At 73.2% G+C, this 57,421-nt stretch carries 47 protein-coding genes (1 of these 47 running past the window's edge); 18 read left to right on the forward strand and 29 right to left on the reverse strand.

All coding sequences use genetic code 11. From position 1 onward, the window contains the following. Positions 1-254: 254 nt before the first annotated feature. From ACIRO3_RS08165 to ACIRO3_RS08175, 3 genes are all read right to left on the reverse strand, one after another. Positions 255-461 (reverse strand): YciI family protein, encoded by a 207-nt coding sequence (locus ACIRO3_RS08165; RefSeq protein ID WP_404133783.1) that lies wholly within the window; start codon positions 459-461, stop codon positions 255-257. Positions 462-811: 350 nt separating this feature from the next. Further along, positions 812-2,062 (reverse strand): MFS transporter, encoded by a 1,251-nt coding sequence (locus tag ACIRO3_RS08170; RefSeq protein WP_361778748.1) that lies wholly within the window; start codon positions 2,060-2,062, stop codon positions 812-814. Between the two features lie 142 nt (positions 2,063-2,204). Then, positions 2,205-2,657, reverse strand: a complete 453-nt coding sequence (locus ACIRO3_RS08175) for a carboxymuconolactone decarboxylase family protein (RefSeq protein WP_365998990.1) — start codon at positions 2,655-2,657, stop codon at positions 2,205-2,207. Positions 2,658-2,703: 46 nt separating this feature from the next. On the opposite strand from ACIRO3_RS08175, the gene ACIRO3_RS08180 reads away from it, so the two are divergent. Continuing rightward, positions 2,704-4,215, forward strand: coding sequence for a PLP-dependent aminotransferase family protein (locus ACIRO3_RS08180; RefSeq protein ID WP_404133787.1), 1,512 nt, complete (start codon positions 2,704-2,706; stop codon positions 4,213-4,215). A 144-nt stretch (positions 4,216-4,359) separates the two neighbouring features. On the opposite strand, the gene ACIRO3_RS08185 is transcribed toward ACIRO3_RS08180, so the two are convergent. The 10 genes from ACIRO3_RS08185 to ACIRO3_RS08230 form a co-directional block, all read right to left on the reverse strand. Then, positions 4,360-5,931, reverse strand: coding sequence for an FAD-dependent monooxygenase (locus ACIRO3_RS08185; RefSeq protein ID WP_404133790.1), 1,572 nt, complete (start codon positions 5,929-5,931; stop codon positions 4,360-4,362). Positions 5,932-5,962: 31 nt separating this feature from the next. Further along, complete coding sequence (locus ACIRO3_RS08190) at positions 5,963-7,540, reverse strand: class I adenylate-forming enzyme family protein (protein WP_366147884.1); 1,578 nt, start codon at positions 7,538-7,540, stop codon at positions 5,963-5,965. Positions 7,541-7,583: 43 nt separating this feature from the next. Beyond that, the gene (locus ACIRO3_RS08195) at positions 7,584-9,470 is read right to left on the reverse strand and encodes an anthranilate synthase family protein (protein WP_404133793.1); all 1,887 of its coding nucleotides are present in this window, start codon (positions 9,468-9,470) and stop codon (positions 7,584-7,586) included. Next, positions 9,467-10,090: an isochorismatase family protein gene (locus ACIRO3_RS08200; protein ID WP_365998985.1), complete on the reverse strand. Its 624-nt coding sequence runs from the start codon at positions 10,088-10,090 to the stop codon at positions 9,467-9,469. The genes ACIRO3_RS08195 and ACIRO3_RS08200 overlap by 4 nt, the downstream gene beginning before the upstream one ends. A 129-nt stretch (positions 10,091-10,219) precedes the next feature. Then, positions 10,220-10,990 carry a 2,3-dihydro-2,3-dihydroxybenzoate dehydrogenase gene (locus ACIRO3_RS08205; protein ID WP_404133796.1) on the reverse strand — a complete coding sequence of 257 codons (771 nt, stop codon included), beginning with the start codon at positions 10,988-10,990 and terminating at the stop codon, positions 10,220-10,222. Next, a complete protein-coding gene (locus ACIRO3_RS08210) occupies positions 10,990-12,162 on the reverse strand; it encodes a 3-deoxy-7-phosphoheptulonate synthase (protein ID WP_404133798.1) in 1,173 nt (390 codons plus the stop codon). The genes ACIRO3_RS08205 and ACIRO3_RS08210 overlap by 1 nt, the downstream gene beginning before the upstream one ends. A gap of 460 nt (positions 12,163-12,622) precedes the next feature. Continuing rightward, a complete protein-coding gene (locus tag ACIRO3_RS08215) occupies positions 12,623-13,246 on the reverse strand; it encodes an NAD(P)H-dependent oxidoreductase (protein WP_267801067.1) in 624 nt (207 codons plus the stop codon). Between the two features lie 94 nt (positions 13,247-13,340). Beyond that, positions 13,341-14,693, reverse strand: a complete 1,353-nt coding sequence (locus ACIRO3_RS08220) for a transposase (protein WP_361778723.1) — start codon at positions 14,691-14,693, stop codon at positions 13,341-13,343. Positions 14,694-14,791: 98 nt separating this feature from the next. Then, entirely contained in the window at positions 14,792-16,867 is a 2,076-nt protein-coding gene (locus ACIRO3_RS08225; protein WP_404133801.1) for a BTAD domain-containing putative transcriptional regulator, read from the reverse strand. A gap of 141 nt (positions 16,868-17,008) precedes the next feature. Further along, the gene (locus ACIRO3_RS08230) at positions 17,009-17,602 is read right to left on the reverse strand and encodes a histidine phosphatase family protein (RefSeq protein WP_404133804.1); all 594 of its coding nucleotides are present in this window, start codon (positions 17,600-17,602) and stop codon (positions 17,009-17,011) included. 426 nt (positions 17,603-18,028) lie between these two features. On the opposite strand from ACIRO3_RS08230, the gene ACIRO3_RS08235 reads away from it, so the two are divergent. Then, positions 18,029-18,727: an RNA polymerase sigma factor gene (locus tag ACIRO3_RS08235; RefSeq protein ID WP_404133807.1), complete on the forward strand. Its 699-nt coding sequence runs from the start codon at positions 18,029-18,031 to the stop codon at positions 18,725-18,727. A 106-nt stretch (positions 18,728-18,833) separates the two neighbouring features. Here ACIRO3_RS08235 and ACIRO3_RS08240 read toward each other — a convergent pair whose 3' ends face one another. Genes ACIRO3_RS08240 through ACIRO3_RS08250 form a run of 3 tightly spaced genes read right to left on the reverse strand, consistent with a single transcriptional unit; the run spans position 18,834 to position 22,934 of the window. Then, on the reverse strand, positions 18,834-19,877 hold the full coding sequence (locus ACIRO3_RS08240; RefSeq protein ID WP_404133810.1) for a MerR family transcriptional regulator: 1,044 nt from the start codon (positions 19,875-19,877) through the stop codon (positions 18,834-18,836). A 36-nt stretch (positions 19,878-19,913) separates the two neighbouring features. After that, positions 19,914-21,287: a cryptochrome/photolyase family protein gene (locus ACIRO3_RS08245; RefSeq protein WP_404133811.1), complete on the reverse strand. Its 1,374-nt coding sequence runs from the start codon at positions 21,285-21,287 to the stop codon at positions 19,914-19,916. Between the two features lie 39 nt (positions 21,288-21,326). After that, on the reverse strand, positions 21,327-22,934 hold the full coding sequence (locus ACIRO3_RS08250; protein WP_404133814.1) for an SDR family oxidoreductase: 1,608 nt from the start codon (positions 22,932-22,934) through the stop codon (positions 21,327-21,329). A gap of 227 nt (positions 22,935-23,161) precedes the next feature. On the opposite strand from ACIRO3_RS08250, the gene ACIRO3_RS08255 reads away from it, so the two are divergent. From ACIRO3_RS08255 to ACIRO3_RS08285, 7 genes are all read left to right on the forward strand, one after another. Further along, entirely contained in the window at positions 23,162-25,252 is a 2,091-nt protein-coding gene (locus ACIRO3_RS08255; RefSeq protein WP_404134135.1) for an MMPL family transporter, read from the forward strand. Beyond that, the gene (locus tag ACIRO3_RS08260; RefSeq protein ID WP_404133817.1) at positions 25,249-26,535 is read left to right on the forward strand and encodes an NAD(P)/FAD-dependent oxidoreductase; all 1,287 of its coding nucleotides are present in this window, start codon (positions 25,249-25,251) and stop codon (positions 26,533-26,535) included. The genes ACIRO3_RS08255 and ACIRO3_RS08260 overlap by 4 nt, the downstream gene beginning before the upstream one ends. Then, positions 26,532-27,266 (forward strand): DUF1365 domain-containing protein, encoded by a 735-nt coding sequence (locus tag ACIRO3_RS08265; RefSeq protein WP_404133820.1) that lies wholly within the window; start codon positions 26,532-26,534, stop codon positions 27,264-27,266. The genes ACIRO3_RS08260 and ACIRO3_RS08265 overlap by 4 nt, the downstream gene beginning before the upstream one ends. 238 nt (positions 27,267-27,504) lie before the next feature. Beyond that, positions 27,505-28,290 carry a DUF1295 domain-containing protein gene (locus ACIRO3_RS08270; RefSeq protein ID WP_361778692.1) on the forward strand — a complete coding sequence of 262 codons (786 nt, stop codon included), beginning with the start codon at positions 27,505-27,507 and terminating at the stop codon, positions 28,288-28,290. 43 nt (positions 28,291-28,333) lie between these two features. Continuing rightward, on the forward strand, positions 28,334-28,813 hold the full coding sequence (locus ACIRO3_RS08275) for an Lrp/AsnC family transcriptional regulator (protein ID WP_404133823.1): 480 nt from the start codon (positions 28,334-28,336) through the stop codon (positions 28,811-28,813). A gap of 46 nt (positions 28,814-28,859) precedes the next feature. Next, on the forward strand, positions 28,860-29,537 hold the full coding sequence (locus ACIRO3_RS08280; protein ID WP_365998972.1) for an HAD family phosphatase: 678 nt from the start codon (positions 28,860-28,862) through the stop codon (positions 29,535-29,537). A gap of 1,455 nt (positions 29,538-30,992) precedes the next feature. After that, complete coding sequence (locus ACIRO3_RS08285) at positions 30,993-32,069, forward strand: FAD-dependent oxidoreductase (RefSeq protein ID WP_404134137.1); 1,077 nt, start codon at positions 30,993-30,995, stop codon at positions 32,067-32,069. Between the two features lie 59 nt (positions 32,070-32,128). Here ACIRO3_RS08285 and ACIRO3_RS08290 read toward each other — a convergent pair whose 3' ends face one another. The 3 genes from ACIRO3_RS08290 to ACIRO3_RS08300 all read right to left on the reverse strand — a co-directional run bounded on the left by ACIRO3_RS08290 (position 32,129) and on the right by ACIRO3_RS08300 (position 35,429). Then, on the reverse strand, positions 32,129-32,392 hold the full coding sequence (locus ACIRO3_RS08290) for a hypothetical protein (protein ID WP_404133826.1): 264 nt from the start codon (positions 32,390-32,392) through the stop codon (positions 32,129-32,131). Between the two features lie 160 nt (positions 32,393-32,552). Beyond that, entirely contained in the window at positions 32,553-33,434 is an 882-nt protein-coding gene (gene mltG, locus ACIRO3_RS08295) for an endolytic transglycosylase MltG (protein WP_404133829.1), read from the reverse strand. A gap of 63 nt (positions 33,435-33,497) precedes the next feature. Continuing rightward, on the reverse strand, positions 33,498-35,429 hold the full coding sequence (locus ACIRO3_RS08300) for an ABC transporter ATP-binding protein (RefSeq protein WP_404133832.1): 1,932 nt from the start codon (positions 35,427-35,429) through the stop codon (positions 33,498-33,500). 99 nt (positions 35,430-35,528) lie between these two features. On the opposite strand from ACIRO3_RS08300, the gene ACIRO3_RS08305 reads away from it, so the two are divergent. The 4 genes from ACIRO3_RS08305 (at position 35,529) to ACIRO3_RS08320 (ending at position 42,726) form a co-directional block, all read left to right on the forward strand. Beyond that, on the forward strand, positions 35,529-35,999 hold the full coding sequence (locus tag ACIRO3_RS08305; protein ID WP_404133835.1) for a MarR family winged helix-turn-helix transcriptional regulator: 471 nt from the start codon (positions 35,529-35,531) through the stop codon (positions 35,997-35,999). Positions 36,000-36,028: 29 nt separating this feature from the next. Continuing rightward, a complete protein-coding gene (locus ACIRO3_RS08310) occupies positions 36,029-38,965 on the forward strand; it encodes an FAD-binding and (Fe-S)-binding domain-containing protein (RefSeq protein WP_404133837.1) in 2,937 nt (978 codons plus the stop codon). A 159-nt stretch (positions 38,966-39,124) separates the two neighbouring features. Continuing rightward, positions 39,125-40,948, forward strand: a complete 1,824-nt coding sequence (locus tag ACIRO3_RS08315; protein WP_404133840.1) for an ABC transporter ATP-binding protein — start codon at positions 39,125-39,127, stop codon at positions 40,946-40,948. Beyond that, a complete protein-coding gene (locus ACIRO3_RS08320) occupies positions 40,945-42,726 on the forward strand; it encodes an ABC transporter ATP-binding protein (RefSeq protein ID WP_365998963.1) in 1,782 nt (593 codons plus the stop codon). Before ACIRO3_RS08315 ends, ACIRO3_RS08320 begins: the two co-directional genes overlap by 4 nt. A 12-nt stretch (positions 42,727-42,738) precedes the next feature. On the opposite strand, the gene ACIRO3_RS08325 is transcribed toward ACIRO3_RS08320, so the two are convergent. Both ACIRO3_RS08325 and ACIRO3_RS08330 read right to left on the reverse strand, forming a co-directional pair. Beyond that, positions 42,739-44,106 carry a hypothetical protein gene (locus tag ACIRO3_RS08325; RefSeq protein WP_404133843.1) on the reverse strand — a complete coding sequence of 456 codons (1,368 nt, stop codon included), beginning with the start codon at positions 44,104-44,106 and terminating at the stop codon, positions 42,739-42,741. A gap of 203 nt (positions 44,107-44,309) precedes the next feature. Continuing rightward, positions 44,310-45,101 (reverse strand): metal-dependent hydrolase, encoded by a 792-nt coding sequence (locus ACIRO3_RS08330; RefSeq protein ID WP_361778638.1) that lies wholly within the window; start codon positions 45,099-45,101, stop codon positions 44,310-44,312. A 144-nt stretch (positions 45,102-45,245) separates the two neighbouring features. On the opposite strand from ACIRO3_RS08330, the gene ACIRO3_RS08335 reads away from it, so the two are divergent. From ACIRO3_RS08335 to ACIRO3_RS08345, 3 genes are all read left to right on the forward strand, one after another. Next, complete coding sequence (locus ACIRO3_RS08335) at positions 45,246-47,765, forward strand: DUF3516 domain-containing protein (RefSeq protein WP_361778635.1); 2,520 nt, start codon at positions 45,246-45,248, stop codon at positions 47,763-47,765. 70 nt (positions 47,766-47,835) lie between these two features. Further along, positions 47,836-48,762, forward strand: coding sequence for an acyl-CoA thioesterase (locus ACIRO3_RS08340; RefSeq protein WP_404133847.1), 927 nt, complete (start codon positions 47,836-47,838; stop codon positions 48,760-48,762). Positions 48,763-48,770: 8 nt separating this feature from the next. Then, a complete protein-coding gene (locus tag ACIRO3_RS08345; protein WP_404133850.1) occupies positions 48,771-49,172 on the forward strand; it encodes a YchJ family protein in 402 nt (133 codons plus the stop codon). On the opposite strand, the gene ACIRO3_RS08350 is transcribed toward ACIRO3_RS08345, so the two are convergent. Beyond that, a complete protein-coding gene (locus ACIRO3_RS08350; protein ID WP_404133852.1) occupies positions 49,136-50,002 on the reverse strand; it encodes a DUF6397 family protein in 867 nt (288 codons plus the stop codon). The genes ACIRO3_RS08345 and ACIRO3_RS08350 overlap by 37 nt on opposite strands. Positions 50,003-50,175: 173 nt before the next feature. Next, complete coding sequence (locus tag ACIRO3_RS08355; RefSeq protein WP_053683454.1) at positions 50,176-50,574, reverse strand: roadblock/LC7 domain-containing protein; 399 nt, start codon at positions 50,572-50,574, stop codon at positions 50,176-50,178. Positions 50,575-50,680: 106 nt separating this feature from the next. Between ACIRO3_RS08355 and ACIRO3_RS08360 the strand changes: the two genes are divergently transcribed. Beyond that, complete coding sequence (locus ACIRO3_RS08360; RefSeq protein ID WP_404133854.1) at positions 50,681-51,118, forward strand: PPOX class F420-dependent oxidoreductase; 438 nt, start codon at positions 50,681-50,683, stop codon at positions 51,116-51,118. Positions 51,119-51,156: 38 nt separating this feature from the next. Here the strand turns inward: ACIRO3_RS08360 and ACIRO3_RS08365 are convergent, their stop codons facing one another. The 5 genes from ACIRO3_RS08365 to ACIRO3_RS08385 all read right to left on the reverse strand — a co-directional run bounded on the left by ACIRO3_RS08365 (position 51,157) and on the right by ACIRO3_RS08385 (position 56,217). Continuing rightward, positions 51,157-51,810: a GTP-binding protein gene (locus ACIRO3_RS08365; protein ID WP_404133857.1), complete on the reverse strand. Its 654-nt coding sequence runs from the start codon at positions 51,808-51,810 to the stop codon at positions 51,157-51,159. Next, the gene (locus ACIRO3_RS08370) at positions 51,810-52,214 is read right to left on the reverse strand and encodes a DUF742 domain-containing protein (RefSeq protein ID WP_366147857.1); all 405 of its coding nucleotides are present in this window, start codon (positions 52,212-52,214) and stop codon (positions 51,810-51,812) included. The genes ACIRO3_RS08365 and ACIRO3_RS08370 overlap by 1 nt, the downstream gene beginning before the upstream one ends. Then, positions 52,211-52,669 carry a roadblock/LC7 domain-containing protein gene (locus tag ACIRO3_RS08375; protein ID WP_404133860.1) on the reverse strand — a complete coding sequence of 153 codons (459 nt, stop codon included), beginning with the start codon at positions 52,667-52,669 and terminating at the stop codon, positions 52,211-52,213. The genes ACIRO3_RS08370 and ACIRO3_RS08375 overlap by 4 nt, the downstream gene beginning before the upstream one ends. After that, positions 52,669-55,266: a nitrate- and nitrite sensing domain-containing protein gene (locus tag ACIRO3_RS08380; RefSeq protein ID WP_404133862.1), complete on the reverse strand. Its 2,598-nt coding sequence runs from the start codon at positions 55,264-55,266 to the stop codon at positions 52,669-52,671. The genes ACIRO3_RS08375 and ACIRO3_RS08380 overlap by 1 nt, the downstream gene beginning before the upstream one ends. Before the next feature lie 171 nt (positions 55,267-55,437). Next, on the reverse strand, positions 55,438-56,217 hold the full coding sequence (locus ACIRO3_RS08385; RefSeq protein WP_404133865.1) for an MHYT domain-containing protein: 780 nt from the start codon (positions 56,215-56,217) through the stop codon (positions 55,438-55,440). A gap of 160 nt (positions 56,218-56,377) precedes the next feature. Here ACIRO3_RS08385 and ACIRO3_RS08390 point away from each other — a divergent pair, with 160 nt between their 5' ends. Next, positions 56,378-56,977 (forward strand): class I SAM-dependent methyltransferase, encoded by a 600-nt coding sequence (locus ACIRO3_RS08390; RefSeq protein WP_404133868.1) that lies wholly within the window; start codon positions 56,378-56,380, stop codon positions 56,975-56,977. Between the two features lie 51 nt (positions 56,978-57,028). On the opposite strand, the gene ACIRO3_RS08395 is transcribed toward ACIRO3_RS08390, so the two are convergent. Then, positions 57,029-57,421, reverse strand: the 3' portion of a protein-coding gene (locus ACIRO3_RS08395) for an oxygenase MpaB family protein (RefSeq protein WP_404133871.1). 522 nt of this gene lie beyond the right edge of the window; 393 of the gene's 915 nt are visible here — the last part of the coding sequence; its start codon lies off the right edge, out of view; the stop codon is at positions 57,029-57,031.

A 57,421-nucleotide genomic window follows, 5' to 3' on the forward strand; every position in this document is an offset into this window, starting at 1 on the left:
GGGGGGGGGCCCCCCGGCCGCGTGGGGGGCCCCCGGGGGGGGGGGGCCCCCGCCCGGGGGGGGGGGGGGGCGGGGGGGGGGGGGGGGCCCCCCCGGGGGGGGGGGGGGGGGGGGGGGGGGGCGCCCGGGCGCCCCCCCGCCCCCTTTCGTCGTTGCGCCCCACTCGTGGCGCGCCGCGAGCACGCCTCGGTCGGCCCGCGGCCGCTCGAACCCTGCCGGCGCGACCCCGTCACCGGCCACGATCACGCCTTCGATCAGACGGTCGAGTCGGGCATGATCTCGCGGACCTCCTGCGCACAGCGGCACGCGGCGGGGAGTTCCGCGGCCCGCTCCAGCGCGTTCGCACCTGAGGGCGCGTCGATGATCGAGAACGCGCCGGGGACCGCCTTGGTCTCCGGGTACGGGCCGTCGGCGACGGTGCCCGGTGGCCACGACGCTCGCCCGCCGCCTCTCCGGTCCACCGCCGAAGACCCACACGGCGGCGTCCCGGGCCTCCCGCACCACCGCGAGCGAGGCCTCGGCCGACTCTTCCCCAGGAAGGTCGTCGCGCCGTCGTCGAACGAGATCGGACCGCGGCATCCATGGCTCCCCCGGCCGTTGGCCTCCGTCGGCCGCGACTCGCGATACGACGCACGCCTTCCGGTACCGCCGCGGCGGCCCCGGTGCACCCGTGCTCCGCGTGCGGCCGGCCACCGCCGCCGAGGCCCGCCGCAGGCGGCCCCGCACGCGAAAGCGCCGGGCGCGGCTCCTTGGGGGAGCCGCGCCCGGCTGTCTGTCCCGCCCGCGGGGGACGGTGTCGCGGGGCAGACGATCAGTGGGCCGCCGCGGTGGCCGGGTCGGTCTTCGCTTCGGCGGCCGGCGCGGAGTCGGTCGGGCGGCCGGAGCGCCGGCCGACGACGAGGAGGGTGAGGATCGCGAGGCCCGCGCCGATGTACAGGACGCTGGCGGTGGCCAGGTTGTCGACGGCGATGCCTCCGAAGAGGGCGCCGAGGGCGATCGACAGGTTGAAGGTGGAGACGTACAGCGAGGAGGCCGCCTCGGTCGCGTCGGGGGCGGCGTCGAGGATCCAGGTCTGGAAGGTCACCGGCACGGCGCCGTAGCCCAGGCCCCACAGGACGAGGATGACGGCCGCGGTGAGGGTGGTGTTCCCGACGGTGGCGAGCAGCAGCATGGCGACGGCGAGGACGATCGCGATGCCGATGACGACCTGCCGCAGCCGCTTGGCGATCAGGGCTCCGGCGATGAAGTTGCCGGTGATGCCGGCGATGCCGAAGGTCAGCAGCAGGACACCGATCATGCTGTCGCCGACGCCGTCGTCCTGGAGGAGCGGACGGACGAAGGTGTAGGCGAGGAAGTGGCCGGTGATGACGAGGAAGGTCATCGCGATGCCGATGCGGACGCCGGCGTTGGACTTCCAGACGCGGGGCAGGTCGCCGAAGACGATGGTGCGCTCGGCGGGGACCTTCGGCATCAGGAAGAGCATCGCGGCGAGGGCGACGAGGCCGAGGACGCCGACGGCGGCGAAGGCGGTGCGCCAGCCGGAGAGGTCGCCGAGGAAGGTGCCGGTGGGCACGCCGAGCACGGAGGCCGTCTCGACGCCGCCGAAGATGACGGCGGTGGCGCGGGCGACGTGTCGTTCGGGTACCAGGCGCAGGGCGATGCCGCCGGCGATGGACCAGAAGCCGCCGACGCTGATGCCGATGAGGAAGCGGGCGACCAGGACCACGGCGAAGCTGGTGGCGAAGGCCGAGGCGAGGTTCGCCAGGCCGACGATGGCGATGAGGATGACCAGGACGAGCCGCCGGTCGAACTTTCCGGTGGCGACGGTCACCAGCGGGGCCGAGATCGCCGCGACCAGGCCGGGGATGGTGACCATGAGGGCCGCCGTGCCCTCGGAGACCTTCAGCGCGTCCCCGACGGGGGTGAGCAGGCCGACGGGCAGCAGCTCGGAGGTCATGAGGGAGAAGATGCCGAGGGTGACGGCCAGGACGGCCAGCCAGCCTTTGACCGCGGAGGGTTCCTTGCCCGCGGAGAGCGGTGCGGATGAATCGAGGGTGGTCACGATGTCAGTCCTTCGTCAGCGGTCCCCCTCTGGTGCCGGGAGACGGGGTGGGGGCATGCGTGGGGCGGTGGCCTGGCCTGTCCGGCGGTGGCCACCGCCCTGGTGCGTCGTTATGGGGTCTGGGGGTGGGGGAACGGCCGGACTACTCGGTTCCGGGGGTCTTGCGGGTGGCGACGTTCATCCGGTTCCACACGTTGGCGGTGAAGATGAGGGCGATCAGGTGCGCGAGCTCCTCCTCGCCGAAGTGCTTGGCGGCCTCGTCGTAGACGGCGTCGGTGACGCCGCCGGGGAGGAGGGTGACCTCCTCGGTGAGGGCGAGGGCCGCGCGCTCCTTGACGGTGAAGAGGCTCGACTCCTGCCATGCGGTGAGCTGGTAGATCCGCTCTTCCGACTCGCCGCCCTTGCGGGCGTCGCTGGTGTGGTAATCGATGCAGTAGGCACAGCGGTTGATCTGCGAGGTGCGGATCTGGACGAGCTCCAGGAGGACCGGGTCGAGGCCCTGTCGGGCGGCCCCGTCGAGGGCCAGGACGGACTTGAAGATCTTGGGGGCGACGGCGGCGAAGTTCATGCGCTCAGGAACCTGAAAAGTGGTCATGTGAAAACTCTAGGAGCGCAATCGGCCCGGAGTAGGGTGCATTCCCATGCAGAGATCATGGGTCAATTCCACGGACGCCCCGGACCCCGAACCGGCCGGTACCGGGAGCGATCTGCACCTGGAACTGAGCGGCGAGGGCAGCCTGCGCAACCAGCTGATGCAGGCGTTACGCACGTCCATCGACTCCGGCCGGCTCGCTCCCGGCACCCGGCTGCCGCCCTACCGGGCCCTCGCCGTGGACCTGGGGATCGCCCGCAACACGGTCGCCGACGCGTACGCCGAGCTGGTCGAGGAGGGCTGGCTGTCGGCGCGCCAGGGCTCCGGCACCCGGGTGGCCAGGCGGGCGGCCCCGCTCCAGCCCGACCGGCCGCGCGGGCCCGCCCGACCGACGCACCGCAGGACCGAGCACGACCTGATGCCGAGCTCCCCCGACGCCTCCGCCTTCCCCCGAACCGCCTGGATCGGCGCGGCCCGGCGGGCGCTGGCCGCCGCTCCGCACGACGCCTTCGGGGTCGGTGACCCCCGCGGCCGGATCGAGCTGCGCCGGACGCTGACCGAGTACCTCGCGCGGGTGCGCGGCGTACGGACCGCACCGGACCGGATCATCGTCTGCTCCGGCTTCGCCCACGGGCTGGAACTGCTCGGCAAGGTGCTCACCGGCCCGGTCGCGGTGGAGTCGTACGGGCTGTCCTTCCATCGGGACATCCTGGTGGGCGCGGGGCTCGCCACGGTGCCGTTGACCGTGGACGGCGGGGGCGCGCGGATCGAGGAGCTTCCCGGGACGGGCGCCCGGGCGGTGCTGCTCACCCCGGCCCACCAGTTCCCCACGGGTGGCCCGCTGCACCCGGAGCGGCGGGCCGCGGCGGTGGACTGGGCGCGGGCGACCGGTGGAGTGCTGATCGAGGACGACTACGACGGGGAGTTCCGCTACGACCGCCAGCCGGTCGGCGCCGTCCAGGGCCTGGACCCGGACCGGATCGTCTACATCGGCTCCGCCAGCAAGAGCCTGTCCCCCGCGCTGCGCCTGGGCTGGATGGTGTTGCCGGGCTGGTTGGTGGACGACGTGCTCGCCGCGAAGGGGCCCCGCGAGATGTGGTCGGGGGTCACGGACCAGCTGACCCTGGCCGAGTTCATCGGGTCGGGCGCCTACGACCGCCACCTGCGCCGGATGCGCCTGATCTACCGGCGCCGCCGGGACCAGTTGGCGGCCCGGCTGGCGCAGGAGGCGCCCCACGTCAAGGTCAGCGGGGTGGCGGCCGGACTGCACGCGGTGCTGGAGCTGCCGAGGGACACCGAGGAGGCGGCCCTGCGGGCGGCCCGCCGGCAGGGCCTCGCGCTCGACGGGTTGCGACCGTACCTGCACCCCGAGAGCTCCATGACCCCGCGGGACGGGCTGGTGCTCGGCTACGGCACCCCGCCCGACCACGCCTTCGCGGCGGCCCTGGACGCGCTGTGCCTGGCCCTGCCCGACCCGCCGCAGGAGGAGGAGCGGGAGGGGACGCGCGGGGAGGAGCCGCCGCGCCGCCGCAGCGGCGTCGAGGCCCCGCAGGCCCCGTAGGCCCCGCAGACCCCGCAGGCCCCGCAGGCCCCGCAGGCCCCGTAGACCCCGTGGGCCCCCCGTGGGCCCCGGGTCTGCCGGTACGCGCGCGAGCGCCGCCGCCCGGCCTGGGCCGGGCGGCGGCGCTCGTGGGGCGGGCGGCGGTCAGTGACCGGGCGTCGGGGTCAGGGCGTGGCGGAGTTCGGCCTCCAGCCGGTCCAGGTCGTCGGCGTGCCCGTGGGCCGCCACGTGCCCGTCGGGCCGGATCAGGTAGTAGCCGGCGCGGGCGCACAGCCCGCCCCGGCCGGGCAGGTCGGGTGTGGCCCGCAGGACGCGCAGCCCCGGCCAGGGGCCGACGGTGTGCTCGACCCGGGCGGTCCAGGCGGTGTCCCGGGCGGGCGGGCGCAGCAGCAGCGTCCAGCCCGCCGGGGCCTGCCCCGGCCCGGCCAGGCCCAGCGCGAGGGCGGTGGCCCGGGGGAAGACGGAGCCGGCCCGGATCCCGCCGGGCAGCCGGTCGCGGACCCGGCAGGCGCCGGCCGACGGCTGCCGGGTGTCGCGGTCCGGGGTGTAGGCGAGCCGGCGGCCCGCCATCACGGGGGCGTAGAGCCGGGCGGCGGCGCCGGTGCGGTCCAGGACCCGGAAGGCGGTGTCGCGGGCGGCGACCCGGCGCCGGGTGCGGGCGGTCAGGGCCCGGGTGTGCAGGTCGGTGTCGCGCACGATGCGGCCGGTCGCCTCGACGCGTTCCCTGCCGTAGCTCTCCAGGAGCGCGGCGGGGGCCTCGCCGCCGAGGACGGCGGCGAGTTTCCAGGCGAGGTTGTGGGCGTCCTGGAGGCCGTTGTTCATCCCCTGGCCGCCGGCGGGGCTGTGCACGTGCGCCGAGTCCCCGGCCAGGAAGACCCGGCCGCGCTGGAAGTCGGTGGCCCGTCGGGCGTGGACCCGGAAGACGGTCTCCCAGACGGGTTCGGTGATCCGCACGCCGTGGGGGCCCCGGGTGTCGATGAGGCGCTGCATGTCGTCTCGGGTCAAGGTGGTGCCCTCGGGCATCACGGACAGGAAACGGAAGACCCCGTCGGGCTGCGGGACGACGCACAGCGTCCCCGAGGTGCTCTGGTAGTACGAGATCTCGTCGGGCGGCAGGTTCCCCTCGATGCGGGTGTCGAGGAGCGCGAAGGCCATCTCGTAGGTGGATCCCTCGAAGCCGATGCCGAGTTGGCGGCGGACGTCGCTGCCCGCCCCGTCGGCGCCGATGACGAAGGGCGCGGTGAACCGTTCGACGAGGCCGTCGCCGTGTTCCAGTACGGCGGTGACCGTGCCGCCCGGCTCGATCCGGCCGGAGTAGTCGACGTCGTCGAGGCACAGGAGCCGGACGCCCCGCTCGATCTTCCCGCCGAGGGAGTGCAGCCGTTCGGTGAGGATGCGTTCCGTCTCGGGTTGGGGGAGCTGGCGGGCGGCCAGTTCCTCGGTGAAGGTGAGCGAGGCGACCGGCTTGCGGTCGGAGAAGTAGCGGAAGGCGCGTACGGGTACGGACGCCTCCTGGACGGCCTCGCCGACGCCGAGGTCGGTGAGGATGTCGCGGACCCGGGGCCACAGCGACAGCGCCTTGGGCACCCGGGCGGCCTCGTGGGCCCGGTCGACGATCCGTACGCCCACGCCGCGCCGCAAGAGTTCGCAGGCGGCGAGCAGGCCGGTGGGACCGGCTCCGACGATCAGCACGTCGGCATCGCTGGTGGCGTTCACGGGTGTTCTCCTGCCTGTCGCCGGACGGTGGTCAGGACGACTGCGGGGCGGACAACCGCCGCAGTCGTGCGGTGAGTTCGAGGCGCTGGACCTTCATCGTGGCCGTGCGCGGCAGCTCGGAGAGCTTCATCTGCACCGGCTCCGCGAGCTGCGGCCACGCGGCGGCGGCGGAGCGCCAGCGGGCCGGGTCCAGCGGCAGGTCGTCGCGGGTGCAGAGCACGGGGACGCCCGCGCCGTCCGGTCCGGGGACGACGACCAGTTCGGTGAGTTCGTCGAGCCGGCCGAGGACGGTGTCCTCGATCTCCAGGGTGGAGTGGATGCCGGGGATGGCGTCCACCTCGCGGTCCAGGAGGTGGAGGCAGCCCTCGTCGGTGCGGTATCCGAGGTCCATGCCCCGCCACCAGCCGCCGTGCACCTGGGTGTCGTAGCGCTCGCGCTCGCCGAAGTAGCCCAGCGCCCGGCCGGCGGCCTGGACGTCGATGTAGCCGGGGTTGTCGCGGCTGACCTCCTTGCCGTTGCGGCTGACGAGCCGGAACTTGGTGTCGGAGGGGAAGGCGTGGCCCTGGCAGCGGCCGTCCGCGCCCAGCGCGGTGGCGCGGGTGAAGCCGCGGCCGACGAGCGGGCCCGTCTCGCTCTGCCCGTAGATCTGGTAGAAGAGCGGCGAGCTGCGGTCGGTGGCGTGCAGCAGCTTGTGCATGGTGCTGGGGTGGATGGCGTCGAAGGTGGTGCTGAAGTACTTCACGTTCGACAGCGGGCGCAGCGGGTGGTCGGCCAACACCTCCCACTCCATGAAGGAGTTGGGGTGGGACTCGATGAAGCCGGGGCGGGTCTCGGCCCACAGTCGCGCCGCGTGCTCGGGCTCGGCGTCGTTCATGATGACCATCGGGTTGCCGCGGGGCAGCAGGACGGCCAGGGCCAGCGGCATCCGCGAGTGGACGTAGCTGACGTGCAGGGCGACGGTCTCGTGCTCGCGGATCATGTCGAAGAGCTTGGCCTGCGGGCGGTAGCGGCCGTGCAGGGTGCGGGCCGAGTGCACGACGAGCTTGGGCAGGCCGGTGGTGCCGGAGGTGTGCGTCATCAGCGCGGGCAGGTCGAGGTGCGGGACGACGGGCGCCTGGCGCGGGGATCCGGCCAGGTCCGCGAGGGAGACCGTGCCCGGGCGGGAACCGGCCACGATGATCACCTGGCCGGCAATCTCCGCGAGGGGGGCGCCGGCGAACGGTCCGTCGAGCTTGTCGGTGTCGGTGACCAGGTGGGGGGAGCCGAGCCGGCGCAGCAGCGCGAGGACGCTGTCGGCGTCGAGGTACGGGGAGAGCTGGACGGGGACGGCCCCGAGGCGGGCGACGGCGGAGGACAGGATGTTGATGTCGAAGCCGTTTGACTTGTGGAGGGCGACGTGGTCGCTGCGGCGCACCCCGGCGGCGTACAGGCGGGCCGCCGTGTCGTCGATGTGCTCGGCCAGTTCGGCGAACGTCAGGCGGCGCCCGACCTCGGGGAGCAGGTCCAGGTCGTGGTCGAGGATGATCAGCTGGTCGCCGTGGGTCTGGGCGGCCCGCTCGGCCACGAGACCCATGTACAGGCCCTTGTCACTGCCGTTGACGGGAAGCATTGCGGAACTCCTTCGCGGGAGGGGTGTGTGGGTGGTGGTCCGGTCAGATCAGGCCGGTGAGCAGGGACTCGACGATGCGGACGCCGTCCCGGGTGAGCACGGATTCGGGGTGGAACTGCATGGAGGCGAAGTGCGGGCCGCGCAGGGCGTGCACCTCGTCGGTCTCCGGGTCGCGGCTGACCTCGAACACGCCGACGCCCTCGGCCTCGGCCTTGTCCTCGGTGCCGCGCGCGGCGAACGTGTTGTAGAAACCGACCCGTTCGGTCGCGCCGAAGAGTTGGATCTGTCGCTGTACGCCCTGGTTGGGGTGGTCGCGGCGGACCAGGTCCAGCCCCAGTTCCCGGGAGAGGACCTGGTGGCTGAGGCACACGGCGAGGAAGGGTCTGCGCTTGGCGAGCAGCGCGCGGACGTCGGCCGACAGTCGGGCGATCTTCGGGTGGCCCGCGTCGCGCGGGTCTCCGGGTCCGGGTCCCATGACGACCAGGTCGTGGGCGTCGAGGGAGTAGGGCTCGTCGAAGCGGCTCACGGTCACCCGCAGCCCCATCGAGCGGAGCTGGTGGGCGATCATCGAGGTGAAGGTGTCCTCCGCGTCCACGACGAGGACGGAGCGCCCGACCAACGAGTCCTGCGGCAGGGCCCGTTCGCCCTCCTCGGCCAGCCAGTACCCGGCGATGGAGTCGTTGCGCCGGGCCAGGGCGGCCCGGACGTCCGGGTGGGCGGAGAAGCGGGTGGCGCCGTCCGATTCCAGTGCGGCGAGCAGACCGGCCGCCTTCGCCTTGGTCTCCGCGACCTCGGATTCGGGATCGGAGTGGCGGACCAGGGTGGCCCCCACGCCGATGGAGACCCGGCCGGCCTCGTCGATGTCGGCGGTGCGGATGAGGATCGCCGAGTCGAGTTCCCGTTCGCCGCTCTCGTCCGTGCCGATGAGGGCGACGACTCCGCTGTAGTAGCCGCGGCCCCGGGGTTCGTATCTGCTGATGACGCGGCAGGCGCTCTCCAGCGGGCTGCCGGTGACGGTGGGGGCGAACATCGTCTCGCGCAGGATCTCGCGCGGGTCGCGGGTGGTGCGCCCCTCGATCAGGTACTCGGTGTGCGCGAGGCGGGCCATCTCCTTGAGGTAGGGGCCGACGACCCGGCCGCCTCCCTCGCAGACCCGGGCCATCATCTTGAGTTCCTCGTCGACGACCATGTACAGCTCGTCGGTCTCCTTGCGGTCCGCGAGGAAGTCCATGACCTGCGGCAGGGTGGGCCCGCCGGCCGGGTAGCGGTAGGTGCCGCTGATGGGGTTCATCACGGCGGTCCCGCGGTGCACGCTGATGTGGCGTTCGGGGGTGGCGCCGACGAAGGTGCGGCCGCCGGTGTGGACGACGAAGGTCCAGTAGCCGCCGGTCTCCTGCTCCAGGAGCCGGCGAAAGAGGGTCAGGGCGCTGCGCGGGGTGTAGTCGGTGATCTCCGCGGTGAAGGAGCGTTTGATGACGAAGTTCGCTCCTTCGCCGGTGCCGATCTCGTCGGCGATGACGCGGCGCACGATGTCCGCGTATCCGGCGTCGTCGATGTCGAACTCGCCGCCGGTCAGTCGGATGGGCCGGTCGCCGATGCGGGCGACGGCCTCCGCGAGCGGGACCCGCTCCTGACCGGTGACGGCGAGGGTGATGAGCGGGGAGCCGTCGTCGGCCGCCTCGAAGCCGCGTTCGCGGATCTGTCGGAAGGGTACGAGGACCAGCGCCTGGTGCCGGCCGGGCTCGGCCGCGCCCCGCTCGGGCAGGGGTACGGACTCCAGTGTCTCGGGGTGGGACACGTCGCCGACGAGGACCTCCACCACGCCCGGCCCGGTGGCGCCGGGCCGGTGCAGCAGGGCGAACGGCGGGGGGTCGTCGGCGAGGATCCGGGCGAGCAGGTCGCGCTCCGCCGGCTCCCGGGCGGCGGTCATGCCAGGGTCTCCTTCACGGTGGTGACCACGGCGCAGCGCCGGGCGGCGTAGTCCAGGGTCCGGTGGTGGTCCTCCTCGGTGAAGTCGGCCAGGGCGTCCGCGACCAGGAAGGTCTCGATGTCGTGGCTGAACGACTCGACCGCCGTGGCCAGTACGCCGACGTGCGCGTACACCCCGCAGACGACGAGTTGGTCGCGTCCGGCCTCCCGCATCCGGGCCAGCAGGTCGGTGTGGTGGAAGGCGCTGTAGCGCCATTTGGTGAACACCCAGTCCTCGGGTCCGGGCTTCAGCTCGTCGGCGATCTCCCGGTCCTCGCGCGAGGGCTTCATGCCGGGCCCCCAGAAGTCCCGCAGCAGTCCGCGCTGGCGTTCGGTCATGCCGCCCGGCTGGGCCGTGTAGGCGACGGGGACGCCGAGTTCGGCGCACCGGTCGCGCAACTGGGCCGCGTTGCGCACGAGTTCGGCGCGCAGGGTGTCCGGCAGGGGTGCCAGGAAGTAGCGCTGCATGTCGTGTACCAGCAGGACGGCGCGGGCCGGGTCGACGGACCAGGCGGCGGTGTTGAGGGGCAGGTCCCCCGATGTCGGCATCGGGTAGGCCTCGATGGTCGGGATGCCGGCCATGGCTTCCTCTCGTGGCTCTGACGTGGTGGCTCTGACGTGGTGTGGCTCTGACGTGGTGTGGCTCTGACGTGGTGGAGGGGTGCGGTGAGCGGTGGTGCGGGACGGCGTCGCGGGGGGCGGCGCGCGGTCTCAGACGCCGAGGGTGGCGCCGCCGTCGACCGTGAGCGTGTGCAGGGTGATGTGCGCGGCCTCGTCGGAGAGCAGGAACACCACGGCGTCGGCGATGTGTCGGGGCTGTGCGAGTCGGCCGAGCGGGATGCCGACGCGGTAGGAGTCCCCGTGGCCCTCGATGGATCCGCGCGGCCCGGATTCGTCGTGCCACATGGACCGCAGCATCGGTGTGTCGGTGGAGCCGGGGGCGACGATGTTGCAGCGGATGCCGTGGCGGGCGACTTCCAGGCCGAGTGACTTGGTGAACATGGTGGCCGCGGCCTTGGAGGCGGCGTAGGCGGCCATGTCCGTACGGGGGGTGCCGGCGGCGTTGGAGGCGACGGTGACGAGGGAGCCCCGGGCGCGCTCCGCCATCCGGTTCACCACGGCCCGGGAGACGTGGAAGACGCCGGTGGCGTTGACGGCGAAGGTGGCGTTCCAGTCCTCGTCGGTGAACGCGCGGGCCTGGCCCAGGCGCAGGATGCCGGCGGCGTTGACGAGGTGTTCGATCGGGCCGAGTTCGCTCTCCGCGGCCGCGACCGTCCGCTCGACCTCGGCGCTGCTGGTGACGTCGGTGGGGAAGGCGACGGCCTTGACGCCGTGGTCGGCCCATTCCTCGACCGCCCGCCCCAACGCCACCGGATCGCGGTCCACGGCGGCGACGAAGACGCCGCGCCGGCCGAGGGCGAGGGCTACCTCGCGGCCTATCCCGCCGGCCGCTCCGGTGACGAGGGCTGTGGTGCCTTCCATCAGAAGCTCCAACTGGATACGACGGATATGGCCTGTCCGGGGTTGAGGCGCGGGTCGCAGTGGCTGGTGTAGAAGTCGCCGACCCGGTCGATGGCCGAGGGGTCGGAGACGCATTCGGTGACGGCGTCCGGGGTGGTCTCCAGGTGGAAGCCGCCCGCGACACCGCCCGCCTCCGTGACGGCGAAGTGGAAGGCCACGGCCTCGCGTTCGACGGTCTCGACGTAGCGGGTCTTGTATCCGTCGGGGGTGCTGACGGTGTTGCCGTGCATGGGGTCGGTCAGCCAGATCACGGGGTGCCCGGCCTCGCGGACGGCGGTCACGAGCGGCGGGAGGGCGTCGGGGACGGCGTCGGCGCCCATCCGGGCGATGAGGGTGAGGCGGCCGGGCTCGCGGTCGGGGTCGAGCCGTTCGCACAGGGCGAGCAGCTCCGCGGGGCTCATGTTCGGGCCGACCTTGCAGGCGACCGGGTTGCTCACCCGGGACAGCAGCTCGACGTGGGCGCCGTCGACCTGCCGGGTGCGCTCGCCGATCCAGGGCCAGTGGGTGGAGGCCAGCATCAGTCCGCCCGCCTCGTCACCGCGGAGCATGGACACCTCGTAGTCGAGGAGCAGGGCCTCGTGGCTGGTCCACACCATGGGGTCGATGCCGGCGCCGGGGCTGCCGGGGCGCCAGCCGAGGCCCCGCATCACGTCATCGGCGGCCATGTAGCCGGTGAGCAGTCGCAGCGGATCGGGACGGCGGGCGTCGACGTCGGGTTCGGGGCCGTTGACCATGTGGCCCCGGAAGACGGGCATGTCGACGCCGTCGACGACCTCGGTGGGGCGCGAGCGGGGCTTGGCGTACTGGCCGGCGATTCGGCCGACACGCAGCACCGGCTTGCCGGTGACCAGTCGCAGTGACCCGGCGAGCAGGTCCAGGACGGCGGCCTTGCGGGAGACGTGGTCGGCCGTGCATTCGGCCGGGTCCTCGGCGCAGTCGCCGACCTGGACCACGTGGGCCTGGCCGGCCGCCACCCGGGCCAGCAGCCCGCGCAGGGTCCGTACGTCGTCCGCGGCCACCAATGAGGGGCGGGCCAGGAGTTCCTCCCTGACCCGACGCAACTGCGCGGGGTCGTCCCAGTCCGGCTGTTGGAGCGCGGGTTTCAGCCGGATGCCGGTATCGGCGTTTTCCACGAGGTGCCTCCGAGTAGACGAGCAAGGGTGCGGGGCGCGCTGCCGCGCGGAGTGGGGTCCATCGCGGGAGCGGGGCGCACGGGTGAAGTGCGGGGATGGGTGGTGCGGGGGTCCGATGGGTCGGGCGGGACGCGCGGGACCGCGCCGGAGGCGAGGGCCGCAGGGAGGTGTACGGGGCCGAAAGGCCAGGGGCGATCGCCCGGGAAGCGGCGCGGTGGGGCCGGTCGGTCGGGGCGGGGCGGACTGGCCCGGCCCCGCGCACCCCGCGGGACACGGCGCGGCGCGGCATGGGACCCCGGCCATGCGGGCCACCCGGGCGGCGGGCACGGCACGCGGGTGGCCGGCACGCGGCGGCGGGGCTCACGGGTACGGGACGTGCTCGGGTGCCCCGACTTCGCGGCGAGGGCGCGCGATCGGACGCTGCGGACCGGGCGGAATCCCGACGGGCTCAGGGCCTGTTTCAGGCGAGGCCCTTGCGGAGCGCGGCGGTGATCTCGACGGTACGGCGGGCCTGGTACTCGATGGCGGCGAGGTTGTCCTCGGTGACGTTGCCCGCCTCGTTGCGCGAGACGCTGCTCACGCCGTACGGGTTGCCGTTGGTCGGGGCCAGTTGGATCGGGTCGGCCACACCGGGCGGCACGATGATCGCGCCCCAGTGGTAGAAGGCGTTGTTGAGGGCCAGGAGGGTGCTCTCCTGGCCGCCGTGCAGGGTCGCGGTGGAGGTGAACGAGGACATCACCTTGTTCAGCAGTCCGCGCTTGGAGTGCAGCGGAAGGGTCTGGTCGATGAACTGCTTGAGCGAGGCGGCGGGCAGGCCGTAGCGGCCCGGGGTTCCCCACAGCACCGCGTCGGCCCATTCGAGGTCGTCGAGCGTGGCCTCGGGGATGTCCGCCACGGCGGCGAGGTGCTCCTCCCACGCCGCGTTCCAGGTGTCGTTGCCGGGCACGACCGTCTCGGTGGTGAGCTCGGCGGTCCTGCGCAACCGCACCTCCGCGCCCGCCTTCTCGGCGGCGGCCGCGGCGGCCACGGCGAGCTGGTGGACGTTTCCCTGGGAGGAGTAGTAGATGACGGCGACCTTGGTCATGTCCGGGGTCCCTCGGTTCGATCGGTTGGAATGTCCCGATCCTGTGGGAGCCGACGGCCACGGCCAATGGTCGTCCGGGCTATCCGTCAACTGCTCAGCTCGCTAGGTCAGGTCGCCCTCCCAGGTCCGTCAGGTAGCCCCGGCCGTGCCGTTCGCGGCGCGCCGGATCGGTCAGGTCCGTCACCTCCGCCGCGGCCCGCCGGGTGTTGGGCCGACCGCTGAGCAGGGCAATGGCGTGCGCGGCCGAGGCGAGCGTGGCGTGCCGGTGCCAGCCGTTGAAGGACCGGCCGGAGAAGTCCCGGATGCCGACCTGGTCGGCCACCTCGGCGAGGTCCCGGTCGACCCGGTGGGTGAGCCGGATCAACTGGGTCAACTCCGCCGGCCGCACCCCCGTCAGGTCGGTCAGCCACAGTTCCGCCGGGAGCTGGCCGCCGTCCGAGATCCCGAGGAGCAGCAGTTCCTCGGCCACGCCCGGTCGTCCGCCCGGGCGCCGGGTGTCGGCGGTCAGGGTGGCGCTGACGGCCACGAGGGAGCCCGGTCGCCGCAGGCCGCGGAGCTGCGCCTCCGGTCCGGATGCCCTGCGGGGCTCCAACTGACGCATGTGCCAGGCGGTGGACATGATCTGCTGGGTCGTCATGCTGGCGCCGCGGCGGGGGAAGGTCGGCTCCAGGACGGTGAGGCGTACGGAGGGGTCGACCCGCAGCAGCCAGGGCGTGCCGGCGGCCCGCAGCCGGTGGACCGTGCTCAGGACGTCGGCGTGGCGCGCGTCCATCACCAGGGGTCGGACCGGGAGACCGGAGTCCCTGATCATCGCCAGGTAGGCCTCGACCGAGCACTGGGCGAGGCTTTCCTGCACGGTGGTCTCGGGGATGGCGGCCTGGCTGCGCCGGTTCTCGTCCTCCAGCCAGCGGTGGGTGAGGTGGAGCCTCCAGTGCAGCGGTGAGCTCCAGTCGTGGGCGGCGGCCCAGACCCCCACGGCCTGTTGGGCGTTGATGACCTGGCCCAGCTCGGGCACGAAGCGCCGCTCGACCCCCACGGAGGTCTCGCCGGCCTTCGGGATGATCATGGGGTGGACCACGTACGCCTGCGGTGGCGACACCCGTTCGATGTGCTGGGCCAGGGCCCGTCGGACGGGGGTCCAGTCCCAGGTCGAGCTGGAGATGAAGTGGTGCAGGCTCTGCTCGGCCGCGTCCCCTCCGAGCAGAGTCGCGATGTTGCGGATCGATTTGCGGCCCTCGGCGCCCAACAGGCCCCGCACGTAGTGGATGGCCTTCATCCGCTGGTCGCTCCGCGGCATGGACGCGAAGAGCCCCGAGCACAGCTCGAAGACCACCGACTCCTCTTCACCGGGACGCCCCGTTCCTTCGCGTGCGACGCATTCGGCGTGCTGATCACCCGTCGGCTGCTTCCGGACCGTGCTGCCGCTCCGCAGGATCGTGCTCCTCATGAAGTCTCCCCTCCGACCGGGGGTCGCCCGGCCAGCTGCCTGCATGTGTCTGCCGAGCGGCGGCTGTGCTGCGCACATGCCGCCACGGAGACGCAGCTTCACGCGGGGCGACCAAGCGGGGGCAAAGGATCGGGAAGCCCCGCCTCCGCGCCCGCGCGGATCGTGGCGTACGCCGCCGGCCGGCCCGGGGCGGTCGGGTACCGCGGTTCCGGATCGGTGTCCGGGTCTCCGGCGAGGGCGAGCCGGATCAGTTCCGGTATCCGGAACGAGGGCACCGACATCTCGGGGGTTCCCGTGGGGACCCGGCCGGCGAGTTCGACGGCGTGGTGGTCCAGCAGCGTGCCCAGGAGCTGTTCCGCGGTGCTCGTGGCCACCCCGAGGAGTTGCGCGGCGTCCCGGACCACGAACGCTCCGGAGGCGGAACGACTGAGTTCGGTGAGCGCCCGGCCGGCCGGGTGGGGCAGCCGCGCGCAGGACTGCTCGACCCGGGCCAGCACGTCCCAGGTCCCTGAGCGCAGTTCTACCCGGCGTTGGCGTTCGTTGGCCAGCCGTTCGGCGAAATCGGCCGTGGACCACATGGGACGGGCCGCCAGCGTCTCCCCCATCGCCCTGATCCCGAGGGGCACGTGGCCCATCAGCCGGACGATGCGCCGGGTTGCCGTGTGGTCGCCCGTGGGCCATCCCGCGGGGCCGGTGGCCGCGGCGAACAGCGCCGCGCCGTCCTCGGCGCTCATCGGCCCGAGTGTCAGCTGCGCGGCGCCCGGCAGTCCGGGGAGCCGGACGCGGGAGGTGGTGATGACGGTGCTGCGGCTGCCGCCGGGCAGCAGCGGCAGGATCTGCCGGGCGGACGCGGCGTCCTCCAGGAGCAGGAGCAGCGCGCGGCCCGCTGTGTGGTCGCGGAACCTGCGGGCCAGCTCGTCCTCGGCCCAGCCGGCGGGGTCCCCGTCCGAGGTGGGCACGGAGTCCAGGTGCAGGTCGCGCAGGAAGGAGCGCAGGATCAGCGTGGGGCTGATCGGCGTCTCCCGGTCGCTGTGCAGCCGGGCGTACAACTGGCCGTCGGGGAAGCGGCCGCTGAGCTGGTGGGCGGCCCGGACGGCCAGCACGCTCTTGCCGGCGCCGATGCCGCCGAGGACGGTGACGATCCGGGGTGCGGCACGCCGTTCGGAGTCCTCTCCGGGGGCGGCCAGGGCGAGCAGCCGGTCGAGCTCGCGACGGCGGCCGACGAAATCGGGTGTGTCGGGCGGGAGTTGGGTCAGCCTGGGGAGGGCGGCCGGCGCCGCCGCGGGGAGGTCCCGGGCGGGCCGGCCGGTCGGGGTCAGGTGTTCGGGCGCGGGCGCGCCGAGGCGTGGATCGGCGCTCAGCACTTCCTGTTGGAGCTTGCGGACCCAGTCGGAGGGTTCGATGCCCAGCTCGCGGACGAGGTTGCGGCGCAGCCGGGTGAACGCGTCCAGGGCGGTGGCCCGTTGGCCGGAGCGGTGCGCGGCGAGGACCAGGTCGGCGGCGAACCTCTCGTTCAGCGGGTGTTCGGCGGTGAGCCGGCGCAGCTCGTCGAGCAGGGCACCGTGCAGGCCGAGTTGGAGGTCCGCCTGGACGCGCATCTCCAGCGCGCTGATCCGGGTGGCCTCGATCCGGCTGATCCGGGAGGCGAGTTCGGGGCCGGCGGGTACGTCGGCGAAGGCGTCGCCGCGCCACAGGGCGAGGGCCGCCCGCAGTGCGCCGGCGGCCTCGCGGGCGTTGCCGGCGTCCAGGTCGACGCGGGCCAGTCCGATGCGGCGTTCGAAGTCCCACAGGTCCACCTCCTCGGGGCGCAGCCGCAGCAGGTAGCCGTTGGTACGGGTCTCCAGCCGGTCGGAGGAGTACGGCGCGGGTGCGGGGCCGTGCGCGGGGACCGGCCGCCGGGCCAGGGCACGGCGCAGCTGGTACACGTACGTCTGGACGGTCTTGCGGGCGAGGCGCGGCGGGTCGATCTCCCACAGTTCCTCGATGAGGGCGGCGAGCGGCACGGGCCGTCCCGCGCGCAGCAGCAGCACGGCCAGGACCCGTCGGACCTGTGGCGCGGTGGGGGTGCGGGATTCGCCGTCGAGACGCACGTCGAGCGGGCCGAGGACCCCGATCCTCAGCGCGGGCTCCCCGGGTGCGGCGGGATCCCGCCGGCGCGGCGCGGTGGACTCCATGGACGGCTCCTCTCCGGACGGTGTGCCCTGCCGGCCTGCGACCGCGACGGTGACTGCGAGAACAGTCGCCCACGGCGGTTTATGGCCGGTCACTCGTCGTCCTGCCGGTTCGCGGCGCGTGGAGGGAGGGTCCGGGGCGGGTCAGGGCTTGGTGTTCCAGCCCGCGATGACCGGGAGTTCGTGCTCGGTCGACAGGAGGCTGACAGTCCCGGTGCGCAGCAGGAACAGCCGCCCCTCGGCCGGGGGCAGCCCGAGGTAGCGGGCCGTCAGCACCCGCAGGAAGTGGCCGTGGGCGACCACCACCACGTCGCCGCGGTCCTCCCGCAGCACCTCGGCGATCCGGGCGAGGGCGCGGTCCGCCCGGGCCCCGACCTGTTCGGCCTGCTCGCCGGGGTGCCCGGCGTCCCCGGGCGGGACCCCGTCGGTCCACAGCGACCAGGTCGGCCGGGTCTTGCGGATCTCGACGGTGGTCACGCCCTCGTAGCCGCCGTAGTCCCATTCGTGCAGGTCGGTGTCGGTGACGCCGCCGCTCAGCCCGGCGAGCCGGGCCGTGGCGACCGCGCGGCGCAGCGGGCTGGTCAGCACCAGGGCGGGTTGCCGGTCGAGGAAGAACGGGGCCAGGGAGATCGCCTCCTCGACGCCGCGCGCGGTCAGCGGTACGTCCGTCAGCCCGGTGTGTCGCCCGTTGGCGCTCCACTCCGTCTCACCGTGCCTCACCAGCATCAGGTCGCTCATCCCTCGGACGATAGTCGCTCCGGCATGTCGTCGCCGAAGTCGCCGGGCAGGCGTGTCACTGTCGGGCGTCATGGATGTGAGCACGTTCCACGCCCTTGTTCTCCACCACCTGTTTCACCCTTGCGCTCGCGGGTCTGGGATCCGGGCTTGCGCTTGCGCTTGCGGGTCCGGGATCCGGGCGGAGGTCCTGCTGCTGATCCTCCCGGTGGTGCCGGGGCACGCGCGGGTGTGGCGGTTCGCGGCGGGCGAGGGCCGGGCCGCGGCAGCCACCTGACAGAACGCGCGCCGCCCCTTCGGGCCTCCCTTCAGGGGCACCGGTCGGGCAGCCGGTCGGGGCCACGGATGGGGCACGGATCGGGGGCGGGGAAATCGATGCGTAAACGGTGCGACTTGGCCGGGGACCCTCCGGCTCGCGAGGCTCGGGGCATGGACGACCGGATGGACGACCAGACGTGGCGGCACGACCGGCGCACGCACCCGCGGGGTGAGCCCGGCGGGGGCGCGCCGGGTGCGTGGGGCACTTCGGTGTACGAAAGCGACGCGCCGGACGAGGCGCGCGTGGCGGCGGGTTTCGCGGCCGGGGACGAGTGCGCCATGGAGGCCGTCTACCGCCGGTGGCGCCCGATGGTGTACTCCCTGGCGCGCCGCTCGCTCGGCGACGACCGCGAGGCCGAGGACGTGACCCAGCAGGTGTTCCTGGCCGCCTGGCGCGGTCGCGGCGGCTACCGGCCGGGCCCCGGCGGGCTGGGGGCCTGGCTGACCGGGATCACCCGCCACAAGGTGGCCGACGCCCTGGAAGCGCGGACCCGGCGGGCGCGTGCGGTGGCGGCGGCCACCCGCGCCTTCCACGAGTTCGCCCGGTGGCCCGCGGTCTGCGACCGACCTGAGCCGGAGCAGGTCGTGGACCGGGTCGTGATCCTCGGGGAACTGGCCCGGCTGCCGGCGGCGCAGCAGCGCGTCCTGCGGCTGGCCTTCTACGGGGACCTGACCCAGAGCCAGATCGCGGACCGCACGGGACTGCCGCTGGGCACGGTCAAGAGCCACATGCGGCGGGCCCTGCGCGTCCTGCGCGCGTCGGTGGCGCCGACCGTGTCCGCCCGCACGCCGGAGACCGCGGGCAGGTGACCGCGGGCAGGTGACCGCCCGCGTCGCCGTCGCGGGCCCGTCGCACGGTTGACGGACCGCGACTTCGATCGGCGCGGGTGGCGCCCGCCGCAAGGACGGAGCCGCCCTACGCCCGCGCCCCGGTCGCCGGGCCCGTCCTGGTCGCCGGTTCGGGGTGGTCGGCGGAGCGCAGGGCGTTCTCGATGACGGTCAGGCCCGAGCGCAGGCCGAACAGCCGCTCGGTGCGCGGGTCCGGGGATCCCGTCCCCCACCCGGGTCCGGCGAGCAGCAGCGCCGAGTGTCCGCGCGCGCCGCGCAGCCCCCACTCGATGGCGGCCACCGAACGCACCAGGGCCCGGTCGGCGGTCGTCCGGGACTGGGACCACAGGACGGCCGCACGCGGGCCCGTGCGCCGGACGGCCTCGTGCAGGGCCTCGGCGGGCAGGGCGGCCCCGAACATCCGCACGGGCAGGCCCCGTTCGCCGAGCACGGCGGCCAGCGCCTCCATCGGCAGGGTGTGCTGCTCCCCCGGCGCGCACGCCAACAGCACGGAGGGGGAGCGCAGTTTTTCCGCGGCCGGCCGTACCCGGCGCAGCGCGCACGAGACGTGCCAGGAGAGCAGGTGCTCCACCTCCACGTAACGTTCCCCGGCCGAGGCCCACTTGCGGCCGACCGCGTGCAGGGTCGGCGCGATGATCTCCTCCCACGCGGTGACCAGGCCGTGTTCCGCGACGGCGGAATCCAGCAGTTGTTCCACCGCGGGGGCGTCGAGTCGTACGGCGGCCCGGGCGAGTCCCCTGCACTCCGGGCGGACCTCGCCGAGCGGGAGCGCGTTGGGGCCGCCCGGCGCCGCGGTCGGCTCCGCCGCCGCCGGCTCGGGGGCGGCGGAGCCGCCGGGCGCCGCGCCGACGGCGGCCCGGGCGGCCTCGGAGGGGGGCACGCCCTGGGCGGTCAGCCGGCACATCAGCTCCAGTCGGGCGATGTCCTCGGCGGTCCAGCGGCGGTGCCGGCCGTCCTCGCGGCGCGCGGGGCCGATGGCGTACCGGCGCTCCCAGGACCGCAGGGTGGTGGGCGACACCCCCAGGCGCCGGGCCACGGCGCCGGTGCTCAGCGCCGCCGCGGGCAGTTCCGGGGGGTGGTCGTGGGGTGGGTGGGGCGGCACGGGGTCCACCCGCTCACGATACGACGAGGTCACGCGGGGCGGCTGTCATTCGATTCCCCGTCCGTGCCGGAAGCGGGCGAGCGCGTCCGGGAGCTCGACCAGCGGGTCCGGATAGTCGAAGCGCGCCCGTTCCGGGCCGGTCAGCCGCCAGGGTTCGTGCACCCGGGGTGCGGGGAGGTCGGCGAGTTCGGGGACCCAGCGGTGCACGTAGGCGCCGTCGGGGTCGTAGCGCAGTCCCTGTCGGACCGGGTTCAGGACCCGGTTGGGTCGGGTGTCGGTGCCCGTGCCGGCCACCCACTGCCAGTTGAGCTGGTTGTTGGCGAGGTCCCCGTCCACGAGGAGGTCGAGGAAGTGTCGGGCGCCGACCCGCCAGTCCACGTACAGGGTCTTGGCGAGGAAGCTCGCGGCCAACAGCCGGCCGCGGTTGTGCATCCAGCCCTCGTGGCCGAGCTGGCGCATGGCCGCGTCGACCACGGGATAGCCCGTGCGGCCCTCCTTCCAGGCCTGGACCTCCTCCTCGGCCGCGGCGCCGGTGCGCCAGTGGTCGCGGCGGGCGCGGTAGTCCTCGGCCGCGGCGGCGGGGCGGGCGGCCAGCACCTGGTGGTGGAAGTCGCGCCAGCACAGCTGCCGGACGAAGGCCTCGGCGCCCGGGCCGCCGACGGCTCGGGAGCGTTGGACGGCCTCGACGGGCGAGAGCGTGCCGAAGTGCAGGTGCGGGGAGAGCCGGGAGGTGGCGTCGCCGGCGAGGTCGTCGTGGGTGTCCTCGTAGCGGGCGACGCCGTCGTTCAGCCAACTGGTGAGCAGTCGCCGGGCCTCGCGCTCGCCGCCGTCCGCCAGGCCCGGGGAGACCCCGGTGACGGCGGTGCGCTCGGGCAGCGCTTCGGAGTCGATGTCCTCGGGGACCCGGACCGTGCGGGGGGCCGCGGCCGTCGGGCGCGGGGGCAGTTCGCTCCAGCGGCGCAGGTACGGGGTGAAGACGGCGAAGTGGTCGCCGCCGGCGGGCCGCACGGCGCCCGGGGCGACCGCCGTGATCACCGCGTCGTGGACGTACAGCCGGCGGCCCTCGGCCTCCAGGGCCGCGCGCAGTCGTTCCTCGCGGGCGTGGGCGTACGCGCTGACCCCGGCCGCCATGTGCACCTCGTCGGCGTCCGCCTCCCGTACGACGGCGCACACCCGGTCGACGGCGTCCCCGGAACGGACCACGAGGCGTCCACCGCGTTCGCGCAGCCCGGCGTCGAGCGCGGCGAGGCAGTCGGCGAGGAAGGCCGACCGGTTGGGCGCGGCGAATCCGGCCGCCTCGATGGCCCGGTCGCGGACGAAGAGCGGTACGACCCGGTCGCAGGAGGACATCGCCGCGCGCAGCGGCGGGTGATCGTGCAGGCGCAGGTCCGAGGTGTACAGGACCACCGCGACGTTCATGGGTTCTCGTCTCCGCGTCAGGGCCGTGGGGGACGGTTGTCATGGGGTGCTTCGGCGCCCCGGGCCGGATCGGATGCGCTCCGGCCCGCCGGCCGCCCGGCCGGGGGCCTGCCGCTCGGCGGCCCGGGCGATGTTGCGCGCCATGCCGCCGAAGACCACGGCGTGGAAGGGCGAGACGCTCCACCAGTACATGTGCCCGAGCAGCCCGTGCGGGTGGAACAGGGCGCGTTGGCGGTAGCGGGAGCGCGCGGGCGTGGCCGTCCGTTCCCGCCGATGGTCGGTGTCGGTGTCGGTGTCGGCGGGGGGCGCGGGGGTGTCCGGGTCCGGGTCCGCGCGCAGTTCCAGCCAGGCGAGTCCCGGCAGCCGCATCTCGGCGCGCAACCGCAGCAGCCGTCCCGGTTCGATCTCCTCCACGCGCCAGAAGTCGAGCGAGTCGCCCACCCTCAGTCGGGACGCGTCGCGCCGGCCGCGCCGGATGCCGACCCCGCCGACGAGCCGGTCCAGCCAGCCGCGTACCGCCCAGGCCAGGGGGAAGGAGTACCAGCCGTTCTCCCCGCCGATCCCCTCCACCACCCGCCACAGCGCGGCGGGCGAGGCCTCCACGTCCAGTTCCCGGTTGTCCTCGTACAGGCTGCCGCCGGCCCAGTCGGGGTCGGTCGGCAGCGGGTCGCTGGGGGCGCCGGGCAGGGAGGCGGAGGACCAGCGGGTGACCACGTTGGCGTCGCGGACCCGCTGGAGGGCGAGGACGAGGGCCTGGTCGAAGCCGATCGGCGTGCCGGGCGGGTCGGTGACGTACGCGGCGATGTCGTGTTCCTCGCACACCACCTCGTGGCGCAGGGATTCGGCGAGCGGTCGGGCGAGGCGCCGGGGCACCGGGGTGACCAGCCCGATCCAGTGGCTGGACAGTCGCGGGGTGAGCATCGGGACGCGCAGGATGAGCCGTTTGGGGAGCTCCGCCACGGAGGCGTAGCGGCGCATCATCTCCTCGTAGGTGACCACGTCCGGGCCCCCGATGTCGAAGGTCCGGCTGACGTCGGGCGCCATCGTGGCGCTGCCGACGAGATAGCGCAGGACGTCGCGGACGGCGATCGGCTGGCAGCGGGTGCCGACCCAGCTCGGGGTGACCATGACGGGCAGCCGCTCGGTGAGGTAGCGCAGCATCTCGAAGGAGGCCGAGCCGGATCCGATGATGACGGCGGCGCGCAGCACGGTGGCCGGGACGGCGGAGGCGAGGAAGATCTCCCCGACCTCGGCGCGGGAGCGCAGGTGCGTGGAGAGTTCCCGGACGGGGATCCCGGTGGGGGTGAGACCGCCCAGGTAGACGATCCGCCGGACGCCGGCCGCGTGGGCCTGCTCGGCGAAGATCCGGGCGGCGGCGCGGTCGCGGTCCTCGAAGCCGGAACCGGTGCCGAGGGAGTGGACGAGGTAGTAGGCCACGTCGATGTCGCGCAGGGCCTCGCCCACCGATCGCGGGTCGATGACGTCGCCGCGCACCACCTCGGCCCGGCCGGCCCAGGGGTGGTCGCGCAGTTTCTCCGGGGAGCGGGCCAGGCAGCGCACGTGGTGGCCGGCGTCGAGGAGTTCGGGCACCAGTCGGCCGCCGATGTAGCCGGTGGCCCCGGTGACCAGACATCGCAGGCTTGTCATGACGCGTCTCCGCTCCTGGTGGTCCCGGTCCGGGACCTCGTACGGGAGATCTCGTGGGATGCCGGGAGATCTCGTGGTCGTGACCTCACAGGGGATTCGACCCGGGCGACGTGATCGGATGCGCCCTCGCCCGAACGGCGCATCCGAATGACGTGTCCCGGCCGAAAGGTGATCCAGAAGGCCCGTCCACCACCTCAGCACAGACTGACCTCATGTCCGGGAGTGCCATGCGCCCGTCTCCGCGGATCACCCGCCTGGTGATTCCGATCCTGTTGTTGCTCGGCTGGCTCGCCGTCGGCGGGGTGCTCGGCCCGTACGCGGGCAAGCTCGGCGAGGTCGCCACCAACGACCAGGCCGCCTTCCTGCCCCGCAGCGCCGAGTCCACCCGGGTGGTGGAGGCGCAGCGGGCCCTGCGGCAGGCCGAGTCGCTGCCCGCGATCGTGGTGTGGACCGCCTCGGACGGCGGGCGGATCGCCCCCGCCCTCCAGGGCTCGGCGAGCGCCGCGCTGGCCTCGCTGACCGGCGGTGAGGGGCTCGCGGGTCCGTCCTCCCCGGCCGTGCCCTCACGGGACGGGCAGGCGCTGCGGGGGGTCGTGCCGCTGCGTCCGGACCTCGGCGACGGTTTGACGGACGTACTGGAGCGGGTGCGGGGGGCGGCGGGGAAGGTGCCGGGCACCACGGTGTCGATCGCCGGGCCGGCCGCCACCCAGGCGGATCTCGGGGACGCCTTCGCGGGTATCGACGGGCTGCTGTTGGGGGTGGCGCTGGCGACGGTCCTGGTGATCCTGCTCGTCGTCTACCGCAGTGTGTTGCTGCCCCTGATCGTGGTCTTCGGCGCGGTCCTCGCCCTCGGCCTGGCCTGCGCGATCGTGTACGCGTTGGCCGATCGCGGGCTGGTCCGGGTGGACGGCCAGGTGCAGGGCATCCTGTCGATCCTGGTCATCGGCGCCGCGACGGACTACGCGTTGTTGCTGACCGCCCGGTTCCGGGAGGAGCTCGGGACGGAGCCCGACCGGTTCGCGGCGATGCGGGCCGCGTGGCGGCGCACGCTGGGTCCGGTCCTCGCGAGCGCCGCCACCGTCGCGCTGGGCCTGCTGGCGCTCCTGCTGAGCGATCTGACCAACAACCGGGCGCTGGGCCCGGTGGGAGCGATCGGCATCGGCTGCGCGGTGCTCGCCGCGTTGACGTTCCTGCCCGCCGCGCTGGTCCTGTCGGGGCGGGCCGCCTACTGGCCGGCCCGACCGAAGGCCTCCGACGCCGCGCATCCCGTCTGGACCCGGGTGGCCGCGCTGGTGGACCGGGCGCCGCGCCGGGTGTGGGGGCTGAGCCTGGCCGGGCTGCTGGCCTGCGCGGCCTTCTCCCCGCTGCTGGTCTCCAAGGGGGTTCCGCTCGACGAGATCTTCGTGAACGACGCCCCGTCGGTGTCGGCGCAGGCCACGCTGGGGCGGCATTTCCCGGGCGGCGCGGGCAACCCCGCCGTGGTGATCGCGGACGCGGACCGGGCCCCGCGGGTGGTGGCGGCCGCGCGGGCCACCGAGGGCGTGGCCGACGCGGCGCCGTCGGGCGCCCCCGGCCCCGGCGGCCGGGTCCGGATCGACGCGACCCTGGACGACGCGGCCGACAGCGACGCCGCCAAGGAGACGGTGGGCCGGTTGCGGACCGCCGTGCACGCGGTTGCGGGCGCGGACGCGCTGGTCGGCGGGTACACCGCGCAGCAGTACGACACCCAGCGGACGGCGGCCCACGACCGCGCCCTGATCGTGCCGGTGGTGCTCGGGATCATCCTGGTGATCCTGGCGGGGTTGTTGCGCTCGCTGGTGATGCCCCTGCTGCTGGTGGCGACGGTCGCGCTGAACTTCCTCGCCACGCTCGGCGTGTCCGCGCTCGTCTTCCGGGGCGTGTTCGGGTTCAGCGGGACGGACTCCTCGGTCCCGTTGTACGGGTTCGTGTTCCTGGTCGCGCTCGGGGTGGACTACAACATCTTCCTGATGTCCCGGGTCCGCGAGGAGACGGTGGCGCACGGTCACCGCGAGGGCATCAGGCGCGGTCTTACCTCCACCGGCGGGGTGATCACCTCGGCGGGCGTGGTCCTCGCGGCGACCTTCGCCGCACTGGGGGTTATCCCGCTCGCCTTCCTGACGCAGATCGCCTTCATCGTGGCCTTCGGCGTCCTGCTGGACACCCTGATCGTGCGTTCGCTGCTGGTTCCGGCCCTGGTCAGGGACATCGGACCGAAATCCTGGTGGCCCGGTTCGCCCTCGGACACATCCGGGCACCCCTCCGGCTCCGAAGTACCGGTCAAGGAGGCGACACGATGAGCGAGCGAGGACGATCACGACCGCGTACGGCCGTGGTCGGCGGGGGTGTCTCGGGGCTGACGGCGGCGTACGTGCTGGCGCGTTCCCACGAGGTGACCCTGTACGAGGCCGACGAGCGGCTGGGCGGGCACGCCCACACCCATGAGCTGAAGGGGACGGACGGCGAGACCCGCTCGGTGGACTCCGGGTTCATCGTGCACAACGACCGCACCTACCCTCATCTGCTGCGCCTCTTCCGTGAGTTGGGGGTGACCACCCGGCCGACGACGATGAGCCTGTCGGTGCACTGCGAGGGCTGTGGGCTGGAGTACGCGGGGGCGCGCGGTGCGCGCGGGCTGTTCGCACAGCCGCGGGCCGCGGCGAACCTCGCCTACCTGCGGATGCTGGCCCAGGTGCCGGCCTTCCACCGGAAGGCCCGCCGGTTGCTGGCGACCCCGTCGGTCGGGCCCGAGATCACGCTGGCCCGGTTCCTGCGACAGGGCCGCTTCGGGGCGTACTTCACCGGGCACTTCGCGATCCCGCTGGTGGCCTCGGTGTGGTCCTGCCCGCCGGACACCGCGCTGCGCCACCCCGCCCGCTACCTGTTCCGCTTCCTCGCCCATCACGGGCTGCTGTCGGTGGGCGGGTCACCGAACTGGCGTACGGTCGAGGGTGGTTCGGCGCGCTACGTGGAGCTGCTGCGGGACCGGCTCGGTACGGGATCGGTCCGCGTGGGCACCCCCGTACGGGCTCTCGCCCGCACCGCGGAGGGCGTCCGGATCACCACCGCGGACGGGACCTCGACGGGGTACGACTCGGTGGTCGTCGCCGTCCACGCCGATCAGGCGCTGCGGCTGCTGGCCGATCCCTCGGACGCCGAACGCGAGGCGCTGGGCGCGTTCGGCTACTCCCGCAACCGGACCGTGCTGCACACCGACGCCTCGGTGCTGCCGCGTGCGGCGGGGGCCCGGGGCTGCTGGAACTACCGGCTGTCCGGTTGTCGTCCCCAGGACGCTCACGTACGGGTCAGTTACGACATGAACCGGCTCCAGGGACTGGACGCGCCGGAGCCGTACGTGGTCACGCTCAACGCCGACGACCGGGTCCGCCCGGACCTGGTCCTGGCCGAGATGGACTACGAACACCCCGTCTACACCCCGGAGTCGGTGGCCGCGCAGCGCCTGCTGCCCGCACTGTCCGGCCCGGTGACGGCCTACGCCGGGGCGTACCACGGCTGGGGCTTCCACGAGGACGGTTGCCGCTCGGGCGTGGAGGCGGCGGCGGCGCTGGGGGTGAGCTGGTGAAACCCCGTCTGTACGAGGCCGACATACGACACGTGCGGGCCGGCGGGCACTCGTACGGGCTGCGCCACCGCTCGTACCTGTGGCTGGTCGACCTCGACCACCTCCCCCGCCTTCCGGGCCCGTTGCGGCAGCTGGCGCACTTCGACGCGCGGGATCACTTCGGCGGCGGGTCGACGACCATCCGCGCCGGGCTCGACCGCTTCCTGGTCGCGCGGGGCGCGGCGCTGCCCGCCGGTTCACGGGTGTCGATGCTCGCGCACGCCCGCGTGTTCGGGTACGTGTTCAACCCGATCTCTGTGTACTGGTGCCACGGCCCCGACGGGGAGCTGCGCCACGTGGTCGCCGAGGTGCACAACACGTACGGGGAGCGGCACTGCTACCTGCTCGGCCCGGAGGCCGCGCGGGGCACGGCCCGGGCGGCGAAGGAGTTCCACGTCTCCCCGTTCCTCGACGTGGACGGCGGCTACCGGATGCGTCTGCCCGAACCGGACGAGCGGCTCGCCCTGATGGTGCAGCTCGCCGGCGGGGCCGACGGCGCCCGACTGACGGCGACCGTGCGGGGGGAACGCAGGCCCGCCGGCGCGTGGGGCGTCGTACGGGCCTCGCTGCGCCATCCCTGGTCCACCGCCGCGGTGGCGGCGGGCATCCGCTTCCACGGCATCCGGCTGTGGCTGCGCGGCCTGCCGGTGCGGCCGCGCCCCCGACACGTACCCCAGGAGGGGTTGCGGTGAGCACGGTGACGCTCCCGGCGGTGCCGAAGCCGCCCCGGACACGGGCGGCCGGGGGGCGGCCGCCGACCGGGCGGGCCTTGGACCGGCTGCCACTCCAGGTCCGGACGGGGCCCGGGGAGCTCCTCGGCAGGGGCGGTCCGGCCATGGCGGGACACGCGACGGGGCTGATCCCGGCGCCGTCGCAGGGGCCGCGCGGTCCCCACCGCGTCCTGCTGACGGCCCCGGACGGCGGTGCCCGGTGAACTGGGGGGCCTTCGGGGTCAACCTGGCGGTCTCGGCCGGGGTCGCGCTCGCCGTCCTGCTGATCACCTTCGCGGTGGGCGTCCGGCGCGGGACGCACCGGGTGGTCGACGTGGCCTGGGGCCTGGCGTTCGCCGCCGTGGCGGTCACCACGTACGGGATGTCGGACGGCCGGCAGCCGCTCACGGCCGCCCTGACGGTCCTGTGGGGCCTGCGTCTGGCCGGGCACATCGCGTGGCGGGGCCGCGGACACGGGGAGGACCCCAGGTACGAGCGGATGCTGGCCAAGGCCCCGGGCGACCCGCGGCTGTACGCGCTGCGCGTGGTGTACCTGTCGCAGGCGGCGCTGGTGTGGCTGGTCTCCCTGCCCGTCCAGGCCGGCCCGTACGCAACCGACGGCCCGGCAACGCCGGCGGTGGCGGCGGGCACCGCGCTGTGGTTGTGCGGGATCACCTTCGAAGCGGTGGGCGACCACCAGCTGGCGCGGTTCAAGGCGGACCCGGCGAACCGGGGCCGGATCATGGACCGGGGCCTGTGGTCGTGGACCCGGCACCCGAACTACTTCGGCGACTTCTGTGTGTGGTGGGGCCTGTCGCTGACCGCGTGGGGGACCTGGCCGGCGTTCGGCGTGTCGGTGATCGGCCCGCTCGTGATGTCGTACCTGCTGATCGCGGGCAGCGGCAAGCGCCTCCTGGAACGCCACATGGCCGACCGCCCGGGCTACGCCGCCTACCGGGCCCGCACCAGCGGCTTCCTCCCCCGGCCACCGCGCCGCACCGGGTGAGTGTCCGAGCCCGTGGGGCGCGGCGGGCCGCTACCCTCACGGCATGGCGGTGGACGAACTCGACACCCGAATCCTGCGCCTGCTGATCGAGCAGCCGCGCACCAGCGTCCGGGAGTACGCCCGGCTCCTCGGCGTGGCGCGCGGCACCCTCCAGGCCCGGCTGGACCGACTGGAGCGCACCGGGGTGATCACGGGCACGGGCCCCGTGCTCTCCCCCGCGGCCCTCGGCCATCCGGTGCTGGCCTTCGTCCACATCGAGGTCACCCAGGGGCACCTGGACGAGGTCGGGGACGCCCTCTCGGCGGTGCCGGAGATCATCGAGGCCTTCTCCATCACCGGTGGCGGCGATCTGCTGACCCGGGTCGCGGCTCGGGACAACGCGCACCTGGAGGACGTCATCCAGCGGCTGATCCGACTTCCGGGCGTGGTCCGCACCCGGACGGAGGTCGCGCTGCGTGAACGGGTCGCCCACCGACTGTTGCCACTGGTGGAGGCCGTGGGACGAGCAGCGGACAAACCCTGACAAGATGGTGGAGACACGCACACGACCGGCAGGACGGGCACAGCGGATGATCTCCGTCATATTCGATCTCGACGGCACCCTCGTGGACAGCGAGCCGAACTACTACGAGTCCGGGCGCCGCACCCTGGAGCGCCACGGAATCCCCGATTTCACCTGGGAACAACACGCGCGCTTCATCGGCATCGGCACGCTGGAGACCCTGGAGATCCTCAAGGAGCGCCACGCGCTCCGGGCCCCGGTGGAACAACTGCTCGCGGAGCAGAACGCCGCCTATCTGGAGCTGGCCCGCGCCGAGACCGAGGTCTTCCCCGAGATGCGCAAGTTCGTCGAGCGGCTGCACTGCGAGGGCGTCCCGATGGCGGTCGCCTCCGGTTCCTCGCTGGAGGCGATCGACACGGTGCTGGCCGGGACCGGGCTGGACGCGCTGCTGACGACGGTGGTGTCCGCCGAGGAGGTGCCGCACGGCAAGCCCGCGCCGGACGTGTTCCTGGAGGCCGCGCGCCGGCTCGGGGCCGAACCGGCCGACTGCGTGGTCGTCGAGGACGCCGCGCCGGGCGTGCGGGCCGCGCACGCCGCCGGGATGGAGTGCCTGGCCGTGCCGTACGCGCCGATCGCCGCCGGGGACCCGGCCTTCACGACGGCCGGGCTGCTCTTCCGGGGCGGTCGCGGCGAATTCAGCGCGGACACCGCCTACGAGTGGCTGGGCGAACACCGGGCCGCCTGATCGGGGACCTGCCCCCGGGAACTGCCCCTTCGGGGCGGTGCGCCCACCTACGGTCGTCCCGGTACAGGACAGCGGTGGAACCTCCGCCGCCCCACACCGGGAGAGGCCCATGAAGACGAACAAGAAGCCGGCGGCCGGCGGCGCCGCGATCGTGCCGGCCGCGGGCATCGCCATCACGGCGGTCGGCGCGGCCAACGCGGCGCCCGCCCCGACGGAGCGCATCACCTCCGTGAGCGGGCTGCACGAGAGCCTCGCGCAGGCCGCTCACGGAGGAGCAGGCCCTCGGACTCCAGGGCACCATCGGCGGGCCCGTCGGCCGCGAGGCGCTGGAATCGCATGCCGCGATCGACGGCTGACGGGCGGGTGAGCACCGTGGGATCCGACCTCACAGGGGCCGCGCCGGAGGCGGGCGCGCCGACGGCCGCGCCGGCCACGTGGTGTCCGAGCGGTGAGGCCCGGGCGCCCGAGTCCGTCGTCCTCGGGTCCGCTCCGCGGCGGCCGGGCGGGTGACCTACCCCGCGGACCCGGTTCCGGCGTCGGAGGTACTCGGCTCGATTCCCGCGGGGATCGAGCCGACGCGGGTACTGCGCTTCGCCTCGCACTGCGTCTCGAACTGCGTCTCGAACTGCGTCAATCGACGGATACGGACTGCGCCCCGGTCGATCGGGTCCTGGCGCTGCCGCCGGCGGCCGACTCCCGCGCCGTCCCGCGGTGCCACCTCCGTTCCCGGTGCCAGTGGTGGCAGCAGACGGGGGTGGACGCCTGCCACCGTTGCCCGGCGATCACCACCGCCACCTTCCGGGAGGACGAACTCGCGACCCTGGTCGCCGATCCGAGCACCACACCCGAGCAACTCGCCTCCTGGATCGCGGCATCCGCCTGGTCCCGGCCCCCGTGCCACCACCGCCGCCAGTCGGCGCAAGCGCGAACTCCCCCTCATCCGGCGAAGTTCGCGCTCTTCGGCGTGGACCCGGAGCGTTCTGCGCGGTGGTCGCTCCGTACCGCGTCGAGGGCCCGGGCGTCCCGCCCACGGAGACGACCGGTCCAGTGCGCGAGACACCATTGAGCGAGTCGGTGGGCCGGCAGCGGATGCTCGCCCTGCACGGCGGCTCGCGGGACAAGCTGGAGATCGCCCCGAACCTGTGGGCGGGCGTGGGCCTGGTCCGGGGCGGCGCCGGTACCGCCCTGGTCGGCAGCCACGGTGATGTGGCGGACCGGATCGAGGAGTACCACGCCCTCGGGATCGAGCACTTCGTCCTGTCGGGCTATCCCCACCTGGAGGAGGCCTACTGGTTCGGGGAGGGCGTGACCCCGGAACTCGCGTCCCGCGGGCTGCTCGCCTCTGACCCGGGGCCGAGGGAGAGGCCCCCTGCGCCACGCACGCGAGCGCGCCGCCCGCGGCACACCGGGAAGATCCCCGGGCCGCCGCGGGTTGGTGGAAGCGTGAACGAACTCGTGGAGCGGGAAGCGGCGGCGGTCGACGTGGTGGTCGTCGGCGCCGGGCAGGCGGGCCTGTCCGGCGCCTACCACTTGGCCCGGGCCGGCATCGACCACGTGGTCCTGGACCACGCGCCGCGGCCGGGGGGAGCCTGGCAGTTCCGCCGGCCGTCCCTCACCTACGGCAAGGTGCACGGCATGCACGCGCTGCCCGGCATGGAGCTCACGGACGCGGACCCGCTGCGACCCTCCTCCGAGGTCATCGGAGAGTACTTCGCCGCGTACGAGGAGCGCTTCGGGATACGGGTGCGCCGGCCCGTGGACGTGAGCGCCGTGCGCGAGGGAAGCGCAGGCCGGCTGCTGGTGGAATCCACGTCCGGCAGCTGGGCACCGCGGGCCCTGATCAACGCCACCGGCACCTGGGACCGGCCGTTCTGGCCCCGCTACCCCGGCCAGGAGACCTTCCGCGGCCGCCAACTGCACACCGCGAACTACCCGGGGCCGCAGGAGTTCGCGGGAGCCCGGGTCGTCGTCGTGGGCGGTGGCACCTCGGCCGTACAACACCTGCTGGAGGTGTCCGAGGTGGCGGCGCGGACCACGTGGGTGACCCGCCGGCCGCCGGTGTTCCGCGACCGCGACTTCGGCGAGTCCGCCGGGCGGGCGGCGGTCGCGCTGGTGGAGGAGCGGGTCCGCCGGGGCCTGCCGCCGCAGAGCGTGGTCAGTGTGACGGGCCTGGCGCTGACCGACGCCGTCCGGGCGGGGCTCGCCTCCGGGGTCCTGGACCGCCGGCCCATGTTCGACGCAATCACCCCGAGCGGGGTGGCGTGGGCGGACGGGCGGCACGAGGACGCCGACGTGATCCTCTGGGCGACCGGCTTCCGGGCCGCCGTCGACCACCTGGCCCCCCTGCACCTGCGCGAGCCGGGCGGCGGGATCCGCGTCGAAGGCACCAGGGCGGTCCGCGACGAACGGATCCACCTCGTCGGCTACGGTCCGTCGGCGTCGACCATCGGGGCGAACCGGGCCGGCGGCGCGGCGGTCCGCGAGATCCGCCGCCTCCTGGCCCGGGAACCCGTCGAAGCGGGCCGCGCCTGATCAGCTGTACGTGCTCGGGGCGTGGCCGGCCTCCGGGCGGGTGCACGCGGACGGCCCGGTCAGCACCTCCGGTGCCACCACGCCAACCCCGGATCCGCCGCGGGCTCGTGGTGCGTGCGCCTGAGCAGCACCGCGTCCAAGGGGTCGATCCGCGCCCGGAGTTCGGCGGCGGACCTCGGCGGCAGCATGAACAGCGCCTCGCGCAGCGTGTCCCGGGCCCAGCCCTCGCCGCAGCACGGGCGGGTGAACTCGGCCTCCCACGGCCTCCACCGGCGTCGGGTGCCGCGGACGCGCACGGACCACACGCTCAACGCCGCTGCCACGACTCCCGGAGACAACCGATCCCGCGCGGACGGCGGCGTTCGCCGCCCCCGACAGTCCAGGGACGTCGCGATGGCGCATCCAGGGGCTTCCCCGGCCGCGTTGCGACCCGGCCCCGAGAACCCTTACGAAACCCCCACGAGAATCCCCCCCGAGGAACGGCTAGGGCGCGGGGTCGGCATCGCGTCCGGGAGGCGCCGCCTCGGCCCGGCCGGCCTCCGCCCGCGCGCGTAGCCGGTTGAAGTCCGCGACGTGCTTCTTGTGTTCCTCGTACGTCGTGGAGAAGCGGGTGTCCCCCGGTTTCACCGTGACGAAGAACAGCCAGTCCCCGGGGGTCGGGGCGACGGCCGCCGCCATGGCCTCCAGGCCGGGGCTGTTGATCGGCGTCGGCGGCAGACCCTGACGCTCGTACGTGTTGAAGGGGCTGTCGATCTTCGTCTCGCTCAGTTTGGTGTCCACCGTGCTGCGGTTCAGCGCGTAGTTGATGGTGGAGTCCATCTGGAGCGGCATCGACTTCGCCAGTCGGTTGTGCACCACCCGCGCGACCTTGCCCATGTCGGCCGGGTTGTCGGCCTCCGCTTCGATGATGCTGGCGAGGGTGGCCGTCTGGTAGGGAGTCATCCCGTGGGCCGTGGCGCCGTCCGCGACGGCTTTGGTGGCCAACTTCCCGTTCGCCGTCCGCACCATGTACGCGAGCACCGAGGCCGGGGTGGACTTCGAGGTCACCGGGTAGGTCGCCGGGAAGAGATAGCCCTCCGGGTTGCCCTTCGCCTCCGGGGGGAGGGCGAGGCCGGCCGTGGCGACCGCCGACTTCGTGGATCCCGCCGGGAGTTTGAGTGCGCTGTCCACGGCGGCGTAGACCTGTACGGCCCGCCGGCCTTCGGGAATCAGCAACTGACGTGGCTTCTCCGGCACTTCCTCAGCCGGCAGCAGCGGAATCAGGATCGCGATCCCGAGCCCGAGCAGCGTGCCGAAGAGGAGCGCCAGCCTGCCCCGGCGGGTGAGCCGGGGGTGGCGCTGGGGCGGCAGATCTTCATGACGCATAGCGGCACGTTAACCCGCGAACTGATACATGTCCGTCATCTCACCCCCGTTCCGGTCATACGATCACACGTTTACCGGGGTCGGTACGGCATCCCCGAACGTCTCCCCCTTGGCCGTCTTGACCGTCTCGCCCTTGGCCGTCTCGTTCGCGGCCTTCTCGTTCACCGCACCCTCCGGCACCAGCGCGGCGTCCCGGTCCCGGCGGACGAGCGCGGCGTATCGACCCTCGGCCTGCAGCAGTTCCTCGTGCGTTCCGCGCTCGGCTATTCGACCGGCGTCCAGTACGACGATCTGGTCGGCGTCGCGAACGGTGGACAGGCGGTGGGCGATGGTGATGGTGGTACGGCCCGCGGACAGATTGTCGATGGCTTGCTGCACCGCGTGCTCCGTGCGGGTGTCGAGCGCACTGGTGGCCTCGTCGAGGATCAGCACCGGCGGATCGCGCAGGATCGTGCGGGCGATGGCCAGACGTTGCTTCTCGCCGCCCGAGAAGCGGTAGCCGCGCTCGCCGACCAGGGTGTCGTATCCGTCGGGCAGCGAAGCGATGTGTTCGTGGATCTGGGCCGCCCGGGCCGCCTCGGTGATCTCCTCGTCGGTGGCGTCCGGCTTGGCGAAGCGCAGGTTGTCGGCGACCGAGGCGTGGAAGAGGTAGGTCTCCTGGGAGACCACGCCGATGGACCGGGCCAGCGAGTCGAAGTCCAGGTCGCGTACGTCCACTCCGTCGAGGACGACTCTGCCGCCCGTCACGTCGTAGAGCCGGGGCACCAGGTAGCTCAGGGTGCTCTTGCCCGAGCCGGTCGGGCCGACCACCGCGAGGGAGCCGCCGGCCGGCACGGTGATGTCGATCGCCGTGAGGGTGGGGCCGTTCTTGGCCTCGTACGCGAAGTGCACGTCCTCCAGGCGGACCTCGCCCTTGGCGCGCTCCAGCCGTACGGCGTCCGGGCGCTCGGTGATGTCCACCGGCAGGTCGAGGTACTCGAAGATCCGGGCGAACAGCGCGAGCGAGGTCTGGATCTGCACGCCGGTCGACAGCAGGCTCACGGCGGGCCGGAACAGGCCCTGCTGGAGGGTGACGAAGGCGACGAGGGTACCGACGGAGAGCGAGGGGGCGCCGGTCTGCAGAGTGATGCCCGCCGCCCAGTAGATGAGCGCGGGCATGGCGGCCATGACGATGCCGATCGTGGACATCCGCCAGCGTCCGGCCATGCTGGAGCGCACTTCGAGGTCGACCAGCTTCTCCGACTCCTCCGAGAAGGAACGCGTCAGCGAGTCGGCACGCCCCATGGTCCGGCCGAGCAGGATGCCGCTGACCGACAGCGATTCCGTGACCGTGGCCGCCATGGAGGCCATCTGCTTCTGCCGCTGCGTCGTGATCCGCTTGCGCTCGCGGCCCACCCGCCGACTGATCCACACGAAGACGGGGAGCAGCAGGAGCGAGACCAGCGTCAGGCGCCAGTCCAGCGCGAGCATGGCCACGACCGAGGCGATCACGGCGGTCAGGTTGGAGACGAGGGAGGTCGCGGTGGAGGTGACGGTGGCCTGCATGCCGCCGATGTCGTTGGCGATGCGGGACTGCACTTCACCGGTGCGGGTGCGGGTGAAGAAGGCCAACGGCATCCGCTGGAGCTGTGCGTACACGGCGGTGCGCAGGTCGTGCATGACGCGCTGGCCGACGGTGGTGGATATGAGGGTCTGGAGCACGCCGAAGACGCTGGTGACGACCGCGGTGAGGATCATGCCGAGGGCGAGCAGGCTGAGCAGCCCGGTCCGCCCCTGGGGGATCGCGACGTCCAGGATCTCCCTCAGCAGGAAGGGCGAGGCGACGCCGACGAGCGAGGAGGCGCCGACGAGCGCGCCGACGACGGCGAGCCGGCCTCGGTAGGGCCGGAAGAGGGACACGATGCGGCGCAGCTCACGGGGCTGGTCCGCCGGGGCGGGTCGACTGGGGTCGAGGGCTTCTTTCGCTGGGGACCACTCGGGCTCTTTGGGGCGCATGGGCCTCCTTCTGACGAGACTCACATGAGCATAGCTCATTGTTACCTATACTCACAATGAATCTGGTCCCTATACTCTTCCCATTATGAGGACCGCAGCATGAGCACCGCTCCCGAAGCCGACAGCACGGACAGCACGGACGGGGTACTCGCCGAGCAACTGCTCCGCCTGACCCGCCGACTGCACCGCATCCAGAAGCGCCATCTCGAACCCCTCGGGATCACTCCCGCCCAGTCAAGGCTGCTGCGGCTGGTCTCGCATTACGACGGCGCGGAACCGCCCCGCATGGCGGATCTCGCCGCGCGCCTGGAAGTGGTACCCCGGGCCGTCACCACGCTGGTCGACGGGCTGGAGGCGGCCGAGTGCGTGCGCCGCGCGCCGGACCCGGCGAACCGCCGGGTGATCCGGATCGAGCTGACCGACACCGGCCGCGCCACGCTGCGCAGGCTGCGCAACGCGCGAACCGACGCGGCAGAGGAGATCCTGGCTCCATTGACCGCCGAACAGCGCAAGGTGCTCGGTGGCCTGCTGAACGCTCTGGCGGACGCCCCGGCGGAGCCCGCCTGCTGAGATCGCCGCCGAGTCGAGGGGTCGCCGCCATGCCACTGCTGGAGCCGAGGCCCGGAACCCTGCGGCCGCGCGACGTCGGGGCCCCTTCCCCCGATCGGGTGGCGGACCACCGGGCGGGCGGGACCCCGCAGGCGTTGCGCGCGGACCTGTCGGAGCTGCTGGGCGCCGAGAAGGTGCTGTGGAAGGTCTCCGACCTGGTCCGGTACGCCTCGGACGCGTCCCCGTACCGGTTCGTGCCGCAGGTGGTGGTGGTCGCCGAGGACATCGACGACGTCTCGGCCGTGCTCTCGTACGCTCACGGCAAGCAGCGCGAGGTGGTGTTCCGCGCCGCCGGGACCTCGCTGAACGGCCAGGCCCAGGGCGAGGACATCCTGGTGGACGTGCGCCGGCACTGGACCGGCGTCGAGGTGCTCGACGGCGGCCTGCGGGCGCGGATCCGGCCCGGCACCACCGTGCTTCGGGCCAATGCCGCACTCGCCCGACACGGTCGGATCCTGGGACCGGACCCGGCGAGCGCCATCGCGTGCACGTTGGGCGGGGTGGTGGCGAACAACGCGTCCGGCATGACGGCGGGGATCACGAGGAACTCGTACCGCACCCTGTCCTCCCTCACCCTCGTGCTGCCCACCGGCACGGTCGTGGACACCGCCGACCCACTCGCCGACGAGGAGCTGGCGCGCGCCGAACCGTCCCTGTGCCGCGGCCTGATGGACATCAAGCGGGAGATCGAGGCGAACCCGGCACTGGCCGCCCGGATCCGCGCCAAGCACCAGATCAAGAACACCACCGGCTACCGGCTCGACGCCTACCTCGACGGCAACACCCCCGTCGAGATCCTGCGCGGCCTGATGGTGGGTTCCGAGGGCACCCTGGGCTTCATCTCGGAGGTCGTCTTCGACACCCTCGCCCTGGACCGCGAACTGACCAGCGCCCTGCTGTTCTTCCCGTCCCTGCCCGCCGCGGCCGCCGCCGTACCGCTCTTCAACGAGGCCGGGGCGATCGCCGTCGAGGTGATGGACGGCAACACCCTCCGGGCCTCGGTCAGTGTCGCGGGGGTGCCCGCGGACTGGGCCGACCTCCCGAAGGACACCACCGCCCTGCTGGTGGAGTTCCGCGCCCCGGACGAGGCGGGCCGGGTCGACTGCGAGCGACGCGCGGCCGAGGTGCTCGCACGGTTGGAGCTGGTCGCGCCGGTCGCCTCGGTGACGAACGCCTTCACCCGCGACCCGGGCACCGTGTCCGGGTACTGGAAGGCCCGCAAGGCCTTCGTCACCGCCGTCGGCGGAGCGCGCGCGTCCGGCACCACCCTGATCACCGAGGACTTCGCCGTCCCGCCGGCCCGGCTCGCCGAGGCCTGTGAGGCCCTGCTCGCCCTCCAGGCGGAGCACGGCTTCGACGCCGCCGTGGCCGGTCACGCCACCCACGGCAACCTGCACTTCCTGCTCGCGTTCGACGCGGGCCTCCCGGCGGACGTGGCACGGTACGCGGCCTTCATGGACGCGTTCTGCCGGCTCACCGTGGAACGCTTCGACGGCTCGTTGAAGGCCGAGCACTCCACCGGCCGCAACATGGCCCCCTTCCTGGAGCTGGAATGGGGCCCCGAGGCCACCGAACTGATGTGGCGCACCAAGCGGATCATCGACCCCGACCTGGTGTTGGCCCCGCGCGTCCTGCTCGACCGTGACCCCCGGGCCCACCTGCGCGGGCTGAAGACCATTCCGCGGGTGGAGGCGGTGGCCGACCCGTGCATCGAGTGCGGCTTCTGCGAACCGACCTGTCCCAGCGGGGACGTGACGACCACCCCGCGGCAACGGATCGTGCTGCGCCGCGAGATGACGCGTCAGCCGCCCGGCTCGCCCGTGCTCGAAGCGCTGCTCGACGCCTACGGCCACGACGCCGTCGACACCTGCGCGGGCGACTCCACCTGCAAGCTCGCCTGCCCCGTCGGCATCGACACCGGCGCCCTGATGAGGGACTTCCGCCACCGGCGGCACGGTCCCCGCGAGGAGCGCGTCGCCGAGCTGGCCGCCCGGCACTTCCGCACGGTCGAATCGGCCGCCCGGCTGGCCGTGGCCGCCGCCGACACGATCACGGACCGGGTCGGCGACCGGTTCCTCCAGACCGTGACGGGCGCCGCGCGCAAGGTCGTGAGTCCCGATCTGATGCCGGAGTGGCTGCCGCGGATCCCCGGCGCCGCGGCCCGCGCGCTGCCCGACACCCGGCGGGCGGGGGCCGTGGCGGTGTACTACCCGGCCTGCGTCAACCGGATCTTCGGCGGCCCCGACGGCGAGCCCGGCCCCTCCCTGCCGGAGGCCGTGGTGGCCCTGTCGGAGCGGGCCGGACGCCCGGTGTGGATCCCCCGGGACGTGACCGGCACCTGCTGCGCGACGATCTGGCACTCCAAGGGCTACGACGCCGGCAACCGGGTGATGGCCAACCGGATGGTGGAGTCCGCCTGGCGCTGGACCGCGGGCGGGCGGCTGCCGCTGGTCGTCGACGCCTCCTCCTGCACCCTGGGCATCGCGCACGAGGTGGTCCCCCACCTGACGGACGACAACCGGGCCCTGCACGCGGAGCTGCGCGTCCTCGACTCCGTCGTCTGGGCGGCCGAGGAGCTGCTGCCCCGTCTGGCGGTCCGGCGCACCATCGGCTCGGCGGTGTTGCATCCGACGTGCTCGATGGAGCATCTGGGTGACACGGCGCAGCTCCGGGCGGTCGCCGAGGCCTGCGCCGAGGAGGTGGTGGTCCCGGACGACGCGGGCTGCTGCGCCTTCGCGGGCGACCGGGGCATGTTGCACCCGGAACTGACGGCGTCGGCCACGGCCCGCGAGGCGGCGGAGGTGACGGCGCGCGCCTTCGACGCCCACCTGTCGGCGAACCGGATGTGCGAGGTGGGGATGGATCAGGCCACCGGCCGCTCCTACCACTCGGCCCTGCTCGAACTGGAGCGCGCCACGCGCCCCTGATCCCCTGCCCGTGACCAGGCCCTGTCGTCGAGGACCGCCATCCGCGGGGCCGTCGATCATGGCGCCGTGCGCCGTCGCCGACGGAAAATGGATTGCCCCGGGGCGGTCCGGAAGACGAACCTTGTGTGGTTTGAACCACTCGACCAGTCATGGGGCGTCATGCAGATCAGCGATCTTCCGTATCCGGACCCAGGGGTACCCGACGCTCGCTCCGGCCCTCGCTTCCTCGTGTGGCTGGGCCGCAACCAACTCGGCGGACAGGCCAAAAGCCTGTGCTGGGGGCTGTTGCACCACATCGGCATCGCCGGGCTGCCCTTCGCGGTCGGATTCGGCGTCGAGGCGGTCGTGGACCGAGACGGCCGACGGCTGCTGCTCGTCGGCGCGTTGATCGCGGTGCTCGGCATCGCGATCGCGCTCGGTGACGCGATGCTGCACCGGACGGCCGTCACCAACTGGATCACCGCTGCCGCCCGGGTGCAGCAGCTCCTCGCCCGCAAGACGGCCGAGCTGGGCTCCGCCCTGACCCGGCGGGTGGCGGCCGGAGAGGTCGTCGCGGTGTCCACCGGTGACGTCGAGAAGATCGGCTGGTTCGTCGAGGCGGTCTCGCGCTTCCTGGCGGCGGCCGTGGCGATCGTGCTCGTCTGTGTCGGCCTGGTCTGGTACGCGCCGTCGCTGGGCGTGGTCGTGGCCGTGGGCATGCCGCTGCTGGCCCTCGCCTCGCTGCCCTTGCTCCCGCGCGCCACCCGGCGCGCCGACGTCCAGCGCGAGAAGGTGGGCAAGGCGACCGAGCTGGCCTCGGACACCGTGGCGGGCCTGCGCGTCCTGCGCGGGATCGGCGGCGAGGAACTCTTCCTCGGCCGCTACCGCGCCGCCTCCCAGGAGGTGCGCGAGGCCGCCGTGCGCAGTGCCCGGATGTGGGCGGTGATCTCGGCAATCCAGGTGTTCCTGCCGGGCCTGCTGATGATCACCGTGGTCTGGTACGGCTCCTCGCTCGTCCTGGACGACCGGCTCGACGTGGGTGAACTCGTCGCGGTCTTCAGCGCGGTGTCCCTGCTGCTGTACCCCCTGCGCAGCGTGGAGGAGATCGCCATGGCGTACTCGTTCTCGCGTCCCTCCGCCAAGCGGGCGGCCCGGGTGCTGAACCTGACCCGGACCGAGGCGGACGAACCTCGGGAGCGGACCACCCCCGAGGCCCCGGCCCCGGGCGGCGACCTGTACGACCCGGAGACCGGAGTGTTGGCCCCGGCCGGGCAGTTCACCGCCGTCGTGTGCGGGGACCCGGACCTCGCGGGCCGGCTCGCGGAGCGGCTCGGCGGCCATCCGATGGACGCCGCCGACGGGCCCCCGGTGCTGTTGGGCGGGGTCGCGCTGGACGAACTCGCGCTGGACACCGCCCGCACGCTGGTCCTCGTACAGGACAAGGATCCGGTGCTGCTGTCCGGCACTCTGCGCGCGCTGTTCGACGTGCCGGCGTCCGGAGCGGTGACGCCCTCGGACGCGCTGGCGGCCGCGCGGTGCGGCGACGTGCTGGACGCGCTGCTCCAGTCGGCGCCCGACGGGGTCGAGGACGCGATGGACGCGCGGATCACCGAGCGCGGCCGTTCGTTGTCCGGCGGGCAGCGTCAGCGGCTGGCCCTGGCCCGGTCGCTGGTCACCGATCCGGAGGTGCTGGTGTTGGACGAGCCGACGTCGGCGGTCGACTCGCACACCGAGGCACGGATCGCGGACGGCATCGCGGCCCTGCGCGCGGGGCGCACCACGGTGGTCCTGGCCTCCTCTCCCCTGTTGCTGGACCGCGCCGACCGGGTGGTGCTCGTCCACGAGGGCACGGCCCTGCCGGCCGGCACGCACCGCGAACTGCTGCGCGGCGAACCCCGGTACCGGGCCGTCGTCACCCGCGAGACCGAGGAGGAACAGCGAGTGTCGGGCCTGGAACTGGCGCAACTCACGGAGTCACTCACAGAGATCGAGGAATCCGCATGATCGGCGTGGCGCCGCCGGACTACGATCCGGCAGCCCCCGAAACGGCCGCGACCCTGCCCGTGGGCACGTCCACGACCGTTCGGGACTATGTGCGCGGCCTGTTCCGGCGCCACCGGCGGGCGTTCGTCGTCCTGGTGACGGTCAACGCGGTCGCGGTGATCGCGTCCATGGTCGGCCCGTACCTGCTGGGTCGGGTCGTGGACGACCTCGCGGCCGGGGCCCGCGAGCTGCGGCTGGGCACCGTGGCCCTGCTGTTCGCGGGAGCCCTCGTCGTACAGACCCTCTTCGTGCGGCAGGTACGGCTGCGCGGGGCGATGCTGGGCGAGGAGATGCTGGCCGACCTGCGCGAGGACTTCCTGGTGCGCTCCGTCGGTCTGCCGCCGGGCGTGCTGGAGCGGGCCGGTACCGGTGACCTGCTGTCGCGGATCACCACCGACATCGACCGTCTCGGCAACGCGATGCGCGAGGCCGTGCCCCAGCTGGCCATCGGCGTGGTGTGGGCGGGGCTGCTCTTCGGGGCGCTGGCCGTGACCGCGCCGCCGCTGGCGTTGGCGGCGTTGGTGGCCCTGCCGATCCTGGTGATCGGCTGCCGCTGGTACTTCCGGCGGGCGCCTTCGGCGTACCGGTCGGAGTCGGCCGGGTACGCGGCGGTCGCGGCGGCGCTCACCGAGACGGTGGACGCGGGCCGCACCATCGAGGCGCACCGACTCGGGAACCGTCGGATCGCGATGTCGGAGCGCCGGATCAAGGAGTGGACGGCGTGGGAGCGGTACACGCTGTTCCTGCGGACGGTCCTCTTCCCCGTCATCAACGTGACCTACGTGACGATCCTCGGCTCCGTGCTGATGATCGGCGGCTACTGCGTCCTGCGGGGCTGGATGTCGGTGGGGCAGCTGACGACGGGTGCGCTGCTGGCCCAGATGATGGTCGATCCGATCGGCCTGATCCTGCGCTGGTACGACGAGTTGCAGGTGGCGCAGGTGTCGTTGGCCCGTCTGGTGGGCGTGCGCGAGATCGAGCCGGATGCCGGCGACTCGGCGGTGTCCCCGCAGGGCCGGGCCGTCCGGGCGGACGAGGTCCACTTCGGCTACCGGGAGGGCGTGGACGTCCTGCACCGGGTGTCGATGGCCGTGCCGCCGGGCACCCGCATGGCGCTGGTCGGCCCCTCGGGCGCCGGCAAGTCCACCCTGGGCCGGTTGCTCGCCGGCATCTACGCGCCACGCGCGGGTGAGGTCACCCTCGGTGGGGCGCGGTTGTCGCGGATGCCGGCCGAGCGGGTGCGCGAGCACGTGGCGCTGGTCAACCAGGAGCACCACGTGTTCGTGGGCTCGCTGCGGGACAACCTGCGGCTGGCGCGGACGGGCGCGGACGACGCCGAACTGTGGGCGGCGCTGGGCGCGGTGGACGCGGACGGCTGGGCGCGGGCCATGGAGTCCGGACTGGACACCGAGGTGGGTTCGGGCGCGGCGACGCTGACGCCCGCGCAGGCGCAGCAGATCGCGCTGGCCCGACTGGTGTTGGCGGACCCGCACACCCTGGTGCTGGACGAGGCGACCTCGCTGTTGGATCCGCGTGCCGCACGGCATCTGGAGCGTTCGTTGGCCCGGGTGCTGGACGGCCGCACGGTCATCGCGATCGCCCACCGGCTGCACACCGCGCACGACGCGGATGTGATCGCGGTGGTCGAGGAGGGCCGGATCAGCGAGCTCGGTTCGCACGACGAGCTGGTCGCGGCCGATGGCGCGTACGCCGCGCTGTGGCGTTCCTGGCACGGCTGACCGGGCCGGGCGTCACGGCGCCGGTGCGGGAGCCGGTGTCGGTGTGGGCTTCGGCGCCGGTGTGGGGGCCGGTGTCGGTGTGGGCTTCGGCGCCGGTGTGGGGGCCGGTGTCGGTGTGGGGGCCGGTTCGTGGGCCTGCTTCGACGCACAGGTCCAGACGACCGGGTGCATCACGTCCTTCGCGTCGACGGCGTACCCGCCGACCCGGTCGTCGTCGGAGACGGTGAAGGCGCCGCTGTGGCCCGTCGCGGCGAGGCGGGGCAGGGCGAGGGTGGGACCGGAGCCCTTCCACAGGGTGGCCTGGTACGGCGGGGCGGTCTCCGGCGGGAAGGGGCCGACCATCGTCGAGTCCGAGGCGGTTCCGACGCTGACGCCGGTGGTCGGGCTGACGTCCTCGAAAGTGCCCTGGGTGCGGTCGCCGAGGTTCGCGACGGTGGTCACGTCCGTGTAGGGCGGTTTCCAGACGACGCCGTTGGAGGTGATGAGACGCGCGAACTCGTAGGTACCGGAGATCCGGCCCTTCTCGTCGATGTCCTGCGGCAGGTAGGTGCTGTAGGTGTCGCCAGGGTGGAACGGCTGGAGTTCCCGGGCGGGCGCCTTCTTGTCGGCCGTCCACACGAGCCCGGCCTCGTACCAGTACTCCTCGTCCGTCACCCCGGTGCCGCGTCCCACGATCAGGCCGGCGTTGTTGATGCCCGTGATCTCGGCCAGGCCGGTGACCTGCGGGGGCAGGGCCAGCTCACGGCGGACGGTGGTGCCCGCCCACTCCACTCCCACCACGTGCCAGGGGTCGCTGTGCCGCTCGCCGACGATGTGCCCCTTGTCGTTGATGTCGCTCGCCCGCTCTCCGCCGGGCAGGATGGCGACCGCCTTCGCACCGGGCACGTACCGGAAGGCGATCGGGGGCTTGTCGGTGCCGCGAAGCCACCCGACCATCACACCGGACCGGTTGACGGCCTCCACTCCGCCCGACGTGTACCCGGCGGGAAGTGGCACACGGTGTACGGAGGCGCCGAGCCAGTAGACGGGCCTGTTCTGCGAGCGGCCGACGGAGAGGCCCCGAGGGCCGAGTCCCTTGACCTCGGAGGTGGCCGACCAGGGGAACGGTGACTCGCCCGGACCCGGCAGCGAGTCCAACACCTGGATGCCCGGCGTACAGCGGAGCGCGGGCCCGGCCTGTTCCCCGGTCGCCGCGTGGGCGGGCGCGGCCAGGACGGCCACGGCCAGTGCGGCGAGTACCGTGCCCGCCATCAGCGCCGGTCGGGCACCCGTCCTGATGCGGCTGCCGACGCCGTCCCTGTGGCTGTCCCTGCCGCCGTTGCCGTTCCTGTCGCTCTTCATCTCGTCCCCCGGATCGCGCTGCTCGTTCGGCTTCGGCACGTGCGCCCGCCTGTCGCGCGGGTTCGGACGACTCGTGGCGGCGAGGGATCGGTGTGCCCCGCCCAGTGCCGCCGGTCATGGTGCGAGCCGACGTGCTCGACGGCTCGTCGGCTCACATGATGTCCGTACGGGGGCGGGCTGAACAGACCGATTCCGGGCGCCTGACGTGTCCGTTCGGGCCGGTGTCGAAGGGGGCTCGGAGATCAGATGAAGCCGAGGGCGGCCGCCCCGCCGACTCCGCCGAGCAGCATGAACACGGGCATGAGCACCTTCAGCTCCACCCAACTGCCGGCGCGGAACCGCATCATCTTCGGCGGCCCGATCGGGTACCAGCGCTTGCCGGCGATCGGGAGCGGCCACAGGATCGGGCAGCCGGAGACGGTCAGCGCGTCGCCGATGTCGTGGACCAGGGCCCCGAGCAGGATCGGCAGGCCGAGCCAGAGGTACTCCTGGCCGGGTTCGGTGAACAGCCAGCCGGCGCCGTTGCCCGGCTGGTCGAGTACGCCGGCCAGGATCCAGGCGCTGGTGGCGCCCAGGAGCCACACCAGGATGTCGCTGGACATCCGGGCCGCCCGCCACAGGAGGCCTTCGACGGCCAGCACCAGGTGGACGAAGAGCAGTGCGAGGACGCCCCAGCGATCGGCGGTCACCGCGAGGACGGAGGAGCCGCCGCCGATGAGGACCGCCCACAGCCAGGTGTGGGTCAGCGTCCGGTGACCGCCGGTGCGGCGGGCGTCGCGCGGGGCCCGGGTGGCCTTGTAGACGGCGTACGAGATCTTGTCGACCACCTCGCACAGGCCCCGGGAGAGCGGCCCGAAGGCGCGTGAGATCGTCGCCGACTTGTGGTCGAGGTCCGGTGCCAGCGCGGCGCCGGCGCAGATGAGCGCTCCGACGGCGAGGACGGGCCAGGGCATCGGGTGCCCGGCCGCCGCCGCCGCTGCGCCGACCCCCAGCCAGGCCGCCGCGCCGGACAGTGAGTGCGCCGGACCCATCATGCTGTTTCCCGCCCCGGTTCCGTGATGATCAGACCCCGTTGACGGTTTCGTCAGGGCCGTGTGAACGGCACAGCGTACCGTTGATGATCTTCTTTCCTGCCGCCGGTTCCCTCATCCGGTCCGAAGCCAGGCAAGATGGGGGGTGTGACCCTCATTGATCAGCTCCCGCCGAACGCCGACCCCGATGCCCTCTTCGAGGCCTTCTCCTCGTGGGCGGAGGGCCAGGGCATCACCCTGTACCCGGCGCAGGAGGAGGCACTGATCGAGGTCGTCTCCGGGGCGAACGTGGTCCTCTCCACCCCGACCGGTTCCGGCAAGAGCCTGGTGGCGGCCGGCGCGCACTTCACCGCGCTGGCCCAGGACAAGGTCACCTTCTACACCGCACCGATCAAGGCCCTGGTGTCGGAGAAGTTCTTCGACCTGTGCAAGCTCTTCGGCACCGAGAACGTCGGCATGCTGACGGGCGACGCCTCCGTGAACGCGGACGCCCCGGTCATCTGCTGCACCGCCGAGGTGCTGGCCTCCATCGCCCTGCGCGACGGCAAGTACGCCGACATCGGCCAGGTCGTCATGGACGAGTTCCACTTCTATGCCGAGCCGGACCGCGGCTGGGCCTGGCAGATCCCGCTGCTGGAACTCCCCCAGGCGCAGTTCGTGCTGATGTCGGCGACCCTCGGCGACATGAAGCGCTTCGAGGAGGACCTGACCCGGCGCACCGGCCGGCCCACCTCGGTGGTCCGCTCCGCGACCCGGCCCGTCCCGCTGTCGTACGAGTACGTCACCACGCCGATCACCGACACCATCACCGAGCTGCTGGAGACCCGGCAGGCACCGGTGTACATCGTGCACTTCACCCAGGCCCAGGCGGTCGAGCGGGCGCAGTCGCTGATGAGCATCAACATGTGTACCCGCGAGGAGAAGGACAAGATCGCGGAGCTGATCGGCAACTTCCGCTTCACGACCAAGTTCGGTCAGAACCTCTCCCGCTACGTCCGCCACGGCATCGGCGTCCACCACGCGGGCATGCTGCCCAAGTACCGGCGTCTCGTGGAGAAGCTGGCGCAGGCGGGCCTGCTGAAGGTCATCTGTGGCACCGACACCTTGGGCGTCGGCGTCAACGTGCCCATCCGCACCGTGCTGTTCACCGCGCTCACCAAGTACGACGGCACCCGCGTCAGGACGCTGCGCGCCCGCGAGTTCCACCAGATCGCCGGTCGGGCCGGTCGGGCCGGCTTCGACACGGCGGGCTACGTGGTCGCGCAGGCGCCCGAGCACGTCATCGAGAACGAGAAGGCCCTCGCGAAGGCGGGCGACGACCCGAAGAAGCGCCGCAAGGTGGTCCGCAAGAAGGCCCCCGAAGGCTTCGTGGCCTGGTCGGACGCCACGTTCGAGAAGTTGATCGCCGCCGATCCGGAGGCGCTGACCTCGCGCTTCAAGGTCACCAACATCATGCTGCTGTCGGTGATCGCCCGCCCGGGCGACGCGTTCAAGGCCATGCGCCACCTGCTGGAGGACAACCACGAGCCGCGCAAGGCGCAGCTGCGGCACATCCGCCGGGCCATCGCGATCTACCGCTCGCTGCTGGACGGCGGTGTGGTGGAGAAGCTCGACACCCCGGACGCCGAGGGCCGCACCATCCGGCTGACCGTCGATCTCCAGCAGGACTTCGCGCTGAACCAGCCGCTGTCCACCTTCGCGCTGGCCTCCTTCGACCTGTTGGACCCGGAGTCCCCCTCCTACGCGCTGGACATGGTCTCGGTCGTCGAGTCCACGCTGGACGACCCGCGCCAGATCCTGGCCGCTCAGCAGAACAAGGAACGCGGCATGGCCGTGGGCGCGATGAAGGCCGACGGGATCGAGTACGAGGAGCGGATGGAGCGTCTCCAGGACGTCACCTATCCCAAGCCCCTCGAAGAGCTGCTCCTGCACGCCTACGACGTGTACAGCAAGAGCCACCCGTGGGTCCGCGACCACCCCGTCTCCCCGAAGTCGATCATCCGTGACATGTACGAGCGGGCGATGACCTTCACGGAGTTCACGTCCTACTACGAGCTGGCCCGTACCGAGGGCATCGTCCTGCGCTACCTGGCGAGCGCGTACAAGGCCCTGGACCACACCATCCCGGACGACCTCAAGTCCGAGGACCTCCAGGACCTCATCGCCTGGCTGGGCGAGCTGGTGCGCCAGGTCGACTCCAGCCTGCTCGACGAGTGGGAGCAACTGGCGAACCCCGAGGTGGAGACGGCGGAGCAGGCCCAGGAGAAGGCCGACCAGGTCAAGCCGGTCACCGCGAACGCCCGCGCCTTCCGTGTCCTGGTCCGCAACGCCATGTTCCGGCGCGTCGAGCTGGCGGCCCTGGACCACGTCAACGTGCTCGGCGAGCTGGACGGGGAGTCCGGCTGGGACGCCGACGCCTGGGGCGAGGCCCTGGACGGCTACTGGGACGAGTACGACGACCTGGGCACGGGGCCCGACGCGCGCGGCCCGAAGCTGCTGCAGATCGAGGAGGACGCGGCGCACGGGCTGTGGCGCGTCCGGCAGGCCTTCGCCGACCCCGCCGGGGACCATGGCTGGGGCATCAGCGCCGAGGTGGACCTCGCGGCCTCCGACGAGGAGGGCCGGGCGGTCATCCGGGTCACCGCGGTCGGTGAGCTCGGCCTCTGACCCGTCCCCGCAGGCTGCCGGCGTCGCCGGGCCCGCCGATTCCGCCGGACACGACAGTGGAGAACCCCTGATGACGAACCCCGCCGAGAGACTGGTCGATCTGCTCGATCTGGAGCAGATCGAGGTCAACATCTTTCGGGGCGCGAGCCCCCAGGAGTCCCTCCAACGTGTCTTCGGCGGGCAGGTCGCCGGCCAGGCACTGGTGGCCGCGGGGCGCACGACCGAGACCGACCGACCCGTCCACTCGCTGCACGCGTACTTCCTGCGCCCCGGCATCCCCGGCGTGCCCATCGTGTACCAGGTGGAGCGGGTGCGCGACGGACGTTCCTTCACGACGCGTCGTGTCACCGCGGTCCAGCAGGGCAAGACCATCTTCAACCTGACCGCCTCCTTCCATCATCCGGAGGAGGGCAGCATCGAGCACCAACTGCCCCCTCGCCTCGACTTCCCGCACCCGGACACGCTTCCGACGGTCGCGGAGGAGATCCGCGAGCACCTGGGAGCCCTGCCCGAGGCCCTGGAGCGGATGGCCCGCCGCCAGCCCTTCGACATCCGCTACGTGGACCGGCTCCGCTGGACCCCGGAGGAGCTCAAGGACGCCGATCCGCGCAGCGCGGTGTGGATGCGGGCGGTCGGCCCGCTGGGCGACGACCCGCTCGTGCACACCTGCGCCCTCACCTACGCCAGTGACATGACCCTCCTCGACGCCGTGCGGATCCCGGTGGAACCCCTGTGGGGCATGCGCGGATTCGACATGGCCTCGCTGGACCACGCCATGTGGTTCCACCGGCCGTTCCGGGCCGACGAGTGGTTCCTGTACGACCAGGAGTCCCCCATCGCGCACGGTGGCCGGGGCCTGGCCCGCGGCCGCATCTACGACCTGGAGGGCAGGCTGCTGGTCTCCGTGGTCCAAGAGGGGCTCTTCCGCCCGTACGCCGCCAAGTCGCCGCAGCCGTCCGGTCCGCCCACCCCGTCCGATCCGTCCACGAAGAGCTGAGCACGCCCATGCCCACCCCGGTCCTCCCCTGTCCCTGCGGGCTGCCCGCCGCGTACCCGGAGTGCTGCGGCCGCTTCCACTCCGGTGACCGGCAGGCGCCCACCGCGGTGCTGCTGATGCGTTCGCGCTTCAGCGCCTTCGCGGTCGGCGACACCGCCTACCTGCTCCGTTCCTGGCACCCGTCCACCCGCCCGGACCGGCTCGAACTGGATCCCGGGCAGCGCTGGGAACGCCTGGAGATCCTCGCCACCGAACGCGGCGGCATGTTCGAGACGCAGGGCGCGGTGGAGTTCCGGGCGCACTACCGCGAGGGCCGGCACTCCGGGTCCCTGCACGAGCACAGTGGCTTCTCCCGCGAGGACGGGGCCTGGGTCTACGTCGGCCCCCTCTCCCCGGTGGACTTCGACTGACCCCGAGCCCCCATCAGGGCGACGTCCAGGCCGGCGCGGTACCACCGGATCTCGTCCGGCGGCCGCGCCCTCAGCAGTGACTCCGCCACGACGGCGGCGGCCGGCACCCGCGGGTGGCCGTAGGGCGGGGGCGGTGCCAGCGCCGCGAGCACGATGCGTTCGGCCGGATCGGGCACCACCTCCCGCACCTCGTCCGTCGGGAGGACGGACGCGAGCACGGCCGCCCGCTCCCAGGGGTCCGTGGCGCGTCTCAGCAGCAACTCCACGTGCCGCCCACGCCATGTGCGCGGGCGCAGGTCGCCTTTGGCCGCGATCAGCTCCCGGTCCTCGGGGGGAGCCGTTCCCCGCAACATGCCGGCCTCCCGAGTGGCGAACGCCCTGAGTTCGGGGGCCAGATAGAGCCACACGACGGCGCGGTAGCGGTTGATCCGGTACCCGATCGGGGTGATGTGCCCGCAGCGCGCGAGCCGGGTGAACCGGCTGGGCCCCACCCCGAGCAACTCGGCCCCGGCGTCGGCGCCGGCCACGGTCTCGACCCGCGCGCGCAGGGCTTCGGGGAAACCGTCGGTCGCCCTGACCCGCTCCAGTTCGGCCCGCGCGAAGCGTGCGGCTCCGCTCGGCGCCCGGGGTCCGGCGCGTACCAGTCCCAGCTGCACGGCCCGCGCCAACTCACCCCGACCCAGGTCCAGTTCACGCGCGGCCCGGACGCCACCGACGAGCGCCTCCGGCAACACGTCCACGGCCGGGCCGGCCGGCGCTCGCGGTCCCGCCTCCCCCGCGTCCAGTACGACCACGGCGCGGCCCGGCGTTCCCACCCTCAGCGTTCCCACGCACGGCGTTCCCACCCTCAGCGTTTCCACGCACGGCGTTTCCACCCTCATCACGATCCTCCCCCACGAGTGGCGATCACTTTGTGTGAAGACCGTAACTCAGCGCGACGATTGCGGCGAGGCCTGTGGACAACTCCGCTCGCGGCCGTGAATCGAGGCTCCGATCGAGGCCATCAGCCCCCCGTGATGCGCCGTTCCGCGACACCCAGGTGCTCGCCCACCCGGTTCACCATCAGGGTCATCTCGTAGGCGACCTGCACGATGTCCGCCTCGGCGGCGCTGAGCGCGCACAGACAGCTGCCCGAGCCGGCCGCGACGACGAACAGGAACCCCTCGTCGAACTCGACCATCGTCTGGCGCACCTCGCCCGCCCGGAAGTGGCGTCCGGAACCCTTCGCGAGGCTCTGCAACCCGGCCGCGACCGCGGCGAGATGCTCCGCGTCCTCCCGCGCCAGCCCCGCGCTCGCCCCCGTCACCAACCCGTCGTTCGACAGCACCACCGCGTGCCGGACCTGGGGGACCCTGCGCGTCAGGTCGTCCAGTAGCCAATCGAGCTGCTTGTCCAGTGCCATTTCCAGCCCCTCCCCGTCGACGCGGCCGACGTGGCCGCGTCCCACCCCGCTTGGTCGTGCCGCCAGCCTTCCCCACCAGGGGCTTTCCGGCAAGGAGGATGGACCCATGACGAAGAAGATGACTGAAGAGGAATGGCGGGCGTTCGTCTCGCATTCCACCCGTACCGGGAAACTCTCCACCGTCCGCGCGGACGGAAGCCCGCACATCGCTCCCATCTGGTTCGTTCTCGATGGTGACGCGTTCGTCTTCAACACCGGCCGCGACACCGTCAAGGGTCGGAATCTGGCCCGGGACGGCCGGGTCGCCCTCTGCGTGGACGACGACCGGCCGCCGTTCTCCTACGTCGTCCTCCAGGGCCGCGCCGAGCTCGTCGAGTACACCGGCAACGAGCGGGAGATGTTGGCCTGGGCCACGCGGATCGGGGGCCGTTACATGGGTGAGGAGCGCGCCGAGGCCTTCGGCCGGCGCAACGCGGTCGACGGTGAACTCCTCGTCCGCGTCACCATCGACAAGGTGATCGCGGCGGGCGACGTGGCGGCCTGACCCGGCGCCCGTCGGCTGCCGCGCGCCACGGGGCCCCGTCACTCCGGCCCCTCCTGCGTACCCGAACCCACCGATGCGAGCAGCCGGGCGGTGTGCATCCGTCCGGCGTACTCGACCAGCCTGATCAGCACTTCCTTGCCCGAGTCCTTGTCCCGCGCGTCGCAGAGCACCACGGGTGTGCCCTGATCGAGGTCCAGGGCCCGAGCCACCTCGTTGGAGGCGTAACGCCGTGCGTTCGTGAAGCAGTTGACGGCCACGACGAAGGGGATCCGGCGGTGCTCGAAGTAGTCCACCGCCGGGAAGCAGTCCTCCAGCCTGCGGGTGTCGGCCAACACCACCGCCCCGAGGGCGCCTTGTGACAACTCGTCCCACAGGAACCAGAACCGGTCCTGCCCCGGCGTGCCGAACAGGTACAGCGACAGGCCCGAGCGGATGGTGATGCGCCCGAAGTCCATGGCCACCGTCGTGGTGGTCTTCTGGTCGACCCCTCCGGTGTCGTCGACGAGCTCGCCCGCCTCGCTGAGCACTTCCTCCGTGCGCAGGGGTCGGATCTCGCTGACCGCGCCCACCAGCGTGGTCTTGCCGACGCCGAAGCCGCCCGCCACGAGGATCTTCAGCGTGAGCGCCGCCAGTTCCTCGTCCTCTTCGGCCTCTGGAGCGGACCCGGTGGATCCGTTGTGGTGCAGTCCCATCACAGCGCTCGCAATCCTTCGATGACTTCACGCAGAATCCGCTCGTCCGGCAGTTGCGCGGGCGGTACGGGGCGGCTGACCTTGACGTGTCCGGCCTCCAGCAGGTCGCCCAAGAGCACCCGCACCACCCCCACGGGCAGGTCGGCGTCGGCGGCCAGCTCCGCCACCGATTGGGTCTCGTCACGGCACAACCCGAGCAGCGCACGGTGTTCGGGCCCCCACAGGGACCCGGCCGCCTCGTCGCCGCCCTCGGGGTCCACCACGACGACCAGCGCGATCAGGTCGAACCGGACACCGTGCGGTCCCGGTTTGGTGCGTCCGCCGGTCATGGCGTAGGGCCTCACGAGCGGCCCCGCCTCGGTGTCGAACCACTGGCCGTTCACGGGTCTGACCGCCGCGCTCACCCTGCGGCCGGCGGGTGGGCCGCGAACCGCGAGGGGGTGCCCAGGTGCTCGCCGACCTGCTTGACCAGTCGGGCCATCTCATAGGCGATGAGTCCGATGTCGGCGCTGCCTGCGCTGAGGACGGCCAGACAGGAGCCGTTGCCGGCCGCGGCGACGAACAGGAATCCCTCGTCCATCTCCACCATCGTCTGGCGCACACCCCCGGCGTGGAAGTGCCGGGCCGCGCCCTTGGCCAGGCTGTGGAAGCCGGAGGCCACGGCGGCCAGGTGCTCGGCGTCCTCCCGGCTGAGCCGGCTGGAGGAACCCACCGCCAGACCGTCGTTGGACAGGACCACCGCGTGCCGGACCTCGCGGACGCGCGTCACGAGGTCGTCCAGGAGCCAGTCCAGTTCGCCGCCTCCGCAGGCTCCGTCGAGCCCGATCCGCTGGTGCTCGATCCGCTGGTGCTCGATCATCACACTTCTCCTTCGCTGCCTGCGTGGGGGGAGTTCTCGCCGGCGCCCCGGGCCCAACCGGCCCGATAGGCGGCCATCCGGTCCCTGGCCTGCTCGGGACTGCGTTCCGGCGGGGTGCCGGACGGAGCCGTGTCCGCCGTGGCCGCGGGCTCGGGGGCCTCCCGCAGTTGCGGGACCAGGCTGGCCTGGCGGACCCTGCGCGGCAGCTCGGTCACCGAAGCGGCGCCCGCTGGAGCGGTGGCGGGCACCTGTGCCCGGGTCGCCGCGCCGACGGGGCCGCGCGGCCGCAGGGGGGCGACAGCGGCGGGGCGCGGCTCCCCGGACTCGACCACGGCGTCCGGTACGGGAACGGCCCCCACGGTGACCGGGGAGGCCAGCGGGGACGGCTCGGTCGCCTTCGCCTTCGCCTTCGCCTTCGCCTTCGCCTTCGCCTTCGACGTCGCTGTCCCCTTCCCTGTCGCCGTCGTCTCGGCGGGGTCGTCCGCAGCGGCCGTGATGGCCGCCTGGAGCAGGGAGTTCGGCAGCAGCACCACGGCCGTGGTGCCTCCGTACGGTGACGGGCGCAGGTGGACCCGCACTCCCTGGCGGGCAGCGAGCCGGCTGACCACGAACAGACCGAGGCGGTCGCTGTCGAAGAGGTCGAGCGCCTCGGACTGCTCGATCCGGCGGTTGGCGTCGTGCAGCGCCTCCCGGCCCATGCCCAGCCCGCGGTCCTCGACCTCCAGCACGTAGCCGGCGCCCACCGGCTCACCGCTGACCCGGACCTTGGTGTGGGGCGGGGAGAACTGGGTGGCGTTCTCGATGAGTTCGGCCAGCAGGTGGGTGAGGTCGGCCACCGCGCCGCCGACGACGGCGGCCTCCACGAGCCCGTGGACCTCGACGCGCGGGTACTCCTCGATCTCGGACACGGCGGCGCGAACGACGTTGGTCAGGGGGATCGGCATGCGCCAGGCGCGCCCCGGGGCGGCTCCCGACAGGATGATCAGGCTTTCCGCGTGCCGACGCATCCGCGTGGTCAGGTGGTCGAGACGGAAGAGGTCGTCGAGTTCGCCCGGGTCGTCCGAGCGACGTTCCATGGAGTCGAGCAGGGTCAACTGCTTGTGGACCAGGACCTGACTGCGGCGGGCGAGGTTCACGAAGACACCGCTCACCCCGTCGGCGAGTTCGGCGCGCTCGACGGCGGCGCTGAGAGCGGCCCGGTGCACGGTGGAGAGGGCTTCCCCCACCTGGGTGATCTCGTCCTCGGCGGGCGGCCCGGCCGGGGTCTCGTCCTCGATGTCGATGTCCTGACCGGCCCTCAGCCGCTCCATGGCGTACGGGAGCTTGCGACGCGCGATCTCCAGGGCGGTGTTGCGCAACGAGACCAGCTCCACCACCAGTGCGCGACCGATCCGCACCGAGATCACCAGGGAGGCGACGACGGCGGCCAGGCCCAGGACGACGGCCGCCCCGGCGCCGCTGAGCGCCACCCGCGCGAACGGGTCGGTGCGATCGGCGACTTCGGCGTGCGCGGCGGCCTCGGTCTCCCTGAGCGAAGCACTGACACCGCTGAAGGCGGCGTCCCACCCGGCGGGCCTGACCGCACCGGCACCGGCCCCGGTACCGGAGCCTGTACCGGGGCCCGTACCGGGGCCGGACCCCGCGCCGGCGCCCGCGCCGACCGTCAGCGCCCGGTCCTCGGCCGCGATGAGTTCGGCGTGGGTGGCGCTCTTGGACACGGACTCCCACGCGGTCCGTTCCTCGCCGGGCAGGTCCCGTGCGGCGTCCGCGAGCAGCGCGCGGCGGGTCTCGACGACACCGGTCAGCCGGCGCAGCGCCTCGGCGTTGCGCGGGCCCGGTACAGCGAGCAACGCGTCCTCCCGCGAGAGCAGTTCCCCGGCTTCGGCGAACTCCAGCAGGACCCGTGCGTCCGGGCCCAGTTCGGCGTCCTGCCCGCCGGACAGGGCTCCGCCGACGGCGAGCGCGGCGTCGGTGACGCGGGTGTACGTCTCGTAGGCGGCGTCGGCGGTCGTCCGCCGGTCGACGATGTCCTTGCGCGCGGAGCCGAGCCCCTCGGCGGCGGCCACGAACCCACCGAGCCGGACCACGACGTCGGTTCGGTAGTCACCGGAGTCCGCGATGGTGTTCCGGTCGCCGAGCCGCAGCCGGCGCACGGCGGCGTCGGTGCGCCGGGTCTGCTGTTCGAGGGCGGCGCCCGGCTCGCCGGCGGCGGGGTCGGCCAGGAAGCGCACCGCGGCCCGCCGTTCGGCCTGGATCTCGGTGAGCGCGGCGGAGACGGGGGCCCCGATCTCCCGCTCGACCCGTTGGACGCGGCTGAGCCGGGCGAGGTCCTGGGCGGTACTGACCGTGGCGAAGGCCCAGAGCGCGAGCAGCGAGACCACCGGGACCATCAACAGGGAGACGATCTTGGCCCGGACGGTGCGGGGGCGCAGTCGGACCCCGGGCCTGCCGCCGGAGCCGACCGCGACGGCGGGGTGCGGGGACGCGCCTCGCCCGGGTTCCTCGGCGGGCGGCCCGGCGTGCGCACGGCGGCCGCGCGCCGGGGGCACGGGCGGCCCCGGTGCCGCTGCTTCCGGTCTCTTGCGGGGTGTGCGCATGAACTCCTCGTTCCGGGCGGTGCGGACTTGGCGGGATGGCGGTGGAGGCAAACCCGCCGAGCGCGGGCGCGCGGTGCGGGTGCGGAGCTCCTGATGCGCAGGGCCGGCGGTGTGCGGGGCGACCGGCGGTCGAGGCGTGACGGGGGCGTACGGGCGTACGCGGCCCGGGGTTCAGTGCGCGGGCGCGGCGCCCTCCCCCAGGGTCCGGGCGGCCGCCGACGCCGCCCGTTCGTCCGCAGTCGGGGACAGTGCCACGAAGGCGGCGGTGATGAAGAGGTAGGAACCGAGCCCGACGGCGAGCGGGAAGATGAACTGCATCGCCGTGGCGCCGGGCAGAGCCACGTCCGAGGGGGTGACGCGGACCGCGACGGCGGCCATGCCCGTGTAGTGCATGCTGCTGACCGCCGCGCCCATGACGAGCGAGGCGCCGGCCACGGCCATCGGCGACGTGATGTTGAGCGCGGCCCACAGCGCGACGGTGGCCGCGATGACCGCGACGACGACCGACAACCCGACGACGAGCGGCTCGTAGGAGACCTCGCCGTGCAGCCGCAGGGCCGCCATTCCCAGGTAGTGCATGCTCGCGACGCCGAGGCCGGTGGTGAGCCCGCCGATGACCAGGGACCGTCGGCGGTTCCTGCCGTATCCGACGGCGAAGACGCCCGCGCCGACGACCAGCACGGCCACCAGGAGGCTGAGGATGGTCAGCGGGACGTCGTAGTGGATCTCGGTGCCGGTGACGTCGAAGCCGAGCATCGCGACGAAGTGCATCGTCCAGATGCCGGTGCCGAGGGCGGAGGCCGCGGTGAGCAACCAGTTGCGGCGGGCGGATCCGGTCGCGGCGAGCGCACGGACGGTACAGCGCAGGCCGAGGGCGGCGCCGATCGAAGCCATCACGTATGACAGCGCGGGTGTCAGCCAGCCGTAGGCGGCGTGGTCCAGGTGTCCCATGGCCACCGGACGCTAGTCCGGGTGAGGGCACGAACAAGGTGCGCATTTCGAAAGCCGCTGTAACTGCTGGAATATGACAGAGCTACGTTCGCCTTCGATCACACCACGTACCACCTTGCACACGCACCGCAGGGACGTGCGCGTGGGGGATCATGGGCGCATGAGCGAAGACCACACACACGTGCAGGAGTTCTTCGGGGTGCGCGCCGCAGACTGGGACCGCAAGTTCCCGGCGGACGGGCCCGCCTTCGCCACCGCCGTGGGCGAGTTCGGTCTGCGCCCCGGGGACCTGGTCCTCGACGCGGGCTGCGGTACCGGGCGCGCCCTGACGGCGCTGCGGGCGGCCGTGGGCCCCTCGGGGACCGTGATCGGCGCCGACCTCACGCCGCAGATGCTGACCGCCGCCCGGCGGGCCGGCCGGGACGCCGAGGGCGCCCTGCTGCTGGCCGACGTGGCGCGGCTGCCCCTGCGGGACGGGGCGCTGGACGCGGTGTTCGCGGCGGGGTTGATCGCGCACCTGCCCGACCCGGGGTCGAACCTGCGCGAGCTCGCACGCGTGGTCCGTCCCGGCGGCCGCCTCGCGCTCTTCCACCCGATCGGGCGGGCCGCCCTCGCCGCGCGCCACGGTCGCGAACTCACCCCGGACGACCTGCGGGCCGAGCACAACCTCGGCCCCCTGCTGTCGGCTTCGGGCTGGGACATGACCTCGTACGCCGACGAGGACCACCGCTTCCTGGTGCTCGCGACGCGCCGCCCCTGAGCGACCGCACCCCCGGCGCGTCCGGGCGCTTACGCGGGCGGTTCCGGGGGCCTACGCGGGCGGTGGGGCGTCCGCACCGGCGGGGCGGCGCGGATGCGGTACGGGGCAGCCGCCCCGACCCGGCACCGGGAAGGTGCCGAGCTCTCCGACGTCGTACCCGTTCGGGTAGCCCTTGATCTCCGGGTTCTGGCGGGCGTGGTGCGGGGCCTCGCGCGGCGGCAGCAGCCGCACCGCGCGGCCGCGCAACCGCAGCGCTCCGCGCACCAGCCGCCGGACCGCCGGGCGGGGGGTCTCGAACCGGAACGCTCTCAGCAACGAGTCGTCGAGCAGCGCGATGCCGGCTCCGCGTACGGCGGGGGCCAGCGGCGCCGGGTACCACGAGGCCATCAGGTCGAGGGTGGCGTCGGCCACCTTGCGGCCGCCCTCGTCCCACCCGAAGTGCGC

It is taken from the genome of Streptomyces sp. NPDC102278 (genome assembly GCF_044766345.1).
Lineage (GTDB): Bacteria > Actinomycetota > Actinomycetes > Streptomycetales > Streptomycetaceae > Streptomyces.

Bases quoted from the DNA above. Each gene is read 5' to 3' on its own strand.
- ACIRO3_RS08375 (WP_404133860.1), bottom strand. From the start codon at position 52,669: ATGATCGAGCACCAGCGGATCGAGCACCAGCGGATCGGGCTCGACGGA.
- ACIRO3_RS08345 (WP_404133850.1), top strand. From the start codon at position 48,771: ATGCCCACCCCGGTCCTCCCCTGTCCCTGCGGGCTGCCCGCCGCGTAC.
- mltG (WP_404133829.1), bottom strand. From the start codon at position 33,434: ATGCGTCATGAAGATCTGCCGCCCCAGCGCCACCCCCGGCTCACCCGC.
- ACIRO3_RS08245 (WP_404133811.1), bottom strand. From the start codon at position 21,287: ATGAACGTCGCGGTGGTCCTGTACACCTCGGACCTGCGCCTGCACGAT.
- ACIRO3_RS08385 (WP_404133865.1), bottom strand. From the start codon at position 56,217: ATGGGACACCTGGACCACGCCGCCTACGGCTGGCTGACACCCGCGCTG.
- ACIRO3_RS08280 (WP_365998972.1), top strand. From the start codon at position 28,860: ATGATCTCCGTCATATTCGATCTCGACGGCACCCTCGTGGACAGCGAG.
- ACIRO3_RS08215 (WP_267801067.1), bottom strand. From the start codon at position 13,246: ATGACCAAGGTCGCCGTCATCTACTACTCCTCCCAGGGAAACGTCCAC.
- ACIRO3_RS08175 (WP_365998990.1), bottom strand. From the start codon at position 2,657: ATGACCACTTTTCAGGTTCCTGAGCGCATGAACTTCGCCGCCGTCGCC.
- ACIRO3_RS08200 (WP_365998985.1), bottom strand. From the start codon at position 10,090: ATGGCCGGCATCCCGACCATCGAGGCCTACCCGATGCCGACATCGGGG.
- ACIRO3_RS08320 (WP_365998963.1), top strand. From the start codon at position 40,945: ATGATCGGCGTGGCGCCGCCGGACTACGATCCGGCAGCCCCCGAAACG.
- ACIRO3_RS08305 (WP_404133835.1), top strand. From the start codon at position 35,529: ATGAGCACCGCTCCCGAAGCCGACAGCACGGACAGCACGGACGGGGTA.
- ACIRO3_RS08275 (WP_404133823.1), top strand. From the start codon at position 28,334: ATGGCGGTGGACGAACTCGACACCCGAATCCTGCGCCTGCTGATCGAG.
- ACIRO3_RS08330 (WP_361778638.1), bottom strand. From the start codon at position 45,101: ATGATGGGTCCGGCGCACTCACTGTCCGGCGCGGCGGCCTGGCTGGGG.
- ACIRO3_RS08315 (WP_404133840.1), top strand. From the start codon at position 39,125: ATGCAGATCAGCGATCTTCCGTATCCGGACCCAGGGGTACCCGACGCT.
- ACIRO3_RS08230 (WP_404133804.1), bottom strand. From the start codon at position 17,602: ATGAGCGACCTGATGCTGGTGAGGCACGGTGAGACGGAGTGGAGCGCC.
- ACIRO3_RS08360 (WP_404133854.1), top strand. From the start codon at position 50,681: ATGACGAAGAAGATGACTGAAGAGGAATGGCGGGCGTTCGTCTCGCAT.
- ACIRO3_RS08225 (WP_404133801.1), bottom strand. From the start codon at position 16,867: ATGGAGTCCACCGCGCCGCGCCGGCGGGATCCCGCCGCACCCGGGGAG.
- ACIRO3_RS08260 (WP_404133817.1), top strand. From the start codon at position 25,249: ATGAGCGAGCGAGGACGATCACGACCGCGTACGGCCGTGGTCGGCGGG.
- ACIRO3_RS08300 (WP_404133832.1), bottom strand. From the start codon at position 35,429: ATGCGCCCCAAAGAGCCCGAGTGGTCCCCAGCGAAAGAAGCCCTCGAC.
- ACIRO3_RS08255 (WP_404134135.1), top strand. From the start codon at position 23,162: ATGCGCCCGTCTCCGCGGATCACCCGCCTGGTGATTCCGATCCTGTTG.
- ACIRO3_RS08250 (WP_404133814.1), bottom strand. From the start codon at position 22,934: ATGACAAGCCTGCGATGTCTGGTCACCGGGGCCACCGGCTACATCGGC.
- ACIRO3_RS08365 (WP_404133857.1), bottom strand. From the start codon at position 51,810: ATGGGACTGCACCACAACGGATCCACCGGGTCCGCTCCAGAGGCCGAA.
- ACIRO3_RS08180 (WP_404133787.1), top strand. From the start codon at position 2,704: ATGCAGAGATCATGGGTCAATTCCACGGACGCCCCGGACCCCGAACCG.
- ACIRO3_RS08205 (WP_404133796.1), bottom strand. From the start codon at position 10,990: ATGGAAGGCACCACAGCCCTCGTCACCGGAGCGGCCGGCGGGATAGGC.
- ACIRO3_RS08190 (WP_366147884.1), bottom strand. From the start codon at position 7,540: ATGCTTCCCGTCAACGGCAGTGACAAGGGCCTGTACATGGGTCTCGTG.
- ACIRO3_RS08390 (WP_404133868.1), top strand. From the start codon at position 56,378: ATGAGCGAAGACCACACACACGTGCAGGAGTTCTTCGGGGTGCGCGCC.
- ACIRO3_RS08380 (WP_404133862.1), bottom strand. From the start codon at position 55,266: ATGCGCACACCCCGCAAGAGACCGGAAGCAGCGGCACCGGGGCCGCCC.
- ACIRO3_RS08340 (WP_404133847.1), top strand. From the start codon at position 47,836: ATGACGAACCCCGCCGAGAGACTGGTCGATCTGCTCGATCTGGAGCAG.
- ACIRO3_RS08310 (WP_404133837.1), top strand. From the start codon at position 36,029: ATGCCACTGCTGGAGCCGAGGCCCGGAACCCTGCGGCCGCGCGACGTC.
- ACIRO3_RS08220 (WP_361778723.1), bottom strand. From the start codon at position 14,693: ATGAGGAGCACGATCCTGCGGAGCGGCAGCACGGTCCGGAAGCAGCCG.
- ACIRO3_RS08355 (WP_053683454.1), bottom strand. From the start codon at position 50,574: ATGGCACTGGACAAGCAGCTCGATTGGCTACTGGACGACCTGACGCGC.
- ACIRO3_RS08235 (WP_404133807.1), top strand. From the start codon at position 18,029: ATGGACGACCGGATGGACGACCAGACGTGGCGGCACGACCGGCGCACG.
- ACIRO3_RS08195 (WP_404133793.1), bottom strand. From the start codon at position 9,470: ATGACCGCCGCCCGGGAGCCGGCGGAGCGCGACCTGCTCGCCCGGATC.